33 protein-coding genes and 1 riboswitch are annotated in these 41,451 nt (G+C 73.0%); of the genes, 14 read left to right on the top strand and 19 right to left on the bottom strand.

Going from position 1 to position 41,451, the window contains the following annotated elements; translation table 11 throughout:
- The 5 genes from glgB to JNW98_RS21705 form a co-directional block, all read right to left on the bottom strand.
- Nucleotides 1-1,605, bottom strand: a 1,605-nt coding sequence (gene glgB / locus JNW98_RS21725; RefSeq protein WP_372459297.1) for a 1,4-alpha-glucan branching enzyme, incomplete at its 3' end; no start/stop codon positions are given.
- Nucleotides 1,533-3,020 carry a maltokinase N-terminal cap-like domain-containing protein gene (locus JNW98_RS21720; protein ID WP_223769938.1) on the bottom strand — a complete coding sequence of 496 codons (1,488 nt, stop codon included), beginning with the start codon at nucleotides 3,018-3,020 and terminating at the stop codon, nucleotides 1,533-1,535. The genes glgB and JNW98_RS21720, both read right to left, overlap by 73 nt.
- Nucleotides 3,021-3,279: 259 nt before the next feature.
- Nucleotides 3,280-5,013: a maltose alpha-D-glucosyltransferase gene (gene treS / locus JNW98_RS21715; RefSeq protein ID WP_223769937.1), complete on the bottom strand. Its 1,734-nt coding sequence runs from the start codon at nucleotides 5,011-5,013 to the stop codon at nucleotides 3,280-3,282.
- Nucleotides 5,010-7,013 carry an alpha-1,4-glucan--maltose-1-phosphate maltosyltransferase gene (locus JNW98_RS21710; protein WP_223769936.1) on the bottom strand — a complete coding sequence of 668 codons (2,004 nt, stop codon included), beginning with the start codon at nucleotides 7,011-7,013 and terminating at the stop codon, nucleotides 5,010-5,012. Before JNW98_RS21710 ends, treS begins: the two co-directional genes overlap by 4 nt.
- 586 nt (nucleotides 7,014-7,599) lie before the next feature.
- Nucleotides 7,600-8,532, bottom strand: coding sequence for a helix-turn-helix domain-containing protein (locus JNW98_RS21705; protein ID WP_223769935.1), 933 nt, complete (start codon nucleotides 8,530-8,532; stop codon nucleotides 7,600-7,602).
- A 170-nt stretch (nucleotides 8,533-8,702) separates the two neighbouring features.
- Between JNW98_RS21705 and glgP the strand changes: the two genes are divergently transcribed.
- Nucleotides 8,703-11,330: an alpha-glucan family phosphorylase gene (gene glgP / locus JNW98_RS21700; protein ID WP_223769934.1), complete on the top strand. Its 2,628-nt coding sequence runs from the start codon at nucleotides 8,703-8,705 to the stop codon at nucleotides 11,328-11,330.
- Nucleotides 11,331-11,405: 75 nt separating this feature from the next.
- On the opposite strand, the gene JNW98_RS21695 is transcribed toward glgP, so the two are convergent.
- The 5 genes from JNW98_RS21695 to glgX all read right to left on the bottom strand — a co-directional run bounded on the left by JNW98_RS21695 (nucleotide 11,406) and on the right by glgX (nucleotide 22,415).
- Entirely contained in the window at nucleotides 11,406-12,962 is a 1,557-nt protein-coding gene (locus JNW98_RS21695; RefSeq protein WP_223769933.1) for a M4 family metallopeptidase, read from the bottom strand.
- Between the two features lie 323 nt (nucleotides 12,963-13,285).
- The gene (locus JNW98_RS21690) at nucleotides 13,286-15,568 is read right to left on the bottom strand and encodes a M4 family metallopeptidase (RefSeq protein ID WP_223769932.1); all 2,283 of its coding nucleotides are present in this window, start codon (nucleotides 15,566-15,568) and stop codon (nucleotides 13,286-13,288) included.
- Between the two features lie 665 nt (nucleotides 15,569-16,233).
- Nucleotides 16,234-18,129 (bottom strand): ABC transporter ATP-binding protein, encoded by a 1,896-nt coding sequence (locus JNW98_RS21685; protein WP_223769931.1) that lies wholly within the window; start codon nucleotides 18,127-18,129, stop codon nucleotides 16,234-16,236.
- Entirely contained in the window at nucleotides 18,126-19,994 is a 1,869-nt protein-coding gene (locus JNW98_RS21680) for an ABC transporter ATP-binding protein (RefSeq protein WP_223769930.1), read from the bottom strand. The genes JNW98_RS21685 and JNW98_RS21680 overlap by 4 nt, the downstream gene beginning before the upstream one ends.
- A gap of 51 nt (nucleotides 19,995-20,045) precedes the next feature.
- Nucleotides 20,046-22,415, bottom strand: coding sequence for a glycogen debranching protein GlgX (gene glgX, locus JNW98_RS21675; protein ID WP_372459296.1), 2,370 nt, complete (start codon nucleotides 22,413-22,415; stop codon nucleotides 20,046-20,048).
- 217 nt (nucleotides 22,416-22,632) lie between these two features.
- Here glgX and JNW98_RS21670 point away from each other — a divergent pair, with 217 nt between their 5' ends.
- The 6 genes from JNW98_RS21670 to JNW98_RS21645 all read left to right on the top strand — a co-directional run bounded on the left by JNW98_RS21670 (nucleotide 22,633) and on the right by JNW98_RS21645 (nucleotide 28,462).
- Complete coding sequence (locus JNW98_RS21670) at nucleotides 22,633-23,907, top strand: L,D-transpeptidase (RefSeq protein WP_223769929.1); 1,275 nt, start codon at nucleotides 22,633-22,635, stop codon at nucleotides 23,905-23,907.
- A 166-nt stretch (nucleotides 23,908-24,073) separates the two neighbouring features.
- Nucleotides 24,074-25,315: a L,D-transpeptidase gene (locus JNW98_RS21665; RefSeq protein ID WP_223769928.1), complete on the top strand. Its 1,242-nt coding sequence runs from the start codon at nucleotides 24,074-24,076 to the stop codon at nucleotides 25,313-25,315.
- 82 nt (nucleotides 25,316-25,397) lie between these two features.
- Complete coding sequence (locus tag JNW98_RS21660; RefSeq protein ID WP_223769927.1) at nucleotides 25,398-26,165, top strand: enoyl-CoA hydratase/isomerase family protein; 768 nt, start codon at nucleotides 25,398-25,400, stop codon at nucleotides 26,163-26,165.
- Between the two features lie 301 nt (nucleotides 26,166-26,466).
- The gene (locus JNW98_RS21655) at nucleotides 26,467-26,970 is read left to right on the top strand and encodes an ATP-binding protein (protein WP_223769926.1); all 504 of its coding nucleotides are present in this window, start codon (nucleotides 26,467-26,469) and stop codon (nucleotides 26,968-26,970) included.
- Between the two features lie 531 nt (nucleotides 26,971-27,501).
- Nucleotides 27,502-28,188 carry an N-acetylmuramoyl-L-alanine amidase gene (locus JNW98_RS21650; RefSeq protein ID WP_223769925.1) on the top strand — a complete coding sequence of 229 codons (687 nt, stop codon included), beginning with the start codon at nucleotides 27,502-27,504 and terminating at the stop codon, nucleotides 28,186-28,188.
- A gap of 58 nt (nucleotides 28,189-28,246) precedes the next feature.
- Nucleotides 28,247-28,462 carry an EF-hand domain-containing protein gene (locus JNW98_RS21645; RefSeq protein ID WP_223769924.1) on the top strand — a complete coding sequence of 72 codons (216 nt, stop codon included), beginning with the start codon at nucleotides 28,247-28,249 and terminating at the stop codon, nucleotides 28,460-28,462.
- A 35-nt stretch (nucleotides 28,463-28,497) separates the two neighbouring features.
- Here JNW98_RS21645 and JNW98_RS21640 read toward each other — a convergent pair whose 3' ends face one another.
- A complete protein-coding gene (locus tag JNW98_RS21640; protein WP_223769923.1) occupies nucleotides 28,498-28,806 on the bottom strand; it encodes a hypothetical protein in 309 nt (102 codons plus the stop codon).
- Between the two features lie 94 nt (nucleotides 28,807-28,900).
- Between JNW98_RS21640 and cutA the strand changes: the two genes are divergently transcribed.
- On the top strand, nucleotides 28,901-29,296 hold the full coding sequence (gene cutA / locus JNW98_RS21635; RefSeq protein WP_223769922.1) for a divalent-cation tolerance protein CutA: 396 nt from the start codon (nucleotides 28,901-28,903) through the stop codon (nucleotides 29,294-29,296).
- Here the strand turns inward: cutA and JNW98_RS21630 are convergent.
- Nucleotides 29,257-30,726 (bottom strand): MFS transporter, encoded by a 1,470-nt coding sequence (locus JNW98_RS21630; RefSeq protein WP_223769921.1) that lies wholly within the window; start codon nucleotides 30,724-30,726, stop codon nucleotides 29,257-29,259. The two genes, cutA and JNW98_RS21630, sit on opposite strands and share 40 nt — an antisense overlap.
- A gap of 81 nt (nucleotides 30,727-30,807) precedes the next feature.
- Between JNW98_RS21630 and JNW98_RS21625 the strand changes: the two genes are divergently transcribed.
- The 3 genes from JNW98_RS21625 (at nucleotide 30,808) to JNW98_RS21615 (ending at nucleotide 33,318) form a co-directional block, all read left to right on the top strand.
- Nucleotides 30,808-31,200 carry a winged helix-turn-helix transcriptional regulator gene (locus JNW98_RS21625; RefSeq protein ID WP_223769920.1) on the top strand — a complete coding sequence of 131 codons (393 nt, stop codon included), beginning with the start codon at nucleotides 30,808-30,810 and terminating at the stop codon, nucleotides 31,198-31,200.
- A gap of 51 nt (nucleotides 31,201-31,251) precedes the next feature.
- Nucleotides 31,252-32,007, top strand: a complete 756-nt coding sequence (locus tag JNW98_RS21620; protein WP_223769919.1) for an ATP-grasp domain-containing protein — start codon at nucleotides 31,252-31,254, stop codon at nucleotides 32,005-32,007.
- Between the two features lie 285 nt (nucleotides 32,008-32,292).
- The gene (locus JNW98_RS21615; protein WP_223769918.1) at nucleotides 32,293-33,318 is read left to right on the top strand and encodes an AraC family transcriptional regulator ligand-binding domain-containing protein; all 1,026 of its coding nucleotides are present in this window, start codon (nucleotides 32,293-32,295) and stop codon (nucleotides 33,316-33,318) included.
- A gap of 4 nt (nucleotides 33,319-33,322) precedes the next feature.
- Here the strand turns inward: JNW98_RS21615 and JNW98_RS21610 are convergent, their stop codons facing one another.
- The 3 genes from JNW98_RS21610 to JNW98_RS21600 form a co-directional block, all read right to left on the bottom strand.
- Entirely contained in the window at nucleotides 33,323-33,532 is a 210-nt protein-coding gene (locus JNW98_RS21610) for a hypothetical protein (protein WP_223769917.1), read from the bottom strand.
- Between the two features lie 70 nt (nucleotides 33,533-33,602).
- Complete coding sequence (locus JNW98_RS21605; protein ID WP_223769916.1) at nucleotides 33,603-33,968, bottom strand: hypothetical protein; 366 nt, start codon at nucleotides 33,966-33,968, stop codon at nucleotides 33,603-33,605.
- 16 nt (nucleotides 33,969-33,984) lie between these two features.
- Nucleotides 33,985-35,319: an NsdA family TPR-like regulatory protein gene (locus JNW98_RS21600; RefSeq protein ID WP_223769915.1), complete on the bottom strand. Its 1,335-nt coding sequence runs from the start codon at nucleotides 35,317-35,319 to the stop codon at nucleotides 33,985-33,987.
- 129 nt (nucleotides 35,320-35,448) lie between these two features.
- Here JNW98_RS21600 and JNW98_RS21595 point away from each other — a divergent pair, with 129 nt between their 5' ends.
- Together JNW98_RS21595 and JNW98_RS21590 are read left to right on the top strand one after the other, a co-directional pair.
- Nucleotides 35,449-35,697 carry a hypothetical protein gene (locus JNW98_RS21595; protein ID WP_223769914.1) on the top strand — a complete coding sequence of 83 codons (249 nt, stop codon included), beginning with the start codon at nucleotides 35,449-35,451 and terminating at the stop codon, nucleotides 35,695-35,697.
- Nucleotides 35,694-35,966: a hypothetical protein gene (locus JNW98_RS21590; protein ID WP_223769913.1), complete on the top strand. Its 273-nt coding sequence runs from the start codon at nucleotides 35,694-35,696 to the stop codon at nucleotides 35,964-35,966. The genes JNW98_RS21595 and JNW98_RS21590 overlap by 4 nt, the downstream gene beginning before the upstream one ends.
- A 57-nt stretch (nucleotides 35,967-36,023) precedes the next feature.
- Here JNW98_RS21590 and JNW98_RS21585 read toward each other — a convergent pair whose 3' ends face one another.
- The 4 genes from JNW98_RS21585 to gcvT form a co-directional block, all read right to left on the bottom strand.
- Nucleotides 36,024-37,406, bottom strand: coding sequence for an L-serine ammonia-lyase (locus tag JNW98_RS21585; protein WP_223769912.1), 1,383 nt, complete (start codon nucleotides 37,404-37,406; stop codon nucleotides 36,024-36,026).
- 129 nt (nucleotides 37,407-37,535) lie between these two features.
- On the bottom strand, nucleotides 37,536-38,798 hold the full coding sequence (gene glyA / locus JNW98_RS21580) for a serine hydroxymethyltransferase (protein ID WP_223769911.1): 1,263 nt from the start codon (nucleotides 38,796-38,798) through the stop codon (nucleotides 37,536-37,538).
- 47 nt (nucleotides 38,799-38,845) lie between these two features.
- Nucleotides 38,846-39,223, bottom strand: coding sequence for a glycine cleavage system protein GcvH (gene gcvH / locus JNW98_RS21575; protein WP_223769910.1), 378 nt, complete (start codon nucleotides 39,221-39,223; stop codon nucleotides 38,846-38,848).
- Nucleotides 39,224-39,312: 89 nt separating this feature from the next.
- A complete protein-coding gene (gene gcvT / locus JNW98_RS21570; RefSeq protein WP_223769909.1) occupies nucleotides 39,313-40,443 on the bottom strand; it encodes a glycine cleavage system aminomethyltransferase GcvT in 1,131 nt (376 codons plus the stop codon).
- A 159-nt stretch (nucleotides 40,444-40,602) separates the two neighbouring features.
- Nucleotides 40,603-40,722, bottom strand: a riboswitch (glycine riboswitch).
- A gap of 277 nt (nucleotides 40,723-40,999) precedes the next feature.
- Here gcvT and JNW98_RS21565 point away from each other — a divergent pair.
- Nucleotides 41,000-41,451, top strand: a 452-nt coding sequence (locus JNW98_RS21565; RefSeq protein ID WP_223769908.1) for an AAA family ATPase, incomplete at its 3' end; no start/stop codon positions are given.

The raw sequence follows: 41,451 nt of genomic DNA, 5'->3' as shown, positions 1-41,451 counted from the left end.
CCAGGCGGTGGACTCCTCGGCCACCGTGACGACCCCGGGGCAGCGCCGGTAGACGGTGGCGTTCATCTCCTGGAGGAACGCCACCGCGTCCAGGTTCTCCCGCCCGCCGTGTTCGTTGGGCGTCCACTGGCCGGGCCCGCGCGAGTAGTCCAGGTAGAGCATCGAGGCGACGGCGTCCACCCGCAGCCCGTCGACGTGGTACTCCTCGCACCAGAACACCGCGTTCGCCACCAGGAAGTTGCGCACCTCCGTGCGCCCGTAGTCGAACTCCAGCGTCCCCCAGTCCGGATGGGCCGCCCGCAGCGGGTCCGCCGGCTCGTACAGCGGACGCCCGTCGAACTCCGCCAGCGCCCACTCGTCCCGCGGGAAGTGCGCCGGCACCCAGTCCACCAGCACCCCGACGCCCGCCCGGTGCAGGGTGTCCACCAGGTACTTGAACTCGTCCGGCGTGCCCAGCCGGGCGGTCGGCGCGTAGAAACCGGTCACCTGGTAGCCCCACGAGCCGCCGTACGGATGCTCGGCGACCGGCAGGAACTCGACGTGCGTGAAGCCGAGGTCCGTCACGTACGCGGACAGCTGCTCGGCCAGCTCCCGGTAGCCCAGCCCCGGCCGCCAGGACGGCAGGTGCACCTCGTAGACGGAGAACGGCGCCGCGTGCGCCGGCCGGTCGCCGCGCCGCGCCATCCACGCGTCGTCGCCCCACTCGTGGTGCGAGACGTGCACGACCGACGCGGTGGCGGGCGGCGCCTCCGTACGACGCGCCATCGGGTCCGCCCGCAAGGTGTGCGTCCCGTCCGGCCGGGTGATGTCGAACTTGTACAACTCACCCTCGCCGACGCCCGGGACGAACAGCTCCCACACACCCGTCGCGCCGAGCGACCGCATCGGATGGGCCGTCGCGTCCCACAGGTTGAAGCCGCCCGCCACCCGCACCCCGAGGGCGTTCGGCGCCCACACCGTGAACCGCGTGCCCGCCACCCCCTGGTGCGTCATCGGCCGTGCGCCGAGCGCCTCCCACAGCCGCTCGTGCCGCCCTTCGCCGATCAGGTGCAGGTCCAGCTCGCCGAGGGTGGGCAGGAAGCGGTACGGGTCGTCGATCTCGATCTCGTCGACCCCGTTCTCTTCGTACGCCACGTGCAGCCGGTACACGGGGATGTCGGTCAGCGGCAGCAGCCCGCCGAAGAAGCCGTCCCCCTCCGGGATCAGCTCCGCCCGCAGCCCCTTCGCCACCACCGTCACCGCGCGGGCGTACGGGCGGAGCGTGCGGAACGCCACCCCGCCCGGGGCGTGGTGGGCGCCCAGCAGGGCGTGCGGATCGTGGTGGGCGCCGCTCAGCAGCCGTGCGCGCTCGGCCTCGTCCGGGCGTGGTGCGGGCCGCACCCCCCGTCCGCTGGCCGGCGCGGGCGGGGAGCCGGGGCGTCGGCGGCCGGGGAGGAAGGTGGCGGGGACGAACCCGTTCGGGGGCTCGTGGGACGACGGTCGAGCGGTCACGGGGTGTTCCTCCCGGAAGTCATCAAGGGGGGCGGGTGCGGTCAGGGCCGCCGCCGGCCGCCGTCCGCCCGCTCGGCGAGCCGGCGGATCGCGGACAGCGGCACGGGGAGCCAGTCCGGCCGGTGCCGGGCCTCGTACAGCACTTCGTAGACGGCCTTGTCGGTCTCCTGCGCGTGCAGCAGCGGGCCGTCCTCGCGCGGGTCGCGGTGGGCGGCGGCGTAGCCGTCGCAGTACGCCTCGCGGGCCCGCGGCGCCCAGTCGGTGCCGGCCGCCCGGCCGACCGCCGCCGCGTAGTCGAAGGACCGGAGCATGCCCGCGACGTCCTGCTCGACCGGCTGCGGACGGCGCCGCTCGGCCAGCGGCCGGGCGGGCTCGCCCTCGAAGTCGATGATCGACCAGCGCCCGTCCGCCGCCGTCCGCAGCGCCTGCCCGAGGTGCAGGTCTCCGTGGATCCGCTGGGCGTGGCGCGGCCGGCCGGGGCCCGGCGGGCGGGTCAGCTCGTCGTAGGCGGCGCGCAGCGCGTCGCGGTACGGGCGGAGCGCCGGGACGGCCTCGGCGGTGACGTCGAGCCGGCGGCGCATGGCGGCGGCGATCCGCTCCAGCCGCGCCGCGTCCAGGTCCACTGTCGGGAGGGCGGCGGCGAGCGCGCGGTGCACCTCGGCGGTGGCCTGCCCGAGGGCGCGGGCGGAGTCGGTGAAGCCCGTCCCGGCGGCCAGCGCGTCGAGCGCGAGCCGCCAGCCGTCGGCCGAGCCGGGCAGGAATGGCTGGAGGACGCCGAGGGTCATCGGTTCGGCCGCGTCCGGCGGTTCCGCCTCGAACCAGGCGGCGGGCGCGGGGACCCGGACGCAGCCGGTACGGGCGAGGGCCCGGGGGAGTTCGAGGTCGGGGTTGACGCCGGGGCCCACGCGGCGGAAGAGCTTGAGGATGTACGTGTCGCCGTACACCACCGAGGAGTTGGACTGCTCGGCCCCGAGGAGCCGGGGGGCGAGACCGGCCGACAGGTCGGCGTGCGGCTCGCGGGCGAACCGCAGCGGCCCGAGCCGGCCGGGCACCCGCAGCCGCTCCAGCAGCAGTCCGGTCAGCCGGGGGTCGGCCAGCGCCTCGTACACGGCGAGCCCGCGCAGCGGCCCGTCGACCGGCCGGCCGACGAGCGCGGGCGCGAGGTGCGGCGGCAGCACGGGCCGGACGCCGAGCAGCAGCTGGTAGCAGTCGTCCGAGCCGGTCCCGGACTGCCGGGCGCGGACGAGGAGGTGGATCAGACCGGGCGCGGTGCCGGTGGGGCGCACGGGCAGCAGGTCGACGGCCGTGACCGGAGTGAGCCCGGTGACCGGGCTGCCCTTGCCGGCGAACCAGCGCTGCTGCGGCAGCCACCGGACGAGCGGCAGGGCCAGCGAGGACAGCAGCGTCTCGGCGCGGTCGGGCGTATCAAGGGGAAGGGGCGGCGGCGCGGCGGCGACGCCGGACGGTGCGGGCCCGGGGCTCGCCGCCCCCGGGGCGGTCTCCCGGCGGAGCGGTACAGCGTCCGACATGGCGTCGCGTCCTTTCCCCGGGGCACACGACGATGGGGCACGGTGTCCCGGATTGCGGCTGTGGCCAGTGTGCGGTGCGTCGGGGCCCTCCCGCCGAAGGCGGCGGGAGTGTCCGGCCAGGATCGTCCGTACGGCCAGCGCGCGCCGTGCCGGAGCCAGTGATCCGGGCCGGTCCGTGCGTAGTGGTGCGGGTGCCCGGGGCGGGGCCGGGAAAACCGGGTGCGGCCGGTCCTGGAACCCGCCGCGCCCCGCCCGCCCGTCACCCCGGCTGGTGTCCCGTCGGCGCGTTCCTGCGCAGTCGGAACCAGTAGAAGCCGTGCCCCGCCAGGGTCAGCAGGTACGGCAGCTCCCCGATCGCCGGGAAGCGGACCCCGCCGATCAGCTCCACCGGGTGCCGTCCGTTGAAGGTCCGCAGATCCAGCTCGGTCGGCTGTGCGAAGCGGGAGAAGTTGTTCACGCACAGCACCAGGTCGTCCGTCCCGTCCTCCTGGGGGGCCTCCCGCAGGAACGCCAGCACCGCCGGGTTGCTCGACTGGAGCTCGGTGTACGAGCCGATCCCGAACGCCGCGTTCTGCTTCCGGATCTCGATCATCCGGCGGGTCCAGTGCAGCAGCGACGACGGGCTGCTCATCGCCGCCTCGACGTTGGTGACCTGGTAGCCGTAGACCGGATCCATGATCGTCGGGAGGAACAGCCGGCCCGGGTCGCAGGAGGAGAAGCCGGCGTTGCGGTCCGGCGTCCACTGCATCGGGGTCCGCACCCCGTCGCGGTCGCCGAGCCAGATGTTGTCGCCCATGCCGATCTCGTCCCCGTAGTAGAGGATCGGCGAGCCGGGCAGCGACAGCAGCAGCGCGGTGAACAGCTCGATCTGGTTGCGGTCGTTGTCCAGCAGCGGGGCCAGCCGGCGCCGGATGCCGATGTTGGCGCGCATCCGGGGGTCCTTGGCGTACTCCGCGTACATGTAGTCGCGCTCTTCGTCCGTGACCATCTCGAGGGTCAGCTCGTCGTGGTTGCGGAGGAAGATGCCCCACTGGCAGCGCGAGGGGATGGCCGGGGTCTTGGCCAGCACTTCGGAGACCGGGTAGCGGGACTCGCGGCGGACGGCCATGAAGATCCGCGGCATCACCGGGAAGTGGAACGCCATGTGGCACTCGTCGCCGCCCTTGGCGTAGTCGCCGAAGTAGTCGACGACGTCCTCCGGCCACTGGTTGGCCTCGGCCAGCAGCACGGTGTCCGGGTAGTGGGCGTCGATCTCGGCGCGCACCCGCTTGAGGAAGGCGTGCGACTGCGGCAGGTTCTCGCAGTTGGTGCCCTCCTGCGCGAACAGGTACGGCACCGCGTCCAGCCGGAACCCGTCGATGCCCAGGTCCAGCCAGAACCGCAGGGCGGCGAGGATCTCCTCCTGGACCGCCGGGTTCTCGTAGTTGAGGTCCGGCTGGTGGGAGAAGAACCGGTGCCAGTAGTACTGCTTGCGGACCGGGTCGAAGGTCCAGTTGGACGTCTCGGTGTCGATGAAGATGATCCGGGCGTCCTGGTACTGCTTGTCGTCGTCGGCCCACATGTAGTAGTCGCCGTACGGCCCGTCCGGATCGGTCCTGGACTGCTGGAACCAGTCGTGCTGATCGCTCGTATGGTTCATGACAAAGTCGATGATGACGCGCATGCCGCGCTGGTGCGCGGCGTCCACGAACTCGACGAAGTCCGCCAGGTCACCGAACTCCGGCAGGACGGAGGTGTAGTCCGAGACGTCGTACCCGCCGTCCCGCAGCGGCGACTGGAAGAACGGCGGCAGCCAGAGGCAGTCGACGCCCAGCCACTGCAGGTAGTCCAGCTTGGCCGTCAGTCCTTTGAGGTCCCCGATGCCGTCGCCGTCGCTGTCCTGGAAGGAACGCACGAGGACCTCGTAGAACACCGCGCGCTTGAACCAGTCGGGATCCCGGTCCTTCGCGGGGGTGTCCTCGAACGTGTCCGGTACGGGCTCGTTGACGATCATGGTGTGGGTGACCCTCCGATCGGTGAGGACGGTCGCAGCGAGAACACGTGCGCGGGCGCGATCGAACGGCCCGGCTCAAGGCGCACATAGTTGTCCCTGCCCCAGTGGTAGGTCTCGCCGGTGAGCTCGTCGCGCACCGGGAAGGTCTCGTGCCAGTCGAGGCCGAGCTCCGGCATGTCCAACGAGACCGTGGCCTCCTGGGTGTGGTGGGGGTCGAGGTTGACGACCGTCACCACGCAGTCTCCGCCCGGGCCGCCGCGGCGCTTGGAGTAGGCGATGACGGCGTCGTTGTCGACGTGGTGGAAGCGGAGGTTGCGCAGGCGTCGCAGAGCCGGGTGCCGCCGCCGCAGCCGGTTGAGCACGGTGATCAGGGGAGCCAGGCTGCGCCCTGCGCGCTCGGCCGACTCCCAGTCGCGCGGCCGCAGTTGGTATTTCTCCGAGTCCAGGTACTCCTCGCTGCCGGGCTTGGCCGGAACGCGCTCGCACAGCTCGTAGCCGGCGTAGACGCCCCAGGACGGGGAGAGGGTGGCGGCGAGCACGGCCCGGATCTCGAAGGCCGCCCGGCCGCCCTCCTGGAGGTAGGCGTGCAGGATGTCAGGGGTGTTGACGAAGAGGTTGGGGCGCATCACGGCGGCCGAGTCGCGCGAGAGCTCGGTGAGGTAATCGGTGAGCTCCTGCTTGGAGTTGCGCCAGGTGAAGTAGGTGTACGACTGCTGGAAGCCGACCGCCGCGAGGGTGCGCATCATCGCGGGCCGGGTGAACGCCTCGGCCAGGAAGATCACATCGGGATCGGTACGGCCGACGTCCGCGATGACCTTCTCCCAGAACGCCACCGGCTTGGTGTGCGGGTTGTCCACCCGGAAGATCCGCACCCCGCGGTCCATCCAGAACCGCAGCAGCCGCAGCGTCTCCCGCACCAGCCCGTCGAAGTCCGCGTCGAACGCCAGCGGGTAGATGTCCTGGTACTTCTTCGGCGGGTTCTCGGCGTACGCGATCGAGCCGTCCGCGCGGTGGTGGAACCACTCCGGGTGCTTCTCCACCCAGGGGTGGTCGGGGGAGCACTGGAGGGCGAAGTCCAGCGCCACCTCCATCCGCAGCTCGCGCGCCCGGGCCACGAAGTGGTCGAAGTCCTCGAAGATGCCGAGGTCCGGGTGGATCGCGTCGTGGCCGCCGTCGGCCGAGCCGATCGCCCAGGGGCTGCCCACGTCGTGCGGGCCCGCGCTCAGCGCGTTGTTGGGGCCCTTGCGGAACGAGGTGCCGATGGGGTGGATCGGGGGCAGGTAGACGACGTCGAAGCCCATCGCCGCCACGGCCGGCAGCCGCCTGGCCGCCGTCCGGAACGTACCGCTCACCGCCGGGCCCGAGGCCGTCACCACCGCGCCCTCCGAGCGCGGGAACAGCTCGTACCACGAGCCGTACAGCGCCCGTTCCCGCTCCACCAGCAGCGGCAGCGGGCGGGTGGCGGTGACCAGTTCGCGCAGCGGGTGCGCGGCCAGGGCGGCCGAGACGGCCGGGGCCAGCGCGGCGGCGAGCCGGTCGGCCACCGGACGGGTGGTGTCGCGCAGCGCGTCGACCGCGCCGAGCACCGCCTCCCGGCCCTCGCTCTTGGGCACCCCGCCGGCCGCCCGCTCGTACAGCCGGGCGCCCTCCTCCAGCACCAGCTCGGTGTCGATGCCCGCCGGGACCTTGATCCGGGCCGCGTGCCGCCAGGTGGCCACCGGGTCGCTCCACGCCTCGACCGCGTACGTCCAGCGGCCCTCCGCGTCCGGGGTGACCTCGGCGCCCCACCGGTCGGTGCCCGGGGCCAGCTCCCGCATCGGCGTCCACGGCCCCGACCGCCCGGCCGCGTCCCGCAGTACCACGTTGGCGCCCACCGCGTCATGGCCTTCGCGGAATACCGTGGCGGTGACCTCGAAGGACTCGCCGACCACTGCCTTCGCGGGTCTGCGGCCGCAGTCCACGAGCGGGGCGAGGTCCAGGACGGGAATGCGACCGATCATGGAATCACCTGGGGTCCGAGGGGAAACCGGTGGATATACCCGGTCTTTGACGGAAACTGACGGGTGCTGGGTCGGTGCTGGGTCGGTGCCGGGGGGTGCTGACGGGCGCCGGCGGGGGATCCGGCGCGTTCTGTTCTTTTCTTTCTATCCGCTGCCCCGACGGCCGGGAGAACGCGGGCAGGGCTGCACCTGTCCGCATTCACCCGGCCGGGCGCCGGAAAACCTGCGGAAAAACCGACGAGCGCGAAGTGCGGAAACAATACGGGGGTCTGTGCCGGGGACGAGCGGACGGGGCGCGGAATCCTCGCACCGATGGAGCTTTCCCACCAGGCCCTGGCGAACATGCCCGCACCGCACGGACTACCGGTGCGTAGTTCCCCCGGTGCCGCCCGGGGAGGGCGGCGGGGCCTCCGTCACTCGTAGGGAGTCTCCCCGCTGGGCCGATCGTGTGCAATGCGACGACCGGGTGCCGTCGACGGCCGGATGGGGGAACGCCCCGCCCGCCCCGCCTTCGAAGGCCGTAGCGACTTCCGGCCTTCGAACGCCGGGGTGTAGGCGCGGCGTATTTCCGCCTCGTACCGGAGCATCAGCGCACGGTCGGCCCCTGGCGGTCGCGTTCCGCGCGCCCGGAGACGGCGCCCTCGGGCCCCGGTACGCCGGCGGGCTCCAGCGTCGTCGCCAGCAGCCGCAGCGCCGCCTCCGACGGGGACCCGGGCTCCGCGCTGAACGTCAGCAGCGACTGCGCGGGCCCGTCCGTCACCGGCACCCGCAGCAGCTCGAACGTCAGCGACAGCGGGCCCACCAGCGGATGGTGGAAGTCCTTGTCACCCGAGACGCAGGCCCGCACCGGATGGCGCGCCCACAGTGCGGCGAACTCCGGGCTCTTCATCGTCAGTTCGCCGATCAGCGCGGCCAGCGCCGGGTCGTCCGGATGCTCGCCCGCGGCCAGCCGCAGCGCCGACACCGCCCGCCGGGACTCCAGGTCCCAGCGCGGGTAGAGGTCCCGCACGTGCGGGTCGAGGAAGAGCATCCGCTGCGTGTTGGGGCGCGCGGCGGCGTGCAGCGGGCCGTCGGCGGCCAGGTGGCCGGCGGTGAGCGCGTGACCCAGGGGGTTCCAGTCCAGCACGTCGTAGCGGTGGTTCAGGACGACGGCCGGAATCCCGTCCAGGGCCGCGACCATCCGTCGTATCCCGGGCCGCACCCTGGCCGGACGGCTCGCGGCGGCACGCGGCGCGGGACGGCCGGGACGCGCCAGGTTCCGCAGGTGCGCGTGCTCGTCCGGGCTGAGCCGCAGGGCCCGCGCCAGCGCGTCCAGCACCGCGTCCGAGGCGTTCACGGACTGCCCCTGCTCCAGCCGGGTGTAGTACGCCGTGCTGACCCCGCCCAGCAGCGCCAGCTCCTCGCGGCGCAGGCCGGGCACCCGGCGCTGCCCCCCGTAGGTCGTCAGCCCGACGTCCTCGGGCCGCAGCGCGGCGCGGCGGGTGCGCAGGAATTCGCCCAGGGCGGCAGGAGTGTCCATGGAGCCAGTCAACCAGCGCGGCCGCCCCGGGTGCCTGCCCCTGCCAGGGTCAGGCAGCACCCCCTCAGGCGTCCCCCCGGCGTGCCCCTCGGGGGAAGGAGATCGGGCAGAAGGAGGCACTTGGCGTCTTGAGCCGCGACCGCGGGCCCCGCGCCGCTACCGTCGTCCCCGTGAAGGCCATTCGTCGATTCAGCGTGCGCCCCGTCCTTCCGGAGCCCCTACGACCGCTCAGCGAGCTGGCGCGCAATCTGCGCTGGTCCTGGCATCCCGAGACCCGCGAGCTGTTCCAGACCCTCGACCCCGAGGGCTGGCGGGCGGCCGGCGGCGATCCGCTGCGGCTGCTCGGCGCCGTGCCGGCCGCCCGGCTGACCGCCCTCGCCGACGACCGCCGCTTCCGCAGGCGGCTCGCCGCGGCCGCGGACGACCTGCACGACTACCTCACCGGCGCCCGGTGGTACCAGGAGCAGCCGCCCGGGCTGCCGGCCGCCGTCGCCTACTTCTCGCCCGAGTTCGGCATCACCGCCGCCCTCCCGCAGTACAGCGGCGGCCTCGGCATCCTCGCCGGCGACCACCTGAAGTCCGCCAGCGACCTCGGCGTCCCGCTGATCGGCGTCGGGCTGCTCTACCGGCACGGCTACTTCCGGCAGTCCCTCTCCCGCGAGGGCTGGCAGCAGGAGCACTATCCGCTGCTCGACCCCAACGAGCTCCCGCTGGCCCTGCTCCGCGAGGCCGACGGCACGCCCGCCGTCGTCGCCCTGGCGCTTCCCGGCGGCCGCTCCCTGCGCGCGCACGTCTGGAAGGCCGAGGTGGGCCGGGTGCCGCTGCTCCTCCTCGACTCCGACGTCGAGGAGAACGCGCCGGGTGAACGCGAGGTGACCGACCGCCTCTACGGCGGGGGCAGCGAGCATCGGCTGCTCCAGGAGATGCTGCTGGGCATCGGCGGCGTCCGCGCGGTCCGCGCCTACTGCCGGCTCACCGGCCACCCCGCCCCCGAGGTGTTCCACACCAACGAGGGTCACGCCGGCTTCCTCGGCCTCGAACGCATCCGCGAACTCGGCGCGGGCGGGCTGGACTTCGACGCCGCCCTGGAGAGCGTCCGGGCCGGCGCCGTCTTCACCACCCACACCCCCGTGCCCGCGGGCATCGACCGCTTCGACCGCGAGCTCGTCGCCCGGCACTTCGCCGACGGCGCCGAGCTGCCCGGCATCGACGTGGAGAGAGTGCTGCGGCTCGGCGCCGAGGACTACCCCGGCGGCGACCCGGCCCTGTTCAACATGGCCGTGATGGGGCTGCGGCTGGCGCAGCGCGCCAACGGTGTCTCCGTCCTGCACGGGCAGGTCAGCCGGCGGATGTTCGCGGGCCTGTGGCCGGGCTTCGACGACACCGAGGTGCCGATCACCTCGATCACCAACGGCGTCCACGCGCCCACCTGGGTCGCCCCCGAGGTCTTCCGCCTCGGCGCCCGCCGGATCGGCGTCGCCCGCGCCGAGGACGCCCTCACCCTCGGCGGCAGCGAGCGCTGGGACTCGGTGGCCGACATCTCCGACGGCGACGTCTGGGAGCTCCGCCGCACCCTGCGCGAGCAGCTGGTGGAGGAGGTCCGCGAGCGGCTGCGCGCCTCCTGGCGGGAGCGCGGCGCCGGCACCGCCGAGCTCGGCTGGATCGACGGGGTCCTCGACCCGGACGTGCTGACGATCGGCTTCGCCCGCCGCGTCCCGTCGTACAAGCGGCTCACCCTGATGCTCCGGGACCGCGAGCGGCTTACCCGGCTGCTGCTGGATCCCGAGCGGCCGATTCAGATCGTCGTCGCGGGCAAGGCCCACCCGGCCGACGACGGCGGCAAGCGGCTGGTGCAGGAGCTGGTCCGGTTCGCCGACGACCCGCGCGTGCGGCACCGCGTCGTCTTCCTGCCGGACTACGGCATGGCCATGGCCCAGAAGCTCTACCCCGGCTGCGACGTCTGGCTCAACAACCCGCTCCGCCCGCTGGAGGCGTGCGGCACCTCGGGCATGAAGGCGGCCCTCAACGGCTGCCTCAACCTCAGTGTCCTGGACGGCTGGTGGGACGAGTGGTACGAGCCGGACTTCGGCTGGGCCATCCCCACCGCCGACGGCTCGGGCACCGACGAGGAGCGCCGCGACGACCTGGAGGCCGCCGCCCTCTACGACCTGCTGGAGTCGCGGGTCGCCCCGCGCTTCTACGACCGCGGCCCCGACGGGCTGCCCGGCCGCTGGATCGAGATGGTCCGCTCGACGCTGGGCACGCTCGGGCCCAAGGTCCTCGCCGGCCGGATGGTCCGGGAGTACGTGGAGCGGCTCTACGGCCCGGCCGCCGAGGCGCAGCGCGCCCTCACCCCCGACGCCGCGCGCGAACTCGCCGCCTGGAAGGCCCGGGTGCGGGCCGCCTGGCCGGCGGTGGCCGTGGACCACGTGGAGGCCGCCGCCGACGGGCCCCTCGACGGCACCGCCGAGCTGGGCTCGACCGTTACCCTCCGGGTGACCGTCACCCTCGGCGACCTCGACCCGGCGGATGTCGAGGTGCAGGCCCTGGCCGGCCGGGTGGACGCGGCCGACCGGCTGACCGGCGCGGCGGCCGTCCCGCTCAAGCCGGCGGGCACCTCCGCCCTTGACGGCCGCCGGCTCTACGAGGGACCGCTCACCTTCGACCGCACGGGCCCCTTCGGTTACACGGTCCGCATCCTTCCCGGCCACCGGCTGCTCGCCGACGGCGCCGAGATGGGCCTCGTCGCCGTCCCGGCCGAGGCGTCGGGGGAGGCCGCCGGGGTGCTGATGCGCTGAGACGCGCCGGGGCCGGCCGGGGCGGAGGGTGTGCCCCCGCCCCGGCCGGCCCCGGTAAACGCCGTGTGCGACCGCTTACTTGACGTTCACGCCGTCCCAGGCCGCCTGGACGGACTTGTACTGCTTGCTGCCCGTGCCGTACAGGGCCTTCGCCGCCTTCAGGGTCGCGGAGCGCGCGCCCTTGTAGTCGGTGTTGGTGGTCATGTACGAGGTGAGCGCCTTGTACCAGATCTTCTCGGCGGCGCCGCGGCCGATGCCGCTGACCTTCTTGTTGCCCCAGGTCGGGCTGTTGTACTTGACGCCGTTGATGGTCTTGGCGCCGCTGCCCTCGGCCAGCAGGTAGAAGAAGTGGTTGGCCACGCCGGACGAGTAGTGGACGTCCAGGTTGCCGAGGCCCTTGCGCCAGTAGTCGGCCGAGCGGCCGTCCTTGCTGGGCTTGTCCATGTAGCGGAGCGGCTTGCCCAGCTTCTCGCCGATGAGGTAGTCGCCCTTGTCCTTGCCGTTGCGGGCGTAGAACTCGACGGCGGTGCCGAAGATGTCGGAGGTGGCCTCGTTCAGGCCACCGGACTCGCCCTCGTAGCGGAGGCGGGCGGTGGCGGAGGTGACGCCGTGCGTCATCTCGTGGCCCGCGACGTCGAGGGAGGTCAGCGGCGACTTGTTGCCCTTGCCGTCGCCGTAGACCATGCAGAAGCACTCGTCCGACCAGAAGGCGTTGTTGTAGCCGTTGCCGTAGTGGACGAAGGAGTCGGCGGCCTTGCCGTTGCCCCTGATGCCCTTGCGGCCCAGGACGTTCTTGTAGTAGTCCCAGGTCATCGCGGCGCCGTACTGGGCGTCCACGGCGGCGGTCTGGGCCATGCTCTGCTTGCCGTTGCCCCAGACGTCACGGGTGTTGCTGAAGGCCGGGAAGTTGTTGCCGGACTTCTTGTTCTGGGCGTGGAAGGTCGTGTGACCGCCGCGCTGCCCGTCCTTCATGTAGAACCGGCCGCCGGACTTCAGCGAGTTCACTGGCACCTTGCCGTTGTACATGCCGGTGCCCGTGCCGGTGGCGATGGCCTGGTACTCGTCCAGCTTCTTGCCGGTGGTGGCGTCGGTGACGACGTGCAGCTCGCTGGGGGTGCCGTCGTGCTGGAGGCCGCCGACGACGGTCTCGTAGGCGAGGACGGGGGTGCCCTTGGCCGCCCAGACGACCTTGCGCGGGGCCTGGTTGCGGACGAAGGTGCCGACGCCCTCGTCCGCCGTGGCGGTGAGCGCCTGGCGCTTCGCCATGGGGGCGGGGATCTTCGCCTTGGTGGTGGGGACCTTGATGGTGGCCTCGGTGGCCTTGTCGACGTCCTCGACCTTGCCGTTCTTGTCCTGGTGGACGACGAGGTCGCCGCCGAGGACCGGCAGGCCCTCGTAGGTGCGCTCGAAGCGGGTGTGGACGGTGCCGTCCTCGTCGGTGACCGTGCCGCGCGGGACGAGCCGCTCCTTGCCGCTGAGCTTCAGGGCCCTGGCGGGGTCCTCCTTGCCGGCCGCCTGGGCCGGGCCGCCGGCGAAGCCGGAGGCGAGGAGGGCCGCGGCGACGGTGGCCGCGCCGGCGGCGACGGCGGGGCGACGGGACCCGGCACGGGCTATTCGGGACGTGTGACGCACGCATGCTCCTGGCAGGTGAGAGGAAGCGGTCCGCGAGGATCGCGGCCGAGCGTCAGTTTGATCGAACTCGCGTGCGTCCTGCCGGGAATATCGGGGCTGCTGTGGCGGCGGTTTGGTAAAGATTCGCCCACTGTTCGAGGTATTACCGGATGAAACGGGCGAATTGGCCATTCCGGTTCTGTGGGGCGAGCGGGAACGCCGAAAGGCGCCGCCCGGGGGAGTCGGTGCTCACCCCGGACGGCGCCCGGTCCGTGCTGCCTATGGCTCTGTGTCGCGTGGCTCCGCGCCGCGTGATTCTGGGCCGAGGACGGCCGTGCCGTCCGTCAGAAGGTCAGCCGCCACTTGTCGATGGTGCCGGAGTCGCCCGAATACACGTCCTGGACCTTGAGCTTCCAGGTGCCGTTCGCGGTCACGCCGGAGGCGTCGACCGTGTAGGTCTCGGACACGTTCGCCTCCGCGTCCCAGGCGTCCGCGTCCTTCAGCCGCCAGGTCTTCCCGTTCGGGGCGACCAGGTCGATCGCGAGGTCACCGCGGTAGGTGTGGGTGATGTTCACGTCCACCTTGAGAGCGGAGGACCCGTTGCCGCTGCGGGTGACGACGATCGGCGAGGTCACGGCCGCGCCCGCGTCCGGGATGGCCACCTGGGTGGTGTTCTCGAAGACGCTGCCGCCGCCCGTGGTGTTGACCGTCCACTTGAAGGAGGTGGAGCCGGTCTTGCCCGCGGAGTCCTTGACCGTCACCGTCACGTTGCTGGTGCCCGTGGTGGTGGGGGTGCCGGAGATCAGGCCGGTGGAGGCGTTGATCGACAGGCCGGCCGGCAGGCCGGTGGCCGAGTAGGTCAGCGCGCCGCTCGTCGAACCGGTGGCCTTGATCTGCAGGGAGACGGCTTGGTTCACGATGCTGGTCTGGTCGCCGGGGCTGGTGACCGAGACGCCGGAGGAGGCACGGGGGCCGACGTTGATGGCCGCCCAGGCGTTCGCCACGTTGTTGTACGTGTCGCTGTTGACGCCGAAGAGCTCGCCGGCCGCCCAGAGGGTGGCGTCGCGGGCGCCCTTGTAGTCGGTGTTGGAGCGCATGCGCTCGCTCAGCGCCTTGAACCAGATCTTCGCGGCGTTGTCCCGGCCGATGCCGGTGACGGGCAGCCCGTCCGAGGTGGGGCTGTCGTACGACACACCGTCGATGACCTTGGCGCCGCTGCCCTCGGAGGCCAGGTAGAACCAGTGGTTGGCCGGGCCGGACGAGTAGTGCACGTCGATGCCGCCGAGGCCGGAGTACCAGGCGTCCTTGGAGGAACGGTCCTTGCTGGGCTTGTCCATGTAGCGCAGCGGGGTGCCGTTGCCGTTGATGTTGATCTTCTCACCGATGAGGTAGTCGCCCTTGTCGGTGGGGTTGTTGGCCCAGAACTCCACGGCGGTGGCCATGATGTCCGAGGTCGCCTCGTTGAGGCCGCCCGACTCACCGCTGTAGGTGAGGTTGGCGGTGGCGGAGGTGACGCCGTGGGTCATCTCGTGCGCCGCGACGTCGATCGAGGTCAGCGGGATGCCGTTGCCGTCGCCGTAGGTCATGCAGAAGCAGCTGTCGTCCCAGAAGGCGTTGACGTAGTTCCTGCCGTAGTGGACGCGGCTGTACGCGCCGACGCCGTCGCCGCGGATGCCGCTGCGGCCGTGCACGTTCTTGTAGTAGTCCCAGGTGAGCTGGGCGCCGTAGTGCGCGTCCACGCCCGCGGTCGCGGGGTCGGAGTTGGTCCCGTTGCCCCAGACGTCGTCGGCGTCGGTGAAGAGGGTGCCGGTCCCCGACGTGCCGCCGTTGAGGTTGTACGTCTTGTGGCCGCCGCGCGTCTGGTCGAGCATCTGGTACGTGCTGCCGGACTTGGTGGTGCCGATCTCGACCTTGCCGCTGTGCTGGCTGTTGCCGATGCCCTGCTTGACGCCCTGGAACTCGAAGAGCTTCTTCCCGGTCTTCGCGTCCGTGATGACGTGCAGCTGGCTGGGCGTGCCGTCGTCCTGGAGGCCGCCCACGACGGTCTCGTAGGCGAGCACCGGCGTGCCGCTCGCGGCCCAGACCACCTTGCGCGGCGCCCGGTCGGCCTTGCCGGCCTTGGAGCCCTTGGCCCGCGCGGACTTGACGGCGTCCTTCTCGGCCGCCGAGGCGGCGAGGGACGGGGTGGTGGTGGCGACCGCGATGCGCTTCTTGGTGGCCTTCGCGACGGTCTTGAGCGTGCCGGCCTTGGTGGCGTCGACCACGAGGTCGCCGCCGAGGACCGGCAGGCCGTCGTAGGTGCGCTCGTAGCGCGTGTGCAGCGTGCCGTTGCGGTCCTTGACCACGTCGCGGACGACGAGCTTCTCCTTGGCCCCGAGGCCCAGGTTCTTCGCCGTCTCGGCCTTGGTGGCGTTGGCGTCGCGTATCAGCTCGGCCCGCTGCGACGGTGACAGCTTGAGCGGTTCCGCGCCCGGATCGGGCTTGTGGATCGACTGCCGGGGGGCCGTCGGCGCGGCCTTGTCCGGCCCGGCGGAGGCCGAGGTCGTCTGGACGCCTACGGCGAGCATCGCGGTGACGGCGACGAGGGCGCCGGTCGCGACGGCGCGTCTCTGGGGGGTGGGTCTCACGCTGACTCCTTCTGCGGCGACCACGACCGGTGGGTGTGTGGCCGGATGGGCGACCGGGCGGCGTGGGGAGCCGGCCGGTCAGTTCACGGCAGAACCAGTGGAGAAAAGAGGAGGAACTCTTGGGAAAGGTGGGGAAAGCGGTGGGGAAGAAGCGTTCCCGTCCGGGCCCGAGGGGTGTTCCGGTGCGGTACGGGAGCTTCGGTGCGGGTGCTTCGACGGTGAAGCCCCGACAGGGAGGCTTCGGCGGTGAAGCCTCGTTGCGGAACGTCTCGCAGTGGGGGGTTCGCTGGGGGGAGTGCGGGGGGTGGAGGGTGTTCCGGCGCCGGTTGTGGTGAAGAGTGCCACCGCCCCCCGGTGAATGTCAGGGGCGCGTCAACAAGTTGGCCGGAATATGTCCGTTGGCCAAAGATCGCTGTCCGAATAGCGGGCGGTATGGCGGGGGTTGGGCGGGGAAGGGGCATCCGGCCCCGCCGACATGGCCCGAAGCCGCCCCGCCCGACGGCCGGAACCCACCGGTCCGCCACCCGCGGCCGGACGGGGATGGGGCTTCACCGGTGGCCGGATGTCGTCGTTCCGGAGCGGCCCGTCGGCGCCGGAGGGGCCGCCGCCGGAGCCCCCGCGCGCCGGGCTGCGGTTCGACGGCCCCGCCGAACCGCCGCGCGCCCTTACGCCAGGCTCTCCCGCCACGCCCGGTGCAGCGCCGCGAACCGCCCCTCGCCCGCCGTGAGTTCGGCCGGAGTGCCGTCCTCCACCACCCGGCCGTCGGCCATGACCAGCACCCGGTCCGCGATCTCGACCGTCGACAGGCGGTGGGCGATGACGACCGCCGTCCGGCCGCGCAGGACCGTGCGCATCGCCCGCTGGACCGCGCGCTCGCCGGGGATGTCGAGCGAGGACGTGGCCTCGTCGAGGACGACGACTGCCGGGTCGGCGAGGAGGGCCCGGGCGAAGCCGACCAGCTGCCGCTGGCCGGCGGAGATCCGTCCGCCGCGCTTGCGGACGTCGGTGTCGTAGCCGTCGGGCAGGGCGGTGATGAAGTCGTGGGCGCCGATGGCCTTGGCCGCCTGCTCGATGTCCGCGCGGGTCGCGTCCGGGCGGCCGACGGCGATGTTCTCGGCGACGGTGCCGGAGAACAGGAACGCCTCCTGGGTCACCATCACCACGTGCCGGCGCAGCTCGGTACCGGACAGGTCCGTGAGCGGGACGCCGTCCAGCAGCACCCGGCCCTCGGTCGGGTCGTAGAACCGGGCCAGCAGCTTGGCCAGGGTGGACTTGCCGGCCCCGGTGGAGCCGACGACCGCCACCGTGCGCCCGGCGGCCAGGGTGAGGTCGAAGCGGGGCAGGACCTCGCCGCCGGTGCGGTAGGCGAAGCGCACGCCTTCGAAGACGACCTCGAGGCCCGGGGCACCGGCGGGCCGGGACGGCAGCGGGACGGGCCGGTCCGGCTCCGGCACGGTGGGCCGCTGCGCCAGCAGCCCGGCGATCTTCTCCAGCGAAGCGGCCGCGGACTGGTACGAGTTGAGGAACATGCCGATCTGGTCGACCGGCTCGTACAGCCGCCGCAGGTACAGCACCGCCGCCGCGAGCGCGCCGAGCTCCAGGCCGCCGCCGGCCACCCGGTAGGCGCTCCAGACCACGATCGCGGCCAGCGAGACGTTGCAGATCAGCCGGGAGGTCATGACGTACCGGGCCATGCTGTGCATGGCGTCCACGTTGGTCTCCCGGTGCGCCCGGTTGAGCGCGGCGAAGTGCTCCTCGTTCGCGGCCTCCCGGCGGAACGCCTGCACGGGCCGGATGCCGTTCATCGTCTCCGCGAACTTCACGATGACGGCGGCGGTGGCCGTCGACTTGCGGCGGTGCACGGTCAGCGACCGGCGCCGGTAGCCGCGCATGACGACGGCGAGCGGGACGAAGGACAGCGCCGCCGCCGCGCCCGTCCGCCAGTCCAGCCAGGCCAGGGTGGCGGAGACGAGGAGGACCGACGCCACGATGCCCATGAGCTCCTGGAGCCCGTCGTTGAGCAGCTCGCGGAGCGACTCGACGTCGGTGGTGGCCCGGGAGATCAGCCGGCCCGAGGTGTAGCGCTCGTGGAAGTCGACGCTCAGCGTCTGCGCGTGCCGGAAGATCCGGCCGCGCAGGTCGAGCAGGGCGTCCTGGCCGACCCGGGCCGAGACCCGGACGAAGGCCAGCTGGAGCAGGCCCGAGGCGACCGCGCAGACCAGGTAGGCGGCACCGATCGCGGCGAGCGGGCCGTAGTCGTCCCGGCGGACGGCGGGCACGGCCCGGTCGATGGCGACGGCGACGAGCAGCGGCCCGGCCTGCACGGCCGCCTGCTGGGCCAGCAGCAGGAACACCGTGAGCCACACGCGCCCGCGCGCGGGTGCCAGCAGGGAGCGCAGCAGCGCCAGCGAGGCGCCCTTGGGCGCGGGCAGGACGTCCTGGGCGACGGGGTCGTCGGCGGCTGGGTGTCCGGTGCCCGGCCGGCCGCCGCCGGGCCCCTTCGCGTCGTCCGCGGCCGGCCGGGCGCCGGTGTCCGGCGGGCCGGAGACGGTGGAGGTCACGGTCGCTCGTCCCCTTCCTGGAGGTCCCCTCGCGGCGCCCGCCCGCCCTCCGGGGCGGACATCAGCCACGCGTACTCCCGGTTCTCCCGCAGCAGTCGGTGGTGGGTGCCGACGGCCGCGATACGGCCCTCGGACAGCAGCGCGACCCGGTCGGCGAGCAGCACGGTGGACGGCCGGTGGGCGACGACGAGCGCGGTCGTCGTCGCCAGCACCTCGCGCAGCGCCCGTTCCACCTGCGCCTCGGTGTGCACGTCGAGCGCCGAGAGCGGGTCGTCGAGGATCAGGAACCGGGGCTTGCCGATCACCGCGCGGGCCAGGGCGAGCCGCTGGCGCTGGCCGCCGGAGAGGCTGAGGCCCTGCTCGCCGACCCGGGTCTCCGCGCCCTGCGGCAGCGCGCGCACGAAGCCGTCGGCCCGGGCCACCGCCAGCGCCCGCGCCAGCTCGTCGGGTCCGGCGTCGGCGCCGCCCATCAGCACGTTCTCGCCCACGGAGGCACTGAACAGGGTGGGTTCCTCGAAGGCCACGGCCACCAGCTCGCGCAGCCGCTCGCGGGGGAGCGCGGCGACGTCCTGCCCGTCGAGGGTGATCCGGCCGGCGGTGGCCTCGTGCAGCCGGGGTATCAGCGCGGTCAGCGTCGTCTTGCCGCTGCCGGTGGCCCCGACCAGGGCCATGGTCTCCCCGGGCCGGATGTGCAGATCGACCCCGCGCAGCACGGGAGGGGCGCCCGGCGGCGCGTCGGGATACCGGAACTCGACGCCCTCCAGGCGTAGTCCGTCGCCAGGGGACGCACGGCTGGCCGGTGCTTCCTTCGGCGCCGGGGCGCCCTCCGCCCCCGACGCGCCCCCCGGCGCGACAGCGTCATCCGGCACCGGAACGTCCAGCACCTCGAAGTACCGGTCCGTCGCCGTGGCGGCCTCGTTGGACAGCGCCAGCAGGAAGCCGAGGGACTCCACCGGCCAGCGCAGCGCCAGCGCCGTCGACAGGAACGCCACCAGCGCCCCCGCCGTCAGCCCCCCGTCGGCGACCTCCCGGACGCCCAGCACCAGCGCCGCGCCGATCGCCGCCTCGGGCAGCAGCATGATGACCGCCCACAGCGCCCCCAGCAGCCGCGCCTTGCGCAGCTCCGTCGCACGGACCCGGGCGGAGAGCGCCTCGAAGGCCCGCTGCTGCCCCCGGTGCCGGCCGAACCCCTTGATGATCCGGATGCCGAGGACGCTCTCCTCCACCACCGTCGTCAGATCGCCGACCTGGTCCTGGGCGGTACGCGCGGCCAGTGAGTAGCGCGCCTCGAAGGAACGGCAGAGCAGCACCAGGGGGATGACCGGGGCGAGCAGCACCAGCCCCAGCGTCCACCGCTGTAGCAGCAGGATGACGAAACCGATGACGATCGTGAGGCTGTTGACGACGAGGAACGTCAACGCGAACGCCAGGAAGATGCGCAGCAGCATCAGGTCGGTGGTCGCGCGGGAGAGCAACTGCCCGGACGCCCACCGGTCGTGGAAGGCGACGGGAAGTCGCTGGAGATGCCGGTAGAACGCGGCCCGCATGGTCGCCTCGACCTCGGCGAGCGGCCGGGCCACCAGCAGCCGGCGCAGCCCGAACAGGCCCGCCTCCAGCACGCCCAGGACGAGGATCGCCAGCCCGCCGAGCCACACGCCGGACGGCTCGCGGTCCGCGATCGGGCCGTCGACCGTCCACTTGAGGGCCAGCGGGATCACCAGGCTCATGGCCGAGGCGAGCACCGCCAGGACCGCGCCGGCCAGCAGCCGGCCGCGGGCCGGCCGCACGAATGGCCACAGGCGCAGCAGCGAGCGCACGGCGGAGCGGTGCGCCTCGGCTCCGGGTGCTTCACGGTTTCCGGTCATCAGTGGGGAGCCTACGACCGACCACTGACAACGCTCACGCCGATTTCCGCCCTAGGTCCGGGGCCGCGCACCGCCTTCCGTCCCGTCCCCGGTCACCCGTCCCGGCAGCACCTTCCACACCGCAACGGACCGCGCGGGCACGGTGATTGGGGCGCCCGCCGGACGCCGCGCGCCGGGTGTGGCGTCCTGTTCCTCCAGGGACGTGTCGACGAGCAGCTCGTACTCCTCCGCCCACGGCGGCCCGGGCAGCGTGCACCGGATCGGCTCGTCCCCCGCGTGCAGGACGACGAGGAAGCTGTCGTCCGTGACCGGCGTGCCGTCCGGGCCGCGCTGCGGGATGTCGCCGCCGGAGAGGTACATCCCGAGCGTCGCGGCGGGCGCGTACCAGTCCGACTCCGTCATCTCGGTGCCGCGCGCCGTGAACCAGGCGAGGTCCCGCAGCCCGTCCAGGGACCGCGGCCGGCCGGAGTAGAAGGCGCGGCTGCGCAGCACGGGATGGGCGCGGCGCAGCGCCAGCAGCCGGGCGGCGAGGTCGGCGAGGGCGCGCCAGCCCGGGTCCTCCAGCAGTGACCAGTCGACCCAGCCGGTCTCGTTGTCCTGGCAGTAGGCGTTGTTGTTGCCGTCCTGGGTGCGGCCCATCTCGTCGCCCGCGACGAGCATCGGCACCCCGGTGGAGAGCAGCAGCGTGGTCAGCAGGTTGCGCGCCTGCCGCCGGCGCAGGGCCAGCACCTCCGGATCGTCCGTCGGCCCCTCGGCGCCGCAGTTCCAGGAGCGGTTGTCGTCGCTGCCGTCCCGGTTGCCCTCCCCGTTGGCCTCGTTGTGCTTCCGCTCGTAACTCACCAGGTCGCGCAGGGTGAACCCGTCGTGCGCGGTGACGAAGTTGACGGAGGCGTACGGGCGGCGGCCGCCCCAGGCGTAGAGGTCGCTGGAGCCGGAGAGCCGGTAGCCCAGGTCCCGTACGTCCGGCAGGGCGCCGCGCCAGAAGTCCCGTACGGCGTCCCGGTAGCGGTCGTTCCACTCCGTCCACAGCGGCGGGAAGTGCCCCACCTGGTAGCCGCCGGTGCCGACGTCCCACGGCTCGGCGATCAGTTTGACCCGGCGCAGCACCGGGTCCTGGGCGATGACCGCCAGGAACGGCGAGAGCATGTCGACGTCGTGCATCGAACGCGCGAGCGCCGCCGCCAGGTCGAAGCGGAAGCCGTCCACGCCCATCTCCGTCACCCAGTACCGCAGCGAGTCGGTGATCAGCCGGAGCACGTTGGGCCGGACGACGTGCAGGGTGTTGCCGCAGCCGGTGTAGTCGGCGTAGCGGCGGGGGTCGTCCTGGAGCCGGTAGTAGCGGCGGTTGTCGATCCCGCGCAGCGAGAGCGTGGGCCCGAGCTCGCCGCCCTCGGCGGTGTGGTTGTAGACCACGTCGAGGATGACCTCGATGCCGGCCGCGTGCAGCGCCCGGACCATCCGCCGGAACTCGCCGACCTGCTGGCCGCGGGTGCCGGTGGCCGCGTAGGCGGCGTGCGGCGCGAAGTAGCCGATGGAGTTGTAGCCCCAGTAGTTGCGCAGGCCGCGGCGGACCAGATGGTCCTCGTGGGCGAACTGGTGCACGGGCAGCAGCTCGACGGCCGTCACCCCGAGGCGGACCAGGTGGTCGAGGGCGGCCGGGTGCGCCAGCCCGGCGTAGGTGCCGCGCAGCGCCGGGGGGACGCCGGGGTGGCGCATGGTGAAGCCGCGGACGTGCAGCTCGTAGATGACGGTGTCGGACCAGGCCGTCCCCGGCCGGCCGGCGTCGGCCGGGACGCCGTCGCCGTCGGCGGCGACGACCACGCCCTTGGGGACGTACGGGGCGGAGTCCCGCTCGTCGCGCACGGTGTCGGCGACGTGCTGCTGCGGCCAGTCCCGGACGTGCCCGTACAGCTCCGGCGGCAGCGGTCCGGAGCGGCCCGGCGGGTGGCCGAAGTCGCCGTCGACGGCCCGGGCGCACGGGTCGAGCAGCAGTTTGGCGGGGTTCCAGCGGGCGCCCGTCCACGGGTCCCAGCGGCCGTGGACGCGGAAGCCGTAGCGCTGCCCGGGCAGCACGCCGGGCAGGAAGCCGTGCCATATCTGGTGCGTCAACTCGCCCAGCGCGTGCCGGGTTTCGCGCTGCCCGCCGGAGCCGTCCTCGTCGAAGAGGCACACCTCCACCGCCTCCGCGCCCCCGGCCCAGAGGGCGAAGTTCGTCCCGGCGACCCCGTGCGCCCCGACGCCGAAGGAGGCCCCCAGCGGTTCGGGCGAGCCCGGCCACACCGCCCCCTCGGCGCCGCGGGCCACCGGCCGTCCGTTGACGGCGGGGGCGGTTGGGGCGGATGGGGCCGGCGGGGCGGCCGTCCGGTCCGCCGGTCCGGCCTGGGGGCGGCGCCCCGTCTCCTGCTCCGGTGTGCTCGTCACGTGTTCGCCTCCGGCGGCTCTCGGACGGGCGCACCCCGGGCACCAGGCGTCCCGTTCCGGGTGTCCGGTGGTGCGGCCTCCGCCCCGCGTCCCGGGGCTCCTGCGGGGTTTCCTTCCCACTCCTGCCCGGTTCCGCGCATGCGCTCACACGTGTGACCGGGAGCGGCAAGCGAGTGCCGGTACGTTTCCCGTGGGGGACCGGGTCGTTGGGACGGATGTGACAGGATTTGCCCTCCCGCGCGCCCTGCGCGGACTGTGCGCCCTCGCCGCCCTCGCCATGTTCTGCGGCGGCTGCGCCGCCGAGGCCCCGCGAGAGGCGCGGCACCACTCCGCGGCGCCGGTGGCGGCGACGCCCTCGGACGACCCGCGGCCGGTCGCCGGGCTGATCCGGGTCACCCCGCGCGACGGAGCCCGGGACGTCCGCGCCGCGGACCGGTTCGAGGTGCGGGTGCGGCAGGGGCGGCTGGAACGGGTGCGGGCGGTCCGGATCCGGGACGGCGTACGGCGCCCCGTCGCGGGCCGGATCTCCGCCGACGGTCGCCGCTGGCGGCCGGCCGCCAGCCGGGTCGCGCTCGCCACGCGCTACGCCGTGGACGTGGTGGCCAGGGACGCGGCGGGCCACCGGGCGACGGAGCACGCGGAGTTCAGGACGTACGTCCCGGCGCACCGCTTCGTCGCGACCGTCGCTCCCGCCCCCGGCGCCACGGTCGGCACGGGCATGATCGTCTCGCTCGCGTTCAGCCGGCCGGTGGTCGACCGGGCCGCAGTGGAGCGTGCCGTCCGCGTCACCGCCCGGCCGCGGACCGAGGTCGCCGGCCACTGGTTCGGCGCGTACCGGCTGGACTTCCGGCCGCGCCGGCGCTGGGCGCCCGGCTCCCTCGTCACCGTCGACCTGCGGCTCCGCGACGTCCGCGGGGCGCCCGGCGTCTACGGGCTCCAGCGCCGGAGCAGCACCTTCCGCGTCGGCCGCGACCAGGTGAGCACCGTCGACGCCGCGACGCACACCATGACGGTGGTCCGCGGCGGCCGGACGCTGCGCACGGTGCCGGTCACCACGGGCGGCCCCGGCACCGAGACGTACACGGGCCGGATGGTGATCACCGAGAAGGCGCCGGTGATCCGGATGAACGGGGACACGGTCGGCTTCGGCGGCGCGTACGACATCAAGGACGTCCCGCACGCCATGCGGCTCACCGCCACGGGAACGTTCCTGCACGGCAACTACTGGGTCCCGCCCGGGACGTTCGGCGTCCGGAACGTCAGCCACGGCTGCGTCGGGCTGCGGGACGCGGAACACGTCGGCGTCGGCACGACCACCCCGGCCGCCTGGTTCTACGACGCGTCCCTCGTCGGCGACACCGTCGAAGTGATCAACACCGGGCGGGCGCCGGTGCTCCCCGACAACGGGCTGGGTGGCTGGAACCTGACCTGGGAACAGTGGCGTGCGGGCTCCGCGCTGGGCCGCGCGGACTCCCCGTCAGGGGTGGATTGACCCGGTCGGCACCCTATGCACCCCCGCCCGCGTGCCACTTGGAACGCAACGGTGACCTTGACGGGACCGGGCTGTCCGATCCGTATGGTTATCTATCGCCATGCGCGGAGGTCGCGCTTCGGGGGCGCCGCGTGGCCGCGGGCCGTGCGATGAGGAGAGAACCGTAGTGAACGTGTTGCCGCTGTCCGCGAGATTCGGGAGAGCCGGGAGCAGGGGTCGCCGGGGAGCGCTGTCCGCCGTGGTGCTGGCCGCGGTGATGACCGTGGCGACCGCGTGCGGAGGCGACGGGGACGGCGCGGACCCGGGCAAGAAGGCGGGCAAGAAGGTCGCCGAGGGCCCGTCCCAGGCCGTCGTGTCGATCGCGGTCAAGGACCGCGCGACCGAGGTCAGGACGAGCGGGGCGCTCAAGGTCACGGCGGAGAACGGCAGTCTGACGTCGGTGAAGGTGACCGACGACAAGGGCGGCCGAATAGAGGGGAAGATATCCCGCGGCGGGTCCCTCTGGGAGCCCGTCGCCCACCTGGCCGCCTCCACCAAGTACGCGGTGGACGCGGTCGCGAAGGACAAGGAAGGCCGCGAGTCGGCCAAGCACGCGTCGTTCACCACCCTCACCCCGAAGAACACCTTCGCCGGGTACTTCACGCCCGAGGACGGCAGCACCGTCGGCGTGGGCATGCCGGTCTCGCTCACCTTCAGCCGGGGCATCACCGACCCCAAGGCGGTGGAGAAGGCGGTCAAGGTGACCGCCGAGCCCGGCGTCGAGATCAAGCCGCACTGGTTCGGCAACGACCGCGTCGACTTCCGGCCCGAGAAGTACTGGGCGGCCGGCACCAAGGTGACGCTCCAGCTGAACCTCAACGGTGTCGAGGGCCGGCCCGGCGTCTACGGCACGCAGACCAAGACCGTGAAGTTCACCGTCGGCCGCCGCCAGGTGAGCACGGTGGACGCCCGCGCCCACACCATGAAGGTCGAGCGCGACGGCAAGGTGATCAAAACCGTTCCGATCTCGGCCGGCGCCCCCGCAAACCCGACCTACAACGGCCAGATGGTCATCAGCGAGAAGTACGAAGTGACCCGGATGAACGGTGACACGGTCGGCTTCGGCGGCGAGTACGACATCAAGGACGTGCCGCACGCGATGCGCCTGTCCACCTCCGGCACCTTCATCCACGGCAACTACTGGTCCGGCTCCGACACCTTCGGCTCGGCCAACGCCAGCCACGGCTGCGTCGGCCTGGAGGACCAGCGGGGCGGTGGCGACCCCTCGATGCCGGGTGCCTGGTTCTTCAAGAACTCCATGATCGGCGACGTCGTCGTGGTGAAGAACTCCGACGACAAGACGATCGCCCCGGAGAACGGCCTCAACGGCTGGAACATGCCCTGGTCGGAGTGGACCAAGAGCAGCTGATCCCGTCCCGTTCGGTACGGCCCGGCGCACTGTGACCAAGTGCACCGGGCCGTCGCCGTTTCCCGGCGTCTAACCTGCTGCCATGACTGTGCATCTTGAGGTCGCGGAAGGCGTCGGCACCGTCCGGCTGGACCGTCCGCCGATGAACGCGCTGGACATCGCCACCCAGGACCGGCTGCGCGAGCTGGCCGAGGAGATCACGCACCGCGCGGACGTGCGGGCCGTGGTGCTCTGGGGCGGGGAGAAGGTGTTCGCGGCCGGCGCGGACATCAAGGAGATGCGGGACATGGACCACCCGGCGATGATCGCCCGGTCCCGCTCGCTGCAGGACGCCTTCACGGCCGTCGCCCGGATCCCCAAGCCCGTGGTCGCCGCGGTCACCGGCTACGCGCTGGGCGGCGGCTGCGAGCTGGCGCTCTGCGCCGACTTCCGGATCGCCGCCGACAACGCCAAGCTCGGGCAGCCCGAGATCCTGCTCGGCCTGATCCCGGGCGCGGGCGGCACCCAGCGGCTGCCCCGGCTGATCGGCCCGTCCAAGGCCAAGGACCTCATCTTCACCGGCCGCCAGGTGAAGGCCGACGAGGCGCTGGCCATCGGCCTGGTGGACCGGGTCGTCCCGGCCGCCGAGGTGTACGAGCAGGCGCACGCCTGGGCGGCCCGGCTCGCCGCCGGTCCGGCCATCGCCCTGCGCGCCGCGAAGGAGGCGGTGGACTCCGGCCTGGAGACGGACATCGACACCGGGCTCGCCATCGAACGCAACTGGTTCGCCGGGCTGTTCGCGACCGAGGACCGGGAGATCGGTATGCGCAGCTTTGTCGAGGACGGTCCGGGCAAGGCCAAGTTCGTCTGAACCCGGGTGTATTGACGGGAAGTGACCCCCTGGCCCTGCCCCGAGTACACGGAGGATCAGGTTCCGGGGGTTGCCTCTTGTGGGGGAATTTCGCGGGGTGAGCGGACCCTTGGTGTTGACCCGGCCGGACACCCGCGACGATCTTTCGTGCATCTGTGGTCCTCGCAGGTCAGTCATGGTGCGCGGGCGCGGATGAAGCCTCTGGCATATGTCGTCGCGGGGTCTCGGAGTGACCTCTTCCGGAAAACCGAATCCGAAGGTTCCACTCCCGGACGGCTTTTCGGCGGCCATCATGGGGGGCATGGCGGGTCTGGAGGGAACGGAGCAGCCGCGGCGCGGAGTCGGTACGGCCGAGGCGTGCTGGGCTCCGGCGGTTGACGACGAACTGGCGCTCAAGGCGCTCGAGCGGTACGGCGACCCCACGGTCCGTGAGATCCGGATGCCCTCCTGTCCGGAGTCCACGGTCGCCGTGCGGCGGCTCACCCAGGCGGTGGTCGTCCGGTACTGGGGGCACTCCGAGCGGCTCGCCGAGCACGCGGTGCTGCTGGTCTCGGAGCTCGTCGGGAACGCCGTCCGGCACACCGGCGCCCGGCACTTCGGGCTGCGGCTGGCGCGGCGCAGGGGCTGGATCCGCGCCGAGGTGCGCGACCCCTCGCGCGGGCTGCCCTGCCTGGTGCCGGTGGGGGAGCTGGACATCAGCGGGCGGGGGCTGTTCCTCGTCGACCGGCTCGCCGACCGGTGGGGCGTGGACCTGCTGGCGCGGGGCAAGACGACGTGGTTCGAGATGCGGGTCGCCGACCGCTGAGCGGCTCCCCGGCCCCGGCGGCCGCCCGCCGGCACTGAAGGTCTGCTTCCGGTTCCCCCGGTACGCCGAGAGGCCCCGGTCCGTCGTCCTGCGACGGGTGGGGCCTCTATCAGGCGCCGCGGAGAAGTGGGGTGTGTTCCGCGGCGTGGTGACGACCGAGCCCGGGTCAATGGGGGTCGTGTGGCTCCGACTATGGCAGACGGGGTGGTGCCCGGCCAAACCTCAATAGGGATGGTATGGGATTGCTGGTGGGGAAATGCCGGAAATGACTCTGCGTAATCAAAGGTGAGTTGCGCCACTCGCCTTCTTTTCCATGAATCAATCCGCCGAGTAACTTATGTATATGCGGCTGCGCGGTGAATAGGTGCAGACCATTCCGGTAAGGGGCCGGTAAGAGTCCGGGGGGAGTGCGTGGGGGCGGGCGAACCTCCGGCGCGCCGGTGCTTGCGCGCCCCCGCCGTCTGCGGGTGTCATGAGCCCACGGGTGTCATGTCCCCGTCCGACGTTCCCCTCGCGCCTCCTGGAGGCCCCATGGACGCTGAGCCGTTGAACGACGTGCCGCCGGACGCCACGCCTCCGCCCGGACCCGGCTTGGACGACGTGCCCCGCCGCCGCGCCCTCGGCGGCGCCGCCACGCTCCTCGGGGCGGTGGCCCTCGGGGCGGCCGGCGCCTTCAGCATCGGCCGTCCGCCCGCCTCGGCGGCCTCGCGGCCACCGGAGTCGTACCCGCCCACCCACTGGATCCCGGCCAGCAGCGCCAACTACACGGTCTCCGGCCGCCCCGGCGCGTACCCGGTCGAGTACCTCGTCATCCACGTGACCGAGGAGACCTTCCCGGACACCGTGAAGATCTTCAAGGACCCGAAGTCCAAGGTCTCGGCGCACTACGCCGTCGCCTCGGCCGACGGCTATGTCGCCCAGTTCGTCCGCGAGCGGGACATCGCCTGGCACGCCGGCAACTGGGACTACAACACCCGCAGCATCGGCATCGAGCACGAGGGCTGGGTGGACCGGCCCGAGTACTTCACGGACGCGCTCTACCGCTCCTCCGCCCGGCTCGCCGCCGCCGTCTGCGCGCGCTACGGCATCCCCGCCGACCGCGAGCACATCATCGGGCACGTCGAGGTGCCGGGCTCCACGCACACCGATCCCGGCCCGTACTGGGACTGGGACCGCTACCTGGAACTCGTGACCGGACACCTCACCCCAGGCGGCTAATCTGTGCCGGTCAACAAGCCCGCGACGCACCGCGCGCGGCAGATCAGGGGAGGCCCACATGGCTGACATCGAGGAAGCGCGCAAGGTGTTCGCGCAGTTCGACGTGAACGGCGACGGTTTCATCACCGCGGCCGAGTACAAGAGCGCCATGGCCCGGCTCGGCGACCCGTTCGTCACCGAGACCGTGGCCCAGGCGGTCATCAACTCCAAGGACGCCAACGGCGACGGGCTGATGTCCTTCGACGAGTTCTGGGCGGCCCAGAACAAGGGCTGACCGGCGCCGCGCGGCCGGCGGCCCGGGGCGGGCGGTCAGCGCCCGCCCCGCCGCTGGGCCCCGGCCCGGCGCCGCGCGTCGTTGCACAGCAGGCAGCGGCCCCAGCCCGGGGGCAGCGGGTCCTCCTTGTCCCCGTACAGCGGGTCCACGGCGCCCTTGGGGTGCAGCGAGCACCCCGTCGCACCGTGCGCGGCCCCCAGGGCGCGGGCGGCGTCCAGCGCCCGGCGCAGGGCGTCGACGATCTGCCCGGCCTCCTCGGCGGTGGGCGGGGACTCCAGGGCGTAGGCGATGTCCGAAGCGGTGTTGAGCGCGCTGTGGAGTTCGCGCAGGTCTGCGTAACTCATGCTCGCGAGCGTACGCGGCACCACTGACAACGGGTCCCGGCCGCGGTCCCGGCCGCCGTACCGCCCGCTCCGCGCCCGCGGTACGGTCGGCGCCATGGACGCGACGACCCTCACCACGGACGCGACGAGCCCTGCCACGGACGCCCCGACCTCTGCCGCGGACGCCACACCCCCCTGCCTCGCGGTGCTGACCACGGCCCCCGACGAGGCGACCGCCCGCCGCCTCGCCACCAGCGCCGTCGAGGGCCGGCTCGCGGCCTGCGCCCAGATCGACGGCCCGGTGACCAGCGTCTACCGCTGGCAGGGCGCGATCGAGACCGACACCGAGTGGCGCGTCCTCTACAAGACGACGAGCGCCCGGTACGCGGAGCTGGAGGCCCACATCCGCGCCGGGCACCCGTACGACGTCCCCGAGGTGATCGCCACCCCGGTCACCGCGGGCAGCGACGCCTACCTGGCGTGGCTGGGCTCGGAGACCGGCGCGTCCTGAGCCTTCGGCGCGCCCTGCGTGCGCGGGGCGGTCCGCCGCCGCAGCACGGTCACCGCGGCCACGAGCGCCCCCAGGACGAACAGCGCCCCGACGCGGAAGCCGAGCCGGTACCCGTCCGCGAGCGCCTCGGCCGCACCGCTCCCGTCGTCCAGGAGGCCGGCCGTCCGGGACGACGCGAGCGTGCTGATCACCGCCAGTCCGAACGCGGCCCCGACCTGCTGCGCGGTGTTGAACAGCCCGGACGCGATCCCCGAGTCGCGGGGCGCGGCGGCGGACATGGCCAGCGTCGCCAGCGCGGGCATGGCCAGCGCGAAGCCGGTGCCGAGCGGGAACAGGGCGGGCAGCACGTCGGCCGCGTACGCGCCGTGCGCCGGGACCTCGCCGAGCAGCGCCAGGCCGCCCGCGATCAGCACCAGGCCGGGCACCAGCACCCGGACCGGGCCGAAGCGGGCGATCAGCCGGGGCGCGGCCCCGAGGGACAGCGCGCCGATCACCACCGAGACCGGGAAGACGCCGAGGCCGGTGTCGACCTGGTCGAAGCGGAGCACCTTCTGCAGGTACAGCACGGTCAGGAACTGGAAGCCGAACGTCCCCGCCACCATGAGCGCCTGGGCGGTCAGCGCCCCCGCCGCCTGCCGGGACCGCAGGACGCGCAGCGGCAGCAGCGGGTCGGCCGCCCGCGCCTGCCGGAGGGTGAACGCGGCGAGCAGGGCGAGCGCGCCGCCGCCGGACCAGAGGGTGTGCGCCGACCCCCAGCCGTGGTCCGCGGTGCCGACGATCGCGTACACCCCCAGCATCAGCGCGGTGGTGACCAGCAGCGCCCCCAGGACGTCCGTGCTCCGGCCGAGCCCCGGCCCCCGCTCGTCCCGCAGCATCCGTACCGCGAGGACGGAGGCGACGACGCCGATCGGCAGGTTGACGAAGAAGATCCAGTGCCAGTCCAGGGCCTGCGTCAGCGCGCCGCCCGCGAGCAGTCCGATCGAACCGCCGGCGGACTGCACGAAGCTGTACACGCCGATCGCCTTCGCCCGCTCCTTCGGTTCGGGGAACAGGGCGACGACCATGCCCAGCGTCACCGCCGACATCACCGCGCCGCCCGCCCCCTGGAGGAAGCGCGCCGCCAGCAGCAGACCGGGCGTCGTGGCCGCGCCGCACAGCAGCGAGGCCGCGGTGAACAGCACCTGCCCGCCGACGAACACCCGCTTCCGCCCGACGAGGTCGCCCACCCGCCCGGCGAGCAGCAGCAGACCGCCGAACGGGACGAGGTAGGCGTTGACCACCCAGGCCAGCCCGGAGGGGGAGTAGCCGAGGTCCGCCTGGATCGACGGCAGGGCGACGCTGACGATCGTCCCGTCCAGGATGACCATCAACTGCCCGGCGCAGAGCACCGCGAGCGCGGCCCATCGGGACGGGGTTCCTGGCTGACGCATGGCTATGACCTCCAAAGGGGCACGTTTTGTTACAGCAGCCATGCTCTGTAACCATGGCGCCCTGCGGAAGGAGGCACTTTAATGTCACGCAGTCACACGGATGTGCCCGGTGGAGCCGATGCGCTGGTCGACGAGGCGTGCCCGATCACCGAGGTGCTCGACCACGTCGCGGGGAAGTGGAGCATCGGCATCCTGGTCGCGGCGGCCCAGGGACCGATCCGGTTCACGGAACTGGAGCGCACCGTCAAGGGCATCAGCCGCCGCATGCTCACCCTGAATCTCCGCAAGCTCGAACGCGACGGCCTCCTCACCCGTACCGTCCACCCGACCGTCCCGCCCAAGGTCGAGTACGCCCTCACGCCCATGGCGCACGAACTCCACGCCACGCTCGGCGAACTGGTCGGCTGGGCGGAGCGGCACCGGCCGGCGATCGCGGCGGCGCGGGCGGAGTACGACGCCAAGCCGGCGGCCTGACGGAGAAATCCACAAGCGCTCCCGTCCGCTCGTGCGCGAGGATCGCCACCCATGACGACCCTCGTCCTCCCGCCTCGCCTGACCGCCTCCGCCGAGTCCGTCCGCGCCACCGCCGTCCGGCGCGGGCTCGACGCCGTACGGCTGCCGGACTTCACCGTTCCGGCCGGTCTCCGCGCGGAGCACCTGCACGCCGGGCCGGGGTTCGCCGACGCGGTGGCGCCCGCGCTGGGGATCGCCCCGCTGGAGGCCCCGGCGGACTGGCTCGCCCGCCTGCCGCGCGCGTTCACCCGGCGCGAGGTGCGGGCGGTGCCGATCGCGGAGGCGTACGCCCTCCGCCGGCCCGCCTTCGTGAAGTCCCCGAACGACAAGGGGATACGCGCCATGGTCTACGCGGACGGCTCCCGCCTCCCCGGCCCGGACGCCGTCGATGCGACGACGACCGTCCTGGTGAGCGACGTGGTGGAGGTGACGGCCGAGTACCGGCTGTTCGTCCTGGACGGCGCGGTGCGCGGCGGGAGCCGGTACGGCGAACGCGGCCGGCTCGCCCTCGGCCCCCTGGCGCCCGACGCCGCCCGCTTCGGCGCCGACCTGCTGGCCGCCCACGCGGACACGCTGCCCTCCGCCGTGGTCGTCGACGTGGGAACGGTCGCCGGCGGCTGGGCGGTGATCGAGGCCAACGCCGCGTGGGCGAGCGGCCTCTACACCACCGATCCGGACGCGGCCCTCGACGTCGTCCTGCGGGCCGCCGGGCCGTACGCGGCGCTCGCCGCGCGCGATCGGCCGTTCGTCCGGGGCGCTGTGACGTGAGCCCGCGGCGTCAACCTGTGGCAGCAGCCCGCGGCGTCAGTCGTCCGACGACTCCCCTCCTCGTGGTCGTCGGTCGAATGACGGTGGGAACGCGAGCCGGACCCCCGTACCCGCTCGCGCTCCGATCCGCGCGGTCCTGCCCGGCCACCGGCGGACGGACAGCATCCGTTTCCGGCCGCCGAAGCCCCGCGGCCGCTCCAGAGTGCCCAGGCCGGCGCCCCCGTGCACAGGACCGAACGTGCCACCCCCGGCACGCGACGCGCCAACGTGTCGGAAAATGAACGCATGGCAGAAGCGCTGACGGCCGGGACGCCCGGTGAGCTGGACTCCATCGTCCTGTCGAAGTTCCTCCTCACCGCGGCGGCGGCGAACGGCGCCGACCCCGACCGGATCGCCCGCGAGGCCGGGGTGCCCGGCTGGGCGCTGGCCGAGGACGAGGTGACCATCCCGGCCCGGTGCACCATGCACGTCTGGGAACTGGTGGAACGGGCCCTGGACGTCCCGGACTCCCCGGTGTCCATCGCCGGCTGGTACAGCCTGGGCGCCCTCGGCCTCTTCGACTACCTCTTCACCAACGCGCCGACGCTCGGCGCCGCGATGGAGAGCAGCACCCGCTACCTGCACTTCATCACCACCAACGGCCGCTTCTCCCTGCACACCCAGGACGACCGGGAGACGACGTTCTCCTTCCATTACGTGGAGGGGGAGCCCCGGCAGGTGGAACTGGCCGAGCAGTTCGCCCTCGCGGTGCTCTGCGCGCGGTCGCGCGGCATCACGGGAGCGCCGGTGCACCCGCTGCACGTCGGCTTCTCCCAGTCGGCGCCGCGCCGGCACGCCACGCTGACCGAGGCGCTCGGCGCCGAGCGCGGCGTCGACTTCGGCCAGGACCGCGCCACGGTCACCTTCCGCACCGCCGACCTGGCGCGTCCGGTCCTCGGCGCCGACCCGCGCCTGGGCGCCATCCTCGGCCGCTACGCGGCCACCCTCCCCCCGCCGCCCCCCGCCGACTGGCGCGACCAGTTCCGCCAGGCCCTCGACGCCTGCCTGGTGGAGGGCGCCCCCGCCCTCGACCACGTCGCCCGCCAACTGGCCATGAGCCGCCGCACTCTCCAGCGCCGCCTCGCCGAATCCGGCACCACCTGGCGCGCCGAACTGGACGACGCCCGTCGCCGCCAGGCCGCCCTGGCCCGCCTCACCGGCCGCCCCACCAACGCGTCCCTCGCCGGCCGCCTCGGCTACTCCGACCCCCGGTCGCTCCGGCGGGCGGTGCGGCGGTGGTCGGCGACGGAGGGGTCGGGGGAGGAGACGTGAGGCGTCACCGCCTCCCGAAGTCCACTATGTAGGCGATGGCGAGCGCGAGGCCCGCCACCCCGATGCCGAGGGCCACCAGAACGTCGAGGACGCCCGCACCGGACCCGACGGCGCGGATCGCGCCCGCCAGGCCCCCGACGGCGGCGAACACCCCGAGCACGAGCGTGTGGCCCGTCAGCCGCCCCGCTCCCGTCTTCCTCCGCCCACCCGACACGCCGCCGCCCTCCCCCTTCGTCCCTCGGAGGCTATGCCAGGCGCAACGCCTCCACCAGAAGGTTTCGGCGTCAGCCGACGGCCTTCTCGATCGCCTCGAAGATGTCGGCGTCCGCCTCCCGCTGCCACGCGGGCAGTTCCGTCCAGTCGGCGACGTAACCCGGCTTCGGGTCCGTGAAGTGCCGGTACATCTGCGCCGCCCAGCAAGCGGCGACGAACTGCCCCTTCTGCTCTCGCGTCAGCCGCGCCGCGTGCCCCTCGCTGACCGCGAGGAACTGCCGCACCTGCCAGCACACGGCCCCGGCCGCGGCCCGCTCCCAGTCCGGCGTGTCCTCCCATGGCGCGACGTAGCCGGGTTTCGGCTCCCCGGGAAAGTGCGCGCGCACACCGGCGATCCACGCCTCGCGGAACAGCCGGGCGCCTTTGTTCTCGAACAAGTTGCTTCCTTCCGATTCACGCCGTGACGATCGCGGGAGCGAGCCGGCGCGCCCGCTCACGGAGTTGCCGAGCGGCCCGGTTCCGGAGGTGCGGGCGGAGGCGGGCGGTCATGGCGCGGACGCGGTCGTCGGCACGGCCGGAGTGGACATCGGGGTAGTCGTCCAGCGCCAAGTGCCAGGTGCGGCAGGCTTCCTCCAGGTGCCCGAGCTCCAACTGCCGTTCGGCGAGCGTGCAGCGGTGCCGGACGCGGGCCCGCCGGAACACCCCCTGCCGGGCCCGGTCCGACTCCTTCAGCGCGGCCACCGACCCGGCGACATCCCGCAGTTCGTAGCGGACCTGGCTCACGTGGTACAGCAGCGACGAGGGATCGTACGAACCGAACGCCCGGGCCCGGGACTCGGCCTTCTCCATCGCCACTTCCGCCTCCCGGAGGTACGCCAGCGCACCCGCTCGGTCCTCGGTGCGGGCCGCCGCGTGCGCCTGCTGCCCGGCCAGGAAGGCGCGCATCCGGGGACCCGCCTGCGGTGACGCGGCGGCCGCCGCGTCGGCGAGGCGCAGGGCTTCGCGCCCGTGCCCGAGGTCCACGGCCTGGACGCTCATCCCGCGCAGGGTGGTGCAGTACGTGAGGTGGTCGCCCGCCGCCCCGGCCAGCTCCAGGGCCTTGACGTAGTAGCGCTGGGCCAGGCCGTGGAGGCCCTCGTCGACGGCCATGTAGCCGGTCAGGTAACAGAGGTCGGCCGCGGCCGACATCATCGCCCGCCGTACGGACTCCGGAGCGTCCGCGCGGAGGTACGGTGCCACCGTGTTGACCAGGAACGCCGCCGCCATCGGCCGCGCGTGCCGCCCGCCGAACCGGTCGTCCAGCTCCGAGATCCGCTCGGTCATCGCCGCCACCATGGCGACGTCCGACTCCCCGTACCGCTGCCGCCCGCCACTCCTGATCGCCTCCATGCGCCCGACCACGTCCTGCCAGTGCGGAACGGTCAGCGCGACGGAGAAGAGGCCGACCCCGAGGACACCGCGCCGGGACGGGTCCATGTCCTGCCGGCCGAGGGCGAGCAGCCCTTCGGTGGTGCCCGCCGTCTCCTCCTCGGGTGGGGCGGGGAAGCCGGCCTCGGCGAACGCGACGGGTCGCCCCAGCCGCCGGGACAGTGCTTCCAAGACGAGTGGCCGCACGGCCTCCTTGGGCAGATGACCGGCGAGCCACTGATGGACCGACGGCTCTCGGTACCTGAGCGGCGTCCCTCGCTCGGTCCCGAGCCTGTTCACCTCCTGCGCGAAGCGGCGCAGCGTCCAGCCGCTCTCGCGATACAGCTTCAACAGGCCCGTGTTGCCTCGCGATTCACTCACAGCACTCACACCCTCGTGCCGGACTGTCACTTAAAGCTCTTAAGTCATGACGCCCTGCCCAACCGTACCGCCGCGACCGGCCCGTTGGTTCTCTGTACGAGTGACCGCCACGACCACCAATGGAGACAGATGGCCGATTTCCACGGCAGCGAGAGCCCGTACGCGTCCGGCCACCCACCGCCCGTGCCGCTGGGGCGACTGGTCAAGGACATGGACACGGGGAAGCTGGGGCTCGTCAGGGAGACCCAGGGCGGCAAGGTGCGGCTGCTGGGGATCGGCGGCACCGGGTCGTGGTGGTGTCCGCGGTACCGGCTGAGCCTCGCGTCCGCGAACGAGCGGCGCGCGCTGGGGCTCGAACCGGAAGGGGACGCACGATGACCGGATCGGGCGACGCGTCGAGCCCCCGCCGTCCCGACCTGGCGATCATGCACGAGTACGTGGTCACCGTCCCGCACGGATCCGCCGCCGTAGGCACGTACACCCTCCCCGCCGTCTCCCAGCGCCCCCGCCGTCCCTGCGTCCGCTGCGCGGCCCTGCGGGACGCGCTCGCCCGCGCGGTCCGGGCGGGCGACGCGGTCGCCGAGGCCGGGATCGCCCGGGAGCGGGCCGTGCACTGGCGGCGGGAGCACCGGCGAGTGGGTGCCTGAACACCACGACGCCCCGCCCGGGAAGCCGGGCGGGGCGTGCGCGAGATCAGAGAAGCGTCAGCACTCGATGACGTTGACCGCCAGGCCGCCGCGGGCCGTCTCCTTGTACTTGACCTTCATGTCGGCGCCGGTCTCCTTCATGGTCTTGATGACCTTGTCGAGGGAGACGTGGTGCCGGCCGTCGCCGCGGAGGGCCATGCGGGCGGCGGTGACGGCCTTGGCGGCCGCCATGCCGTTGCGCTCGATGCAGGGGATCTGGACGAGGCCGCCGACCGGGTCGCAGGTGAGGCCGAGGTTGTGCTCCATGCCGATCTCGGCCGCGTTCTCGACCTGCTCGGGGGAGCCGCCGAGGACCTCGGCGAGGCCGCCGGAGGCCATGGAGCAGGCCGAGCCGACCTCGCCCTGGCAGCCGACCTCGGCGCCGGAGATGGAGGCGTTCTCCTTGAAGAGCATGCCGATCGCGCCCGCGGCGAGGAGGAAGCGGACGACGCCCTCCTCGTCCGCGCCGGGGACGAAGTTCATGTAGTAGTGCAGGACGGCCGGGATGATGCCGGCGGCGCCGTTGGTGGGGGCGGTGACGACACGGCCGCCGGCGGCGTTCTCCTCGTTGACCGCCATCGCGTAGACGGTGATCCACTCCATCGCGCGGGCCTGCGCGTCGCCCTCGGCGCGCAGCTGGCGCGAGGTGCTGGCGGCGCGGCGGCGGACCTTGAGGCCGCCGGGGAGGATGCCCTCGCGGGACATGCCGCGGCTGACGCACGCCTCCATGACGCGCCAGATCTCCAGCAGGCCGGCCCGGATCTCGTCCTCGGTGCGCCAGGCCTTCTCGTTCTCCATCATCATCGCGGAGATCGACAGGCCGGACTCGCGGGACATCCGCAGCAGCTCGTCGCCGGTGCGGAAGGGGTACTTCAGGACGGTGTCGTCGGGGACGATCCGGTCCGCGCCGACCGCGTCCTCGTCCACCACGAAGCCACCGCCGACCGAGTAGTACGTCTTCTCCAGCAGGGGCGCGCCGCTCTCGTCGTAGGCGAAGAGGGTCATGCCGTTGGCGTGGTACGGCAGCGAGCGACGGCGGTGCAGGATCAGCTGCGTGGAGTCGTCGAAGTCGATCTCGTGGGCCGAGCCGATCTCGGTGCCGAGGAGCCGCAGACGCTTGGTGGTGCGGATGCGCTCCACCTCGTCGTCGGCGATCTCGACGTCGACGGTGCGCGGCGAGTGGCCCTCCAGTCCGAGGAGGACGGCCTTGGGCGTGCCGTGGCCGTGCCCGGTGGCGCCGAGGGAGCCGAAGAGCTCCGCGCGCACCGAGGTGGTCTGGGCGAGCAGGCCGTCCTTCTTCAGGCGGCCCACGAACATCCGGGCGGCGCGCATCGGGCCGACCGTGTGGGAGCTGGACGGGCCTATGCCGATCGAGAAGAGATCGAAGACGGAGATGGCCACGGTGGCAGCTCCTTGGGTCGGGGGTGGTACGTGGGGGGCAACAGCTATGCGTGACGTGGTGCGGGGCACCGCGCTCACCTCCAGTGTGCGCGATGCCCCGTACATCCCGGTAAAACCGGAGGTCCGGTCCTACTTCAGGCCGGGGTACAGCGGGTGCTTGTCCGCCAGCGCGGTGACGCGGGCGCGCAGCGCCTGGGCGTCGTACTCGGGCTTCAGGGCCTCGGCGATGACGTCCGCCACCTCGCGGAAGTCCTCGGTGGTGAAGCCGCGGGTGGCCAGCGCCGGGGTGCCGATCCGCAGGCCCGAGGTGACCATAGGGGGGCGCGGGTCGTTCGGGATGGCGTTGCGGTTGACCGTGATGCCGACCTCGTGGAGGCGGTCCTCGGCCTGCTGGCCGTCCAGCTGGGAGTTGCGCAGGTCGACGAGGACCAGGTGCACGTCCGTGCCGCCGGACAGGACGGAGACGCCGTGCTCCTTGACGTCGTCCTGGACCAGGCGCTCGGCCAGGATCTTCGCGCCCTCCAGCGTGCGCTGCTGGCGCTCCTTGAACTCCTCGCTCGCCGCGACCTTGAAGGAGACCGCCTTGGCCGCGATCACGTGCTCCAGCGGACCGCCCTGCTGACCGGGGAAGACCGCCGAGTTGATCTTCTTGGCGAGCTCGGCCGTGGAGAGGATCACACCGCCGCGCGGACCGCCGAGGGTCTTGTGCGTGGTGGTGGTGACGACGTGCGCGTGCGGCACCGGGGAGGGGTGCAGCCCGGCGGCGACCAGGCCCGCGAAGTGGGCCATGTCGACCATCAGGTACGCGCCGACCTCGTCCGCGATCCGGCGGAACGCCGCGAAGTCGAGCTGGCGCGGGTAGGCGGACCAGCCGGCGACGATCAGCTTGGGGCGGTGCTCCTTGGCGAGGCGCTCGACCTCCTCCATGTCGACCAGGTTGGTCTGCTCGTCGACGTGGTACGCGACCACGTTGTAGAGCTTGCCCGAGAAGTTGATCTTCATGCCGTGGGTCAGGTGCCCGCCGTGGGCGAGGTTCAGACCCAGGATGGTGTCACCCGGCTTGAGCAGCGCGAACATGGCCGCGGCGTTGGCCTGGGCGCCCGAGTGCGGCTGCACGTTGGCGGCCTCGGCGCCGAACAGCGCCTTGATCCGGTCGATGGCGATCTGCTCGACGACATCGACGTGCTCGCAGCCGCCGTAGTAGCGGCGGCCCGGGTAGCCCTCGGCGTACTTGTTGGTGAGGACCGAGCCCTGGGCCTCCATGACCGCGACCGGAGCGAAGTTCTCCGAGGCGATCATTTCGAGCGTGGACTGCTGACGGTGGAGTTCGGCGTCGACAGCGGCGGCGACGTCGGGGTCGAGCTCATGGAGGGAGCTGTTCAGAAGCGACATGAGTTCTTCCTGGGGCGGGAGGGGCCGGGTGGAGGCGGGACGCGGGGTCAGCCGGCGAAGTCCGTGTACGCGTCGGCGGTCAGCAGCTCCGCCGGCTCGTCCGTGATCTTCACCTTGAACAGCCAGCCGCCCTCGAAGGGGGCGGAGTTCACCAGCGACGGGTCGTCCACGACGTCCTGGTTGGCCTCGACGACCTCGCCCGTGACGGGGGCGTAGAGGTCGCTGACCGACTTGGTGGACTCCAGCTCACCACAGGTCTCGCCCGCGGTGACGGTGTCGCCGACGGCCGGGAGCTGCGCGTATACGACGTCGCCGAGCGCGGTGGCCGCGAACTCGGTGATACCCACCGTCGCCACACCGTTCTCATCCGTGGCCGACAGCCACTCGTGCTCCTTGGTGTAGCGGAGGTGCTGGGGGTTGCTCATGGGTTGATTCTCCTGTACGCGGGTGGATGCTCGTGCAAGGGGTCTTGACAGGTGAGACGGGGGCGGCGGGAATGGGTCGCCGGGCGGGCTCAGCGCTCCCGCTTGTAGAACGGCAGCGCCACGACCTCGTACGCCTCGTGGCTGCCGCGGATGTCCACCGCGACCCCGGCCGTGCCGGGCGCGGCGTGGGCCGCGTCCACGTAGGCGATGGCGATCGGCTTGCCGAGCGTGGGGGAGGGGGCGCCGGAGGTGACCTCGCCGATCACCGTGCCGGTCGCGGTCTCCACCACCGGGTAGCCGGCCCGCGGCACCCGGCGGCCCGCGGCCACCAGGCCCACCAGCTTCCGTGGCGGGGCGTCCGCGGCGCGCTCGGCGGCGGCCTCCAGCGCCGCGCGCCCCACGAAGTCGCCGGGCTTGTCGAACTTGACGACCCGGCCGAGCCCGGCGTCGAACGGCGTGGTCGCCGTCGTCAGCTCGTGCCCGTACAGCGGCATGCCCGCCTCCAGACGCAGCGTGTCGCGGCAGGACAGGCCGCAGGGCACCAGGCCGGCCTCCGCGCCCGCCTCGGTCAGCGCCTGCCACAGCTTCTCCGCGTCGGCGGGGGCGACGAACAGCTCGAAGCCGTCCTCGCCGGTGTAGCCGGTGCGGGCGATCAGCGCCTCGACGCCGGCCACCGTGCCGGGCAGGCCCGCGTAGTACTTCAGGCCGTCCAGGTCGGCGTCGGTGACCGACTTCAGGATGGCGGGGGAGGCCGGGCCCTGGACGGCGATCAGGGCGTAGTTCTCGCGGTCGTCCCGCACCTCGGCCTCGAAGCCCGCGGCCCGCTCGGTGAGCGCGTCCAGCACCACCTGGGCGTTGGAGGCGTTGGCGACGACCATGTACTCCTGCTCGGCCAGCCGGTAGACGATCAGGTCGTCCAGGATGCCGCCGCGCTCGTCGCAGATCATCGTGTAGCGGGCGCGGCCGGGCTTCAGCGCGGAGAGGTTGCCCACCAGGGCGTGGTCCAGGGCCTGCCCGGCCTGCGGACCCGTAAGGGTGATCTCGCCCATGTGCGAGAGGTCGAACAGGCCGGCGCGGGTGCGGACGGCCAGGTGCTCGTCGCGCTCGCTCCCGTAGCGGAGGGGCATGTCCCAGCCGGCGAAGTCGGTCATCGTCGCGCCGAAGGCGCGGTGCAGCGCGTCGAGCGCGGTACGGCGGGGGGCGGCGGTCTCTGAGGGCATGATCAAGGCTCCGGGGCAGCGGTCGCGCGGACGCGGGGACGTCGAGGACGGCCTCCCCATCTGTCATCGGAACCTGAGAGGTTCACCGGGAGCCCCGGAAGGGGCGCGCGGCTTGCACCTTGGGTGGGACCGCCGGGCGGTCCGCTTTTCAGATCTGCCTCACCCTGCGCGGTACGGGGCCTGAGAGATTCAAGGGAGGAACTTGCTCCTTCGGCGCCCGGCCTGCGGCCTGCCGCGGTGCGGCAGGCACGGGGACCGGGACTCTCCCGCGCGGATTCGAGCGGCCGGTATGCAGTTGTACGCAGCTGGTCGTGCTCTTGGCGCGCACATCATTGCACGTACGGGCGTGCGATGGACCGTTCGGAGCCCATCGCATTGGATTACTTTTCCTTTACCCCATTCGTATGCGGGTGGGGTAGACCGTGAGCACCGAACGACGGAGCGGCGGGGCCGCGCAGCGGCGGACGAGGACGGGGGAGCGGTGCGAACGGGCGTCCAGAGGGGCGCGGCGGGAGCCGCGTGGACGGAGAGGCCGGAGGGGGCGTCGGGGCCGGGGGTGCGCGACCTGCGCGGGGCGGTGCCGCCCGCGGCGGAGCTGCGCTACCGGGCCGGGGACCTGCTGGTCGTCTCCGGGCTGCCCGGCGCGGGCAAGTCCACTTTGATCCGACGCGTCGTGCCCGCCCTCGACGGCCGGGGCGACCCCGTCCGCAGCGTCGACTCGCAGGACTCCCGGGCCCGCCTGGAGCGCCGGCTGCGCAAGCTCCCCCTCCGGCTCCCGTACGGCGCCTACCGCCCCCTCGCGCGCCTCGTGCACTACGCGCACCTGTGGCGCGCCCTGCGCTCCGGCGCGAGCCTCGTCGTGCACGACTGCGGGCAGCGGGGCTGGGTCCGCCGCCGGCTGGCCCGAGAGGCGCGCCGCCGCGGCGCCGCGCTGCACGTCGTGCTGCTCGCCGTGGAGCCCGGGACGGCGCTCGCCGGGCAGCGGGCCCGGGGCCGTACGGTCTCCGG

This window comes from Streptomyces huiliensis, from assembly GCF_020037025.1.
GTDB lineage: Bacteria > Actinomycetota > Actinomycetes > Streptomycetales > Streptomycetaceae > Streptomyces > Streptomyces huiliensis.
This window is presented reverse-complemented; position numbering and strand designations above follow the sequence as displayed.

What these genes read in the sequence shown, in the direction of transcription:
- JNW98_RS21720 (WP_223769938.1), bottom strand. Translation starts at nt 3,020, where the DNA reads ATGTCGGACGCTGTACCGCTCCGCCGGGAGACCGCCCCGGGGGCGGCG.
- treS (WP_223769937.1), bottom strand. Translation starts at nt 5,013, where the DNA reads ATGATCGTCAACGAGCCCGTACCGGACACGTTCGAGGACACCCCCGCG.
- JNW98_RS21710 (WP_223769936.1), bottom strand. Translation starts at nt 7,013, where the DNA reads ATGATCGGTCGCATTCCCGTCCTGGACCTCGCCCCGCTCGTGGACTGC.
- JNW98_RS21705 (WP_223769935.1), bottom strand. Translation starts at nt 8,532, where the DNA reads ATGGACACTCCTGCCGCCCTGGGCGAATTCCTGCGCACCCGCCGCGCC.
- JNW98_RS21680 (WP_223769930.1), bottom strand. Translation starts at nt 19,994, where the DNA reads ATGACCGGAAACCGTGAAGCACCCGGAGCCGAGGCGCACCGCTCCGCC.
- JNW98_RS21660 (WP_223769927.1), top strand. Translation starts at nt 25,398, where the DNA reads ATGACTGTGCATCTTGAGGTCGCGGAAGGCGTCGGCACCGTCCGGCTG.
- JNW98_RS21655 (WP_223769926.1), top strand. Translation starts at nt 26,467, where the DNA reads ATGGCGGGTCTGGAGGGAACGGAGCAGCCGCGGCGCGGAGTCGGTACG.
- JNW98_RS21650 (WP_223769925.1), top strand. Translation starts at nt 27,502, where the DNA reads ATGGACGCTGAGCCGTTGAACGACGTGCCGCCGGACGCCACGCCTCCG.
- JNW98_RS21645 (WP_223769924.1), top strand. Translation starts at nt 28,247, where the DNA reads ATGGCTGACATCGAGGAAGCGCGCAAGGTGTTCGCGCAGTTCGACGTG.
- JNW98_RS21640 (WP_223769923.1), bottom strand. Translation starts at nt 28,806, where the DNA reads ATGAGTTACGCAGACCTGCGCGAACTCCACAGCGCGCTCAACACCGCT.
- cutA (WP_223769922.1), top strand. Translation starts at nt 28,901, where the DNA reads ATGGACGCGACGACCCTCACCACGGACGCGACGAGCCCTGCCACGGAC.
- JNW98_RS21630 (WP_223769921.1), bottom strand. Translation starts at nt 30,726, where the DNA reads ATGCGTCAGCCAGGAACCCCGTCCCGATGGGCCGCGCTCGCGGTGCTC.
- JNW98_RS21625 (WP_223769920.1), top strand. Translation starts at nt 30,808, where the DNA reads ATGTCACGCAGTCACACGGATGTGCCCGGTGGAGCCGATGCGCTGGTC.
- JNW98_RS21620 (WP_223769919.1), top strand. Translation starts at nt 31,252, where the DNA reads ATGACGACCCTCGTCCTCCCGCCTCGCCTGACCGCCTCCGCCGAGTCC.
- JNW98_RS21615 (WP_223769918.1), top strand. Translation starts at nt 32,293, where the DNA reads ATGGCAGAAGCGCTGACGGCCGGGACGCCCGGTGAGCTGGACTCCATC.
- JNW98_RS21595 (WP_223769914.1), top strand. Translation starts at nt 35,449, where the DNA reads ATGGCCGATTTCCACGGCAGCGAGAGCCCGTACGCGTCCGGCCACCCA.
- JNW98_RS21590 (WP_223769913.1), top strand. Translation starts at nt 35,694, where the DNA reads ATGACCGGATCGGGCGACGCGTCGAGCCCCCGCCGTCCCGACCTGGCG.
- glyA (WP_223769911.1), bottom strand. Translation starts at nt 38,798, where the DNA reads ATGTCGCTTCTGAACAGCTCCCTCCATGAGCTCGACCCCGACGTCGCC.
- gcvH (WP_223769910.1), bottom strand. Translation starts at nt 39,223, where the DNA reads ATGAGCAACCCCCAGCACCTCCGCTACACCAAGGAGCACGAGTGGCTG.
- gcvT (WP_223769909.1), bottom strand. Translation starts at nt 40,443, where the DNA reads ATGCCCTCAGAGACCGCCGCCCCCCGCCGTACCGCGCTCGACGCGCTG.